We start from the raw sequence: 57,671 nt of genomic DNA on the forward strand, positions 1-57,671 counted from the left end.
AAATTAAAATGAGGACATATAAAACAAAAAACACTTGCAAAAACGTTTTTGCAAGTGTTTAATTAAATATTTTTATCTAATAATCTGTATCGGTTATTCAGGACAAGACATAAATAAAAAAAATTATTCACAACCATTGATTCCACAGCTGTCTCCATCGGTTATATTCAATACTGTAACTTTCGAATCGAATTTGCCTTCTTCCCATACTTTTTCAAGCGATTTCACAAAAGTTTCTACATGTTGCGCACCCGATACTGCATATTTATTATCGAAAACAAAGAAAGGAACACCTTGAACACCGATAGATTGCGCCTCATCAATATCATGCTGTACTTCATTTGCGTAAACATTAGACTGCAATACTTCATCGATGGATTTAGCACTCAGTCCTACTTCCAGTCCCAATGCTTTCAAAGTATCTAAATTATTTATATTTTTACCATCCGTCAAATAGGCTTTGAACAATAATTCTTCTAAGTCATTTGCCAAATAATACTTTTTAGCCAAATGCAACAAGCGATGCGCATGCAATGAATTCGCCATAATCGCTTTTTCAAAATGGAAATCCAAACCTGAATTTTTAGCATTCTGCGTCATATCATCCAGCATTCCTTGAGCCCAATCGGTATCTTTTCTATATTTTTCTGCCAAATGGTTTACTAAATTATCTTCAGGCGAAGCTACAAAGCCAGCGTCAAGCTGAAAACTTTTCCATTCGATTTCAACAGCATCTTTATGTTCGAAAAGCTGCAAGGCAGCTTCAATTCTTCTTTTTCCGATATAACAAAACGGACACATAATATCTGACCAGATTTGTATTTTTAATGTATTTGACATCTTACTTCGATAATTAAATTAAAACTAATTCTATGAGACAAAATTAATCAATTCAGTTTTTAGCTTTTTGAGATACAGAATTTAAATATAGATACAAGCATAGAAAATATTTATTCGAATGAAGAAAAAACCTTTAAAACTAAAAGACCATCAAAATTGCTCTTGATGGTTTTCTGTATATTTTTAAAATTTTGCTTAAGCCAGTAAATCTAAAACTAAAGATGGGAACAACCCTAACGCAATATTCAACACAATTGCTATAATAGCAACAGCATAAATGATAACAGGAGTTCCTTTTCGTTCTTCGTTTGGCTCTTTGGTGTACATCGCTAAAATCAACTTGAAGTAATAACCAACACTTATAATAGAGTTCACAACCGCTACGATTACTAAAGCCAAATAACCTGCTTGAATCGTTTGACTGAACAAAACCAACTTAGCAAAGAATCCCGCAAAAATTGGAATACCAGCCATAGAAAGCAAAGCTGCCGTAAGGATGGCTGCTAACAATGGATTCGTTTTTCCTAAACCGTGGAAATTCACCACATCTTCATTATCTCTATTTTTACAAACGTATAAAATCACACTAAAAGCAGCGATTCCCGATAAAGAATAAGCAGCAGTATAATATAATAAACTTCCTGCTGATGTAGACAAACTCAACAAAGTCATCAACATAAAACCAGCGTGAGAAATACCTGAAAATGCCAACATACGTTTCACATTCGTTTGTCTCAAGGCCATAATATTACCAACGGTCATCGAAGCCATAGAAATAATCACAACTACCAATTTGAACGACTCAGAAACATCGGCATTCATTACTGATAATAATTTATAAAGTGTCGCAATTGCCACTACTTTAGCCAAAGTACTCATTAATGCCGTTGTTAAAGCTGGAGAACCTTCATAAACATCTGGTGCCCAAAAGTGAAATGGAACAGCCGCTACTTTAAACAACATTCCTATTGTAACCAGAATAATTCCTATTGGAAACCAAACCGGCAACTCTGCTGATTGTGATAATGCACTAATTTCAATAACATCAAAACTACCCATGGCTCCGTAAATTAAACAGATACCAAAAAGAATGATTCCAGATGCAAAAGATCCCATCAAGAAATACTTCATTCCTGCTTCGTTACTTTTTAAGTTCATACGGTCACTTGCCGCAAGAATATAAAGCGCAATGGATAATACTTCGATCCCAAGAAAGAACATTGCTAAGTTTCCAAAAGAAACCATCGCAACAGCACCTGCCAATAAAAATACTTTTATGGCAATAAAATCTGAGATTTTAGATTGATGATTTTCGTAAAAATTATGTCCTAAAGCCACCAAGAAAATGGTAAGTACGATAAACAAACAAGAGAATGAAGCTGAAAATTTACTTACAACAATCATGTTGTTGTAATAACTCTCCGTAGAATTAAATTCAGATATGGTTAAACCCAGCACTGCCAATAACCCAAGTATTGTTATTGGAACAATGGCTTTCCTTAAATTAAAAATTTCAAATAAAAGGCATAAAACACCTAATCCTATTATAGCTATTAATGTATTCATTTTTTTATTTGACTTAGTTAATTCGGTTTATTTGAGTTAAAATTTCTTCCAGACTTGGCGTAATCAAATCGGTAATTGGCTTTGGATACATCCCAAAAAAGAACAAAACACCAATTATAAGTACCAATGTTATTCCTTCATTGACAGTTACATCAGCAAAAGACTTTGTATTGGTTTCTCCCAACATGGCATGTTGAAACATTTTCAACATATAATACGCTCCTAAAATAATGGTTGTTCCTCCTAAAATGGCAAACCATATATTAATTTGTGAAAGACTGTATAAAACGGTGAATTCTCCAACAAAGTTAAAAGTAGTTGGCAAGGCAACTGATGCCAAAACCAAAATCAAAAACATTGAAGTGAATTTTGGTGATTGCGTCCGAATACCGCCCATTTCAGCAATGGCTCTGGTTTCGTATCTTCTGAAGATAATTTCAGCGGCATAAAATAAACCAACAACTACAAAACCGTGAGCAATCATTTGTAAAACCGCACCTCGCAACCCGTCTGACGTCAAAGTATACGTTCCAGCTGCTATTAATCCAACGTGTGCCAAGGAAGAATACGCTAATAATTTCTTTAAATCTTTTTGTTTCAATGCTACGATAGAACCGTAAATGACACCAGCAATTCCGAGTCCTATGAAAATATACATGTATTCTTTGGCTGCCAATGGCGCCAATGGCAATTGCCAACGAATAACGCTATACAATCCCATTTTTAGCATGATACCAGATAAAAGCATTGTCCCAACAGTTGGTGCTTTTTGATACACATTTGCTTGCCAAGTATGGAAAGGAATTAATGGAATCTTAATCGCATACGCTAAGAAGAAAGCTAGGAATATCCACAATTGTTCGGTTGCTGTTAAGTTTAATTTGTATAAATCTTCTAATAAAAAACTTCCCGCTTTTTGATACAAATAAACAAAAGCAACTAACATAAATAAAGAACCTGCAAGTGTGTAGATAAAGAATTTAACTACTGCTTTTTTACGTTGATCTGTATCACCGTTACCCCAAATTAAAGCGATAAAATAAATCGGAATCAATGCTAATTCCCAGAATATATAATACAAAAGACCATCTGATGCCAAGAATGTTCCTGCCATTGCAAACGACATAAACAAGATTAACGCATAAAAGGATTTTGAATTTTTATAGTCATTTCCAAAAGAAGAAAAAATAATTATTGGAGTCAAAACTGTGGTCAATAACACCATTGCCATTGATAATCCATCTGCTTTTAGAGCAAAAGAAATATTAGGTTGTATGATCCACTGGCTTATAAAACTGATGTTTTCACCTAAATTATAATGATTTAATAATACAATAGAAGCGCCTGCAGCAGCTAACCCAAAGAACAAAGCCACTTTTGAAGCCAGTTTATCGCCTGCAATAAAAGTTGCAAACGCACCAACCAAAAGTATAATTAATATTAGAGATACATTCATGATATATGATTATTGTTGAGCTAAAAATAAATAAGAAACAATGGCACAAAGCCCTAATACGAAAACAAAAAGATAAAGACCAATGCTTCCATTTTGTATTTTCTTTCCTTGGTAACTTATTTCGTTGGTAACTTTTCCGAATCCAAAAACTAAAGCTGATAAACCCGTTTCTATCGTGTCTCTGAAAAAACGAGACAAGAAATTTATAGGTTTAACAAAAATAGCATCATAAAATTCATCAACATAATATTTATTGTAAAGCACTTTAGAAAACCCTGTTATTGCAGCATCTTCAGAAGGAACTGTATTTTGTTTGATGTATTTGGCGTAAGCAATACCTATTCCTACTAATCCACCCATAACAGCAATAGCCATTAAGATATATTCAGTAGTTCCTAAATGGTGTTCAGCGGTTGCTAATTTTGGTAAAATTGGAATCAAATAATGATTCAACCAACTGCTTCCTGGCAAACTAATCACACCCCCGATGGTAGCCAAAATTGCTAAAACAATCAAAGGAATGGTAATCAAAGAAGGACTTTCGTGCAAATGATGTTTTTGTTCTGCGGTTCCTCTAAATTCTTGGAAGAATGTTAAGAACATTAAACGGAACATATAAAAAGCAGTCATTATAGAGGCAACCGAAGCCACAACCCATAACGGAATATTATGATGGAAAGCCACTAATAAGATTTCGTCTTTTGAGAAAAAACCTGAGAATAATGGAACTCCAGAAATTGCTAATGAAGCAATCAACATCGTTACAAAAGTACTTGGCATTGCTTTTTTCAAGCCGCCCATATTGCGCATGTCTTGTTCTCCGTGCAACGCATGAATTACAGAACCAGAACCCAAAAACAAACAAGCTTTGAAGAAAGCGTGCGTGATTACGTGGAAAACAGCCACTTCGTAAGCGCCTAAACCTAAAGCTAAGAACATTAATCCCAATTGAGAAACGGTAGAATAAGCTAAAACTTTCTTGATATCATTTTGAACCAATCCGATAGTTGCAGCTACTAAAGCAGTAACCGCTCCAACTACAGCAATTATCGATTGCACATCTGGAGTCAAATCAAATAAGAAATTCAATCTGGTAATCATAAAAATTCCTGCAGTTACCATCGTAGCCGCGTGTATCAATGCTGAAACCGGTGTTGGACCTGCCATCGCATCTGGTAACCATGTATACAGTGGAATTTGTGCTGATTTACCGCAAGCTCCAATGAATAAAGCGAAAGCAGCAACAGAAAGCCAATACATATCAAGATTTGTTGCACCGGCAATAGCCGTTTTTAAAGTAGCATAATCTAAAGTTGAGAATAAATTCCCAAGAATGAAAATTCCAACTAACAAGCCTAAATCACCTATACGGTTCATGATGAACGCTTTCTTAGCAGCGTCATTATACTCTTGGTTTTTATGCCAAAATCCGATTAACAAATAAGAGCAAAGACCTACGCCTTCCCAACCGATGAACAAAACTAATAAGTTACTTCCAATTACTAATGTAATCATGAAGAATATAAACAGGTTCAAATACGCGAAAAACTTATGCATATTTTCATCATCGTGCATGTAACTTATGGAATACAAATGAATCAAAGACCCAATTCCGGTTACAAAAAGCAACCATAAAATAGACAATTGGTCCAATTGAAATCCAAAATCAACATTGAAAGTACTGATTTGAATCCAGTCAAAAAGTGAAATTCGAATTCCTTCCGGCTGCGCTGCAATTCCGCTAAAAAAATAAGCAGTTGCAATAAAAGAAACCACTACTGAAAGTGTTCCGATTATTCCGGAAAGTGATTTTCCAAGGCTTTTACCAAAGAAAACATTGATTAAAAATCCTAAAAAAGGAGAGAGAACTAAAACTAAAGCTATATTGGTATTCATTTCCATTTATCCTTTTAAGTTTTTTAAATTATCGATTGTAATCGATCCTAAATTTCTAAAAATAGAAACTAATATTGCCAATCCTACCGCAACTTCTGCTGCAGCAACAGCCATAGAGAAAAACACAAAAACTTGTCCTTGGGCATCTTGATGATAAGTAGAAAATGCTACAAACAATAAGTTTACTGCATTCAACATAATTTCAATTGACATAAATACGATAATAGCATTTCGTCTGTATAGCACCCCAAAAACGCCAATACAAAAAAGTATTACGCTCAGGAATATGTAATTTTCTATACCAATCTGGTTTAAAATATTGTTCATCTTATTTTTGCAATTTTTCTTTTTTAGACAATAATACCGTTCCAATCATAGCCACTAAAAGTAGTATAGAGGCAAACTCAAATGGAACCATGTATTCATTCAGTAGTATTTTACCCAATACTTTGATCGATTGATAATCTTCACCAGTTGTAACATATTCTCCCACAATTGGTTTTGAATTTATAAAAATCAAAATAAGAACAATACAGATCAAACAAAAGGAAACAATAGCACCTAATCGGGTGATTCTTGGGCGGTGTACTTCTTTTTGTTCATTTAAATTCATCAACATGATGGTGAACAAGAACAAAATCATAATCGCTCCAGAATATACGATTATATGAACAATTGCTAAGAATTGTGAATTCAACAACAAGTAATGACCTGCAATCGAAAAAAAACAAATCACTAAATAAATAGCACTGTGAATAGGATTTCTACTAAAAATAGTTAAAAAAGCGGTTGCTAAAGTGACAGCAGCCAATACACAAAAAATTATAAGTACTGTAGACATTAGTTAGCGTTTTTAAGTTGAGCATTTTGCATTGCTATATCTAAAGGCATGACTAATTTATCTTTACCAAAGATAAAATCTTCTCTTTCATAGCTGGAAGGAACCAAAACTTTAGACGTGGTCAGGTAAATAGCGTCCTTCGGACAAGCCTCTTCACACAAGCCACAAAAAATACAACGCAACATATTGATTTCATATATCGACGCATATTTTTCCTCTCTGTACAAATGTTTTTCGTCTGCTTTGCGTTCTTCAGCCTTCATCGTAATCGCTTCTGCAGGACATGACAACGCACACAAACCACAAGCCGTGCAATTTTCTCGACCTTGCTCATCACGTTTCAACATATGCTGACCGCGATACACCGGACTCATCTCTCGCACTTGCTCCGGATATTGAATCGTTACTTTTCTAGTAAACAAATGCTGAATCGTAATTATCAATCCTTTGACGATCGCAACAAGATACATTTTTTCCCAAAAAGTCATCTCTTTGTTAGAGACTACCTTTTTTCTTCCTGATAAGGATATACTTTCTATTGACATTTTATATTTTTATTTGAAGCTTCATCCTGCTATTCGTTTCAATCTTTATTGTTTTAAAAAAAAACAATAAAGGATTTTCACTGCTATCAGGGCAAGGGCTTTTTCGGTATAAATTAAAATCCTAAATATGTAGCAATTTCTGCTCTCAAAATTACAATTCCTGTGATGATGATATTAATGATCGCCAATGGAATCAAGATCCTCCAACCCAAATGCATCAATTGATCGTATCTGAATCTTGGAATAGTCCAACGAACCCACATGTAGAAAAAGATAAATCCACACAATTTGATAAATAAAGCACCAAATCCCAAAAGATTACCAATATTAACTCCCCAATTCTCAACAACCCAACTCATTCCAGGATAATTATAACCTCCAAAGAATAAAATCGCTAAAATCGTAGAGGAAATAAACATATTTGCATATTCAGCAAATAAATAGAATCCCATTTTCATTGATGAATATTCGGTGTGATATCCTCCAATAAGTTCTGTTTCACATTCCGCCAAGTCAAAAGGAGTTCTGTTTGATTCTGCAAAAGCACAAATCAAAAAAATTATAAAAGATAAAGGTTGGTAAAACACATTCCAATTCATTCCTGCTTGCTGTTCAGAGATCTCTCTTAAACTCAATGTTCCGGTCATCATCAATAATGCAATTATGGACAATCCCATTGCAATTTCATACGATACCATTTGAGATGCTGCACGAACGGCACCAATCAACGAAAATTTATTGTTCGAGGCCCAACCACCAATCATAATTCCGTAAACACCCACTGAAACAACTCCGAAAAAGTATAATAAACCGATGTTTAAATCAGTCGCCTGTAATAAAATATCTCTCCCAAACAAATGCAATTTGTCTCCCCAAGGAATCACAGCACTTGTCATTAAAGCGGTACTCATGGCAATTGCCGGACCTACAAAAAACAAAAATCGATTTGGCGTGTTAGGCTCAAATTCTTCTTTCGAGAATAATTTTAAACCATCGGCAAGCGGTTGAAACAATCCGAAAGGACCGGCTCTATTTGGTCCAACACGATCTTGAAGCCAAGCGGCAACTTTTCGCTCTGCCCATGTAGAATACATGGCCATCAACATTGTTAGCGCAAAAACTGCAACAATAATGACACTTTTTTCTATGATAATAGTACTATCCATTATTGCCCAAAGTTTTTTGATTCGTAATATCTTCTTCAGTCAATGGAATTTCGACCATGCTTATTTTCTTACGATCGGATTCTCTACCTAAAAGAATATGATCTTCGGTAGCGATTTCAACTTTCTGCAATTTTCTGTTGTATTTATTTTGATTGATAACCGAATCTTTTTCAAAAGCTCTTGGTCCTTCAATAGTCCAATCTGCAATTTCTTTGTGGTCAAAACGACATCCGTTACAAATAAATTCGTCAACTTCATGGTATTCGTCTTTTCTTCCGGTAACGCGTTGGATTTCGTCGCCAAACATCCAAACGGTAGTTTTTCCAGAACAAGTTGTGCAATTTCTGTGTGCATTGTAAGGCTTGCTGAACCATACTCTAGATTTAAATCTAAATGTCTTATCAGTTAAAGCTCCTACCGGACACACATCAATCATATTTCCAGAAAACTCATTATCAACTGCTTTTGAGATACAAGTAGATATATTAGAATGATCCCCTCTGTCCATTACTCCGTGAACACGATCGTCAGTTAATTGATCTGCAACCATCACACAACGGTAACAAAGAATACAACGGTTCATGTGCAATTGAATATTTGGACCAATATTTTCTGGCTCAAATGTTCTTTTTTCTTCTATAAAACGAGTTTCTGATTTCCCGTGCTCAAAGCTTAAATTTTGCAAATCGCATTCTCCTGCCTGATCACAAACCGGACAATCTAGTGGGTGATTGATCAATAAAAACTCTGTTACTGATTTTCTGGCTTCTTGTACACGTGGAGATGACTTACTATTCACTTCCATTCCGTCCATACAACCAGTTACACAAGATGCCATTAATTTAGGCATTGGTCTTGGGTCAGCTTCACTTCCTTTGGCAACTTCTACTAAACAACAACGGCATTTCCCACCGCTACCTTTTAGTTTAGAATAATAGCACATCGCTGGCGGAACTACTTCTCCACCTATCATACGTGCTGCCTGCAGGATTGTTGTTCCTGGTTCTACTTCTATGCTTTGACCGTCTATGGTTACTTTCATGTTTAAAGTCTTAACGTCTTAATGTCAAATGTCTTAATGTCGAATACATTTCGACTTCACTTCTTTTGACTGTCATTTAAATATTTTATAAATCCACTTATTAATTTTGAAATATCTGAAACATTCTCAAATAAATCATCAAATTCTATTTTTGTAATATAATTTAAATCCAATGCTAAATACAATTGCGATCTTACTTCTGCAGAAGATGCTTTAGCAACGTACAAAAAATATATAAATTCTTTATCTGTGTTTCTTTCAAATCCTTCTGCAATATTTGATGAAATTGAAATTGATGCCCTTCTAATTTGTCTAACTAAATCAAAATCTTTTTTAAATTCTTCACCATTGGTTATTTCATAAATCCGTTTGTTGAAAATCCTTGATTTTTTCCAAGAATTAATTTCTTCAAATGAATTAAACCTTCCCATTTCCGTTACGACTTTAAGACATTGGACATTATGACTTTGGAGAAAGGTTCCGCAACAAAATGATCTCTATTCTTTATTTTTTCCGGGAAACGAATATGATATTCAAATTCTTCTCTAAAATGACGAATTGCTGCTGCCACTGGCCAAGCTGCCGCGTCACCTAATGGACAAATGGTATTTCCTTCAATTTTACTTTGAATGCTCAATAGCAAATCGACATCTTCTTCACGACCGTGACCGTTTTCTATTCGATGCAATACTTTTTCCATCCATCCTGTACCTTCACGACAAGGGGAACATTGCCCACAGCTTTCATGGTGATAAAAACGAGAGAAATTCCAAGTATTACGAACAATACAAGAGGTATCATTGTAAACAATAAATCCGCCTGATCCCAACATAGAACCAGTTGCAAATCCACCGTCACTTAATGATTCGTATGACATCAAACGATCTTCACCGTTTGCCGTTTTATAAATTAAATTCGCAGGTAAAACGGGAACAGAACTTCCACCCGGTACAAAAGCTTTAAGTGGTCTATCAGAACTCATTCCTCCTAAATATTCATCAGAATTCATAAATTCGTAAACACTTAAACCCAATTCAATTTCGTAAACACCTGGGTTTTTAATATGTCCTGAAGCTGAAATTAATTTAGTTCCTGTAGAACGTCCAATACCAATTTTAGCATATTCCGCACCTGAATTATTAACTATCCAAGGCACAGCGGCAATTGTTTCTACGTTATTGACAACCGTTGGATTTGCCCAAAGTCCTGAAATAGCAGGAAAGGGTGGTTTGATACGAGGATTTCCTCTTTTTCCTTCCAATGATTCAATCAATGCAGTTTCTTCACCACAAATGTAAGCTCCAGCACCACAATGAACATAAAGTTCTAAATCGTACCCTGAATCTAATATATTTTTACCCAAAAATCCAGCAGCTTTAGCTTCGTTAATGGCTCTTTCTAATATTTTATATACCCACATGTATTCTCCCCGAATGTAGATGTAGGATAGGTTTGCACCCAATGCATAACTGGAGGTAATCATTCCTTCAATCAATAAATGAGGAATAAATTCCATCAAATAACGATCTTTGAAAGTTCCTGGCTCAGATTCATCAGCGTTACAAACTAGATGTCTTGGTTTTCCTGATTTTTTATCAATAAAACTCCATTTCATTCCTGCTGGGAAACCTGCTCCACCACGACCACGCAATCCTGAAGTTTTCACTTCTTCGACTACTTCGTCTGGTGTTAATGTTTTCAGGGCTTTTTCTACTGAAGCATAACCCCCGTTTTGACGGTATACTTCGTAGGTTTTAATTCCTGGAATATTTATTTTGTCTAATAATATTTTCTGTGACATATTATTTATCGTGTAATAGTATTGTATCGTTTTTGCAATCTTCAATTAACTGATCTACTTTTTCTTTAGTCAAGTGTTCTTTGTAAAAATCGCCTAATTGCATCATTGGAGCGTAACCACAAGCACCTAAACATTCAACACCTCGTACTTCAAAAAGACCGTCTGGAGTAGGTTCACCCACTTTTACACCTAATTTTTCACAGGTATAATCGATTAAATCTTCCACCCCATTCAAACAACAAGGAGAAGTTTGACAAAATTCGAACATGTATTTTCCAATTGGTCGCTGGTTGTACATCGTGTAAAACGACACTACCTCATACACTTCTATTGGTTTAATATAAAGAATTTTAGCAACCTTGTCCATCAATTCTATGCTCAACCAATTATCGTGAGCATCTTGAACTTCATGCAGAACAGGCAACAAAGCTGATTTTCTTTTGTCTTCAGGATAATAACTAATCAATTCGTTGATGCGGGACATCAATCCTTCAGTTATATTTATTTCTTGTTTGTAATGTGTTCTTTCCATTTTTCTTTTAAATCTGAAATGCTTCGCCAGTTCGCTGACGCTCGGGTCTAAAATCGTTAATCTAAAATCTTCAATCCACTTACGCGTCTAACTCCCCTGCTATGACATTTAAACTTGACAAAATTACAATAGCATCCGAGAGCAAAGCTCCTTTTATCATTTCTGGATACGCTTGGTAGTAAATAAAACAAGGCCTACGGAAATGCAGTCGATAAGGCGTTCGACTTCCATCAGTAACTAAATAAAAACCTAATTCTCCGTTCCCACCTTCTACAGGATGATATATTTCGGCAACTGGAACTGGAACTTCACCCATAACAATTTTGAAATGGTAAATCAACGATTCCATACTTGTGTAAACATCTTCTTTTGGAGGAAGGTAATAATCCGGAACATCAGCATGAAACTCATTTCCTTCCGGCATTTTTTCTAATGCTTGACGAATAATACTCAAACTCTCCCATACTTCGGCATTACGAACACAAAAACGATCGTAAGTATCTCCAGATTTTCCAACAGGAATAATAAAATCAAAATCCTCGTAAGAAGAATACGGTTGCGCTACACGCACATCATAATCAACGCCGGCGGCACGTAAATTTGGACCTGTAAAACCATAAGCCATAGCTTGTTCAGCCGTTATAGCTCCAACATTTACAGTTCTATCAATAAAAATTCTATTTCTTTCGAATAAATTTTCAAATTCTTTCCAAGCTGCTGGAAATTCTTCTAAAAACTTGTTCAGCAATTCAAATGCTTTAGGAGACCAATCTCTTTCGAAACCTCCAATTCGTCCCATATTAGTTGTTAAACGAGCTCCACAAATTTCTTCATAAATCTCGTACACTTTTTCTCTAAATTGGAACACATATAAAAATCCAGTATACGCTCCGGTGTCAACACCAAGGATTGAATTACAGATGATATGATCTGTGATTCTAGCTAATTCCATCACAATAACTCTTAAATATTGAGCTCTTTTAGGAACTTCGATATCCAACAATTTTTCTAATGTCATCCACCAACCCATATTATTTATAGGTGACGAACAATAGTTCATTCTATCCGTAAGTGGTGTTATCTGGTAAAAAGGACGGTTTTCCGCAATTTTCTCGAAAGCTCTGTGAATATAACCAATGGTTGGTTCCGCTTCCAGAATTCTTTCTCCATCCATCAACAAGATATTTTGAAAAATACCGTGTGTAGCTGGGTGAGTTGGCCCTAAATTCAGGATCGAAAGCTCGCTTCCGTCTTCATTTAGTTGTTCTTTTATTCTTTTAGCATAACGATGCTCTGGTGGTAATAATAATTCTGACATTGTATTTTATAATGAATTATTAATATTTAATTCAATTTCTTTTTTTAATAATGGAATGTGATTTATAACAAAACTCCAAATATTTTCATCAGAAATAGTATCATAAGCATGAATAATTTGATTTCGTAAACCAATAATTCTTCTTGAATTAACAATTGAAAAATTGGGATCCTGTTTTAAAATCCTATTCATTACCTCTCCGATAATTTCTAAATTGGGTCCAATACCTCTTTTTAATAATTGATTTTTAGAATAATTAAAAAAAGATTTCTCTTGGTTTGACAAGAAAAGATCTATTTCTTCAATTGATAATTTTATATCGTATAAAGACTTCAATATTTTCTCATCCATATATTAATTGTTTTTCTCGATCAACAACTTTTCTGAATATTGGATTTTTAATTGCCTGATTTTCCACTAAATCAATTGGTCTATTAAAAAGCAATTCAGCTTTCTCCTTAAAATCCATATAATTATCAAAATAAATAGCCAAATCCATAGTGTCAAATTGGACAAGCATGTCAATATCGCTGTCGGTTTTGAAATTTTTGGTAAAAATAGAACCAAAGAAATACAATTGTTTCACGTGATGTAACACGCAAAGGTCATTCAATTTTTCTTTATTGTCGTCTATTAATTTCATAAACTAAATTTTAATAATTGTCGGTGGTTCTTCCAAAAAAACGATCGTCTTTGTCTGTTCTTCCGCTATCTTCCATTGGAAATTCTTTTCGCATAGGAAAAGAAATCATTTCATCCATATTCAAAATACGTTTCAATTGTGGATGACCAATGAAGTTTATTCCATAAAAATCATAAGCTTCTCTTTCCATCCAATTGGAGCTCAAGAAGATATTTGATATCGATTTTATTTCTGGATTTTCACCGTTAATGTATGCTTTGATTCTAATTCTTTTGTTCTCGTACCAATTGTGCAAATGATACACCACCGCAAATTGATGATCTTCATCATTGTCTGGATAATGAATCCCACACAAATCTGTTAGAAAATGAAACCGTAATGTTGAATCATTTTTCAAAAAAAGAATCACCGCAGTTATTTTATCCGCAGCAACTTCAAATGAAAATATATCTCTTTCTTGCTTGAATTCAAAAACAGAAGAATCAAAAGTTTCTACTAATTTATCTTGAATTTGTATAGTTTCTAGCGCCATTATTTATTTGATATTATAAGAAGCTAATAGTTGTTGGTATTCTGGAGAACTTCTTCTTCTTACTGATTCTGTTCGCACCAACTCTTGCAATTTCATAACTCCGTCAACAATTTGTTCTGGTCTTGGCGGACATCCAGGAACGTAAACATCTACGGGAATTACTTTATCAATTCCTTGTAAAACCGAATACGTATCAAAAATTCCACCTGAAGAAGCACAAGCTCCAACAGCAATTACCCAACGAGGCTCTGACATTTGTTCGTAAACCTGACGTAATATAGGCGCCATTTTCTTTGAAATCGTACCCATTACCATCAACATATCCGCTTGACGAGGTGAAAAACTCACGCGTTCTGAACCAAATCGCGCCAAATCGTAATGCGAAGCCATTGTTGCCATAAATTCAATTCCGCAACAAGATGTTGCAAAAGGCAAAGGCCACAATGAATTTGCACGAGCCAATCCCACAACATCATTCAGTTTTGTAGCGAAGAAACCTTCACCAACAACACCTTCTGGAGGGGCAACCATATTTATATTTGAATCACTCATTTTTTATAATTTTGAATTAGAAATTTTGAATTAGAAATTAAAATGAAATCATTTAAAATTTAGCATTCAACATTTAAAATAAATCTTTATTCCCACTCTAATGCTTTCTTTTTGATGATGTAGAAAAAACCCACCAAAAGCAAAAGCATAAAAATTACCATTTTAACCATTCCTTCCATTCCCAATTCCTTGAAATTGATTGCCCATGGATACAAGAAAATCACTTCCACATCAAACAAAACAAATAATATAGCTACCAAGAAATACTTTACCGAAAATGGTATTCTCGCATTTCCAACAGATTCAATACCACATTCAAAATTTTTGCCTTTTACTTCAGATAATCTTTTTGGACCTAGTTTTCCTGAAACTATAATGGTTCCCACAACAAATCCTACAGCAAGAACAAACTGCATTAAAATTGGAATATAATTTAATTGATCGGATTGCATAGTATCGATTTTTTTGAATAAATATAGGGCACAAAGATAACTTTCAAATTATTAAATAACAATAAAAAGTCCTAAATACATTGCAACTACAACGATGTAAATTTACAATTTTTATCAATTATAAATAAGCGACGAATATTGCATTAAGACATGTTTAACGTTAATCATTTTCAGATTTTTAAAATTACAGGAGATTTTATACGAGACTGAAAAATTGCAACAAAAAAAAACGCCCCGAAAAAATCGGAACGTTTTCTTAAACATTCGTAGGCAAAAAAAATTAATTTTTATGCTTAGATAACTGCTACTTTCGCAGCAACTTTTCCTTTTCTTCCTTCTTCTTCTTCATAGCTAACTCTGTCACCTTCGCGCAATTCTTCCGCGTTGATTCCTGATGCATGAACAAAAATGTCTTTTCCTGTTTCTTCGTCTGTAATGAATCCGTAACCTTTAGACTCATTGAAAAATTTAACTGTACCTGTACGCATTGTAATTGTAATAATAATTTATAATGTAGCAAATGTAATATATATTACAATACGAAAGACATTCTTCTGTTTTTATTTTGTAAAAATATTGATTTTCAACGTTTTCTATCAATATTCACCACTTTTTTTTTACTATACCAACCTAAATTACACACTGATATTGATTAAGCCAATCTAATATGAAGCTCCTTTAATTGAGCATCATCAATTACAGATGGCGCATCGATCATAACATCCCTTCCTGAGTTATTCTTTGGAAATGCAATAAAGTCCCTTATAGTTTCTTGACCGCCTAAAATAGCTACTAATCTGTCTAAACCAAAAGCTAAACCTCCGTGAGGTGGCGCACCAAACTGGAATGCGTCCATCAAGAATCCGAATTGCGCTTTTGCTTCTTCCTCAGTAAAACCTAAATATTTAAACATTAATTGTTGCGTGGCTTTATCGTGAATACGAATCGATCCACCGCCAATTTCATTTCCATTCAAAACCATATCGTATGCATTAGCGCGAACTTTACCCGGATTCGTAGCCAACAAAGCCATGTCCTCTGGTTTTGGAGAAGTAAATGGATGGTGCATAGCATGCCATCTTCCGCTTTCTTCGTCTAATTCTAATAATGGAAAGTCAACAACCCAAAGTGGTGCAAACTCAGCTGGATTTCTCAAGCCTAATCGAGTAGCTATTTCCATACGCAAAGCACTTAATTGCCCTCTAGTTTTGTCAGATGGTCCAGATAAAACAAAAATCATATCGCCGACCTTTGCCCCAGTAATTTTTGCCCATTGTTCTAAATCATCTTGATCGTAGAATTTATCTACTGATGATTTATAGGTTCCGTCTTCATTACATTTAACATAAACCATTCCTGTTGCTCCCACTTGAGGACGCTTCACCCAGTCAATTAAAGCATCTATTTCCTTACGTGTATAATTACCAACGCCAGGCGCAGCAATACCAACCACTAATTCTGCAGCATTGAACACAGGAAATTCTTTGTGTTGCGCTACTTCATTCAATTCGCCAAATTCCATTCCGAAACGGATATCCGGTTTGTCATTTCCATAGGTTTTCATAGCATAATTGTAGGTAATTCTTGGGAACTTTTCTACTTCGATACCTTTTATTTCTTTTAATAAATGTCTAGTCAATCCTTCAAAAACATTTAAAATATCTTCTTGCTCCACAAAAGCCATTTCACAATCAATTTGTGTAAATTCTGGCTGTCTGTCTGCGCGCAAATCTTCGTCACGGAAACATTTCACGATTTGGAAATATTTATCCATTCCACCCACCATCAACAACTGTTTAAAGGTTTGTGGCGATTGTGGTAAAGCATAAAACTGTCCTTCATTCATTCGAGAAGGAACAACAAAATCCCTAGCTCCCTCTGGTGTAGATTTTATCAAATAAGGTGTTTCTACCTCACAAAAATCCAAATCAGATAAATATTTACGCACTTCCATTGCTACTTTATGACGAAAAAGCAAACTGTTTTTTACTGGATTTCTTCGAATGTCTAGGTAACGGTATTTCATTCGGATATCTTCACCTCCATCCGTCTCATCCTCAATTGTAAAAGGTGGCGTGAGTGATGCGTTGAGAATGTTTAATTCGGTAACTAAAATTTCGATATCTCCTGTAGCTATATTTTTATTTTTGGCCTCACGTTCAATAACAGTTCCCTTTACCTGAATTACAAATTCACGACCAAGTGTTTTTGCTAATTCAAAAACGTCTTGATTAGAGCGACCTTCATCAAAAATAAGTTGAGTAATTCCATAACGGTCGCGTAAATCAACCCAATTCATGAAACCTTTATCACGGGATTTCTGCACCCAACCAGCAAGAGTAACTTCTGTATTAATATGTGAGGCGTTCAACTCGCCACAGTTATGACTTCTATACATGTTCTAGATTTTAATTTATTTAGCCCTTTGGGCACGGATGCAAATTTAGGACTAATTATGAATAATGAATTGCCAAAAAGCAAAATTTAGCAGTACACACAAAAGCAAATTTAGTTTCCAATGTTAAATTTTAGGTCAATGTTACCAAATTGTTAACTAAAAGTTTTTTTATTGTAAAATACTTTATATATTTGTTAAGCTGATATGAATTTAAAAACCCAAACATCATGAAACAATATATCTTTTTAATTGCAATACTTTTCACAGGAACAATTTTTGCTCAAGAAAACAACCCAAAATTAGAAGCAGTAGGTCAATTAGTAAAAACAACATACTATTTTGAAAATGGGAAAGTACAACAAGAAGGTTTCTTTAAAAATGGAAAACTTGACGGAACTTGGATTTCATGTGACGAGAACGGAAATAAATCATCAGTTGCTACTTATGACAACGGTGTGAAAACTGGGAAATGGTTGTTCTGGAATGGTAAAAACCTAAACGAGGTAGACTACTCTAATAGCAAAATTGCTTCTGTTAAAACTTGGAAACAAGATGCATTAGTAACTAGAGATTAAAAATTCTCATTCAAATACAAAAAAGCTTTCGATCATTCGAAAGCTTTTTTTGTGCTTATAATTTTTAATTACTACACAAAAGGAGTCTTTGAAATAGACCTTTGAGAATTATTAAAACAAAATAAACTTACAGCTGAACAAATAAAATAGGTTATAAAAGAATTTCTATTATTTGAAAATTCATGATAATACTATTTGTCAAATCCTTTTACGAGCGCTTACAGCTCAATCAAGAGACTACACTAAATCTAAGGACTAATGATTTAATACAAACACATTAAAATATATTAGATAAATTGTTTCTGCATTAAGCCATCTACCAAAAGATAGTAAAAAGCTGCACCATCTAGATAAAACAATTACATTTCTTCACGTAAAAGTGAGCAACATTAAAAACATTGTTAGATTTATTTCTAAACTATTTGTTTTAACACCTCTTGCAGTCATCTCCTATAATTTAGCAACAACTTAATTCAGGAAGAGATTCCCAAAACAAAATGAGTAGAATTAAAATAGAAAAAAAAGCGTTAATTTACACAATGAATCCGATTGGTTACAATGAATACATTTATAGTAACTAATCAACAACAGTTTGAAACTCATTAGGCCATTGATTGCAGTTTTAGCAACAATATAGAAATAACATCTTCCCTCCTATTCTTTGATTACTTTTATACATCTTAACTATTTCTAGTAAAAACAAATAATCCCTGCACTTAAGAGAATTTGTAAATCGTCCCCTATTTCGTCACCGATTAAGATAAAAAAAGCCTCTTAATCAATCGATTAAGAGGCTTTTAAGTACCCGGAGCCGGAGTCGAACCGGCACGGTTTCCCACAGGTGTTTGAGACCAGCGCGTCTACCAATTCCGCCATCCGGGCTTAGCTAGACATGAAATAACGACAGTTATCTCAACGCAATAAAAGATGTGATTGTGTTTAAATCAACCATCAATTCCTTTAACACGCTGCAAATGTAAAAAATAATATTAAATGTGCTACTAAAAATACTTAATTTTTTCCTTTCAGAGTTGAATAAATTTTATAAATTTGCACCTCGTTAAAACACAAGACACACAACTAACTATATTCGAGGCTAATACAGAATTCGGGGCAATGCAAAAGCACAAAACCTTCTCGAAAGTAAAAAAATCGGAAATAAAACAACATACTAAATGTCACACCTAGAACCAGAAGCTAAAATTTTTGCTTGTTCGCAAAGTGTTTATCTTGCTGAGAAAATAGCAAAGGAATACGGAATCCCATTAGGGAAAATCACCATGTCAAAATACAGTGACGGTGAGTTTCAACCTTCTTACGAAGAATCTATTAGAGGTTTACGCGTTTTTATTGTTTGCTCAACTTTTCCAACAGCTGATAATTTGATGGAAATGTTATTAATGATTGATGCCGCAAAACGTGCATCAGCCAGACACATAACAGCGGTAATTCCTTATTTTGGTTGGGCAAGACAAGATAGGAAAGACAAGCCAAGGGTTCCGATAGGAGCTAAACTAGTAGCTAATTTATTAGATGCAGCAGGCGCAACACGAGTAATGACAATGGATTTGCATGCCGATCAAATTCAAGGATTCTTTGAAAAACCCGTAGATCATCTTTTTGCTTCGACTATCTTTTTACCCTATGTAAAAAGTCTAGGCTTAGACAATTTGACAATCGCTTCTCCAGATATGGGAGGTTCAAAAAGAGCATATGCGTATTCTAAATTTTTAGAATCGGATGTGGTAATTTGTTACAAACAAAGAAAAGAAGCCAACGTTATTGACACCATGGAATTGATTGGTGAGGTTAAAGGTCGAAATGTAATCCTAGTAGATGACATGATAGATACCGGAGGCACTTTGGCGAAAGCCGCAGATTTAATGATCGAAAAAGGAGCATTGAGCGTAAGAGCTATTTGTACTCACGCGATTTTATCTGGTGATGCTTACGAAAAAATTGAAGAATCGCAATTAAGCGAATTAATAGTGACCGATTCTATTCCGTTAAAGAAGGAATCAAACAAAATAAGAGTGTTGAGTTGTGCACCTCTTTTTGCTGAAGTTATGCACATGGTGCACCACAACAATTCCATTAGTGGAAAATTTATAATGTAGTATATGGCACTATGCAAAAGGCTTTAAGCCAAAAGCATTTTGAGATCGCCTAAAACGTATTACATTTGCATAAAGCTTAAAGCTTATTGCCAAAAGCATGAATAATTATTTAATAACTATATTTTTTTACAATGAAATCGATTACAATTAAAGGATCAGAAAGAGAAAGCGTGGGCAAAGTAGCAACTAAAGCCCTACGTAATGCTGGATTGGTTCCTTGCGTATTATACGGAGGAAATCAGGCAGTTCATTTCTCAGCAGAAGTTATGGCTTTCAAAAACTTGGTTTACACTCCAAACGCTCACACAGTTGAGATCGATCTTGGAAAAGGAAAATCATTTAACGCTATTTTACAAGACATTCAAGTTCACCCAGTGTCTGACAAGATTTTACACATTGACTTCTTTCAAATCTTTGACGACAAAGAAATCACTATGGAAGTTCCAGTGAAAATCATTGGTAACTCAAAAGGAGTTATGGCAGGTGGAGATTTACGTTTAAATACTCGTAAATTAAAAGTGAGAGCTTTACCAAAAGATCTTCCAGATTTTGTTGAAGCTGACATTACACCACTTGATATGGGTAACAAATTGTACGTTACAAAAGTGCCAACACCAAACTTCAAAATCATGCACCCAGACAACACTGTTATCTGTCAAGTGAAGATTTCTCGTGCGGCTATGAAAGCGGCTCAAGAAGCGGCAAAAGCAGCAAAAGCACCTGCGAAAGGAAAGAAAAAATAATATTTTTTCCATCATTCAAGAAAGCGCCAGTTTTACAACTGGCGCTTTTTTTATGCTCATAATTTTTTTTAATGGCAAAGGACGAAGCAAACTTATTATCCCATTTCTTAGTATTAGGAGCACCAATATCTCAATACAAAACACGACTCCTCCTGCTGTCCGTTGTATCTTTTTTTATCTACCCTGTTCGGGTACATAAAAAAAGGATGCCACTTCCATCAGGGCTATCAAAAAATAGTATGTTTTCAATCGCGATTTTCTAAAAATGTAATAGGCCAACTATTCGAATTAAGTTTACTTTTGCAGCATGATAAAATGGATAAACAAACTGTTTTCAATTGAAAAAGCAGAAGATAAAATACCCAATATGAAGAAATTTTTAATCGTAGGACTAGGCAATATCGGTTCAGAATACGTAAATACAAGACACAACATAGGTTTTAAAATAGTTGATTTTTTAGCAAAGAAAGAGAATGTCACTTTTGAAACCGTAAAACTAGGTACCCTAGCTAAATACGCATTCAAAGGAAGAACTTTCTTGCTGCTTAAACCGAATACCTATATGAACTTAAGCGGCAAAGCCGTTCAATACTGGATGGATAAAGAAAATATTCCTTTAGAAAATATTTTTATCATTACAGATGATTTAAACCTTTCTTTTGGAACAGTTCGCATTAAACCAAAAGGAAGTGATGGCGGACATAACGGTTTAAAAAATATTAATCTTGTTCTGAACACACAAAACTATACGCGATTTCGCTTTGGCATCAGTGATGAATTCAAAAAAGGAAAACAAGTAGATTATGTTCTTGGTGAATGGGATGACGCAGAAAAACTAGCACTACCAGAACGATTAGAATTGGCTTCAGAAATCATAAAATCATTTGGAACAGCTGGTTTAGAAAACACAATGACTACTTTTAACGGAAAATAAACCATTACTTTTCTGTATACCAACAAAATGGACTTTGAATTAATTTGTATTAGAGCGTAATAATAATTAATTTTAGTGCATTATTCAATGATTTATAGAAAAACAGCACTTTACACCCCAAATTGTAAAAGCAATTAAAAAACGATACCATGAAAAAAATTACTTTCATACTACTATTTTGCCTATTTTTTTCAGCTCATAATTCGTTTGCGCAAGTAAACAACACTACCGAAGTTTCCCTTTTTGGCAAGAACAAAGTTATCAAAACAGGAGAAGTCATTCGTTGCGCTAGCACGGAATATGAAGAATACTTGAAGTCTAAAAACCCCAATAGATTGTCAAATTCTGAATTCGAACAATGGATTACTCCAAAAATTGCTCTTGAAAAAGAAATAAGGAAAAATGCACCTAAAGGTTCCAGAGTCAATGCCGTAATCACAATTCCTGTTGTAGTACATGTTATTCATAACGGAGATCTAATAGGAACTGACGAAAATATTTTTGACGAGCAAGTAATTTCTCAAATACAAGTCTTAAACGAGGATTTTAGGAGAAAATCAGCAACACCCGGCTTTAACACAAATCCTGTAGGAGCAGATGTTGAGATTGAATTTGCTTTAGCAAAAAGAGACCCCTCTGGAGTTTTAACAAATGGCATTGACCGCGTTGACTTAGAACAAGCAAGCTGGTCTACAGATGATATAGACACTATGGTAAAGCCATTAACTGTTTGGAATCCTGACAAGTACTTAAATATCTGGGTAGTTAAATTTTCAGCCAGCTCCCTATTAGGATATGCACAATTTCCAAGTAACTCTACCCTAACTGGTATCAATGTAAATGGAGGCCCAGCTAGTACTGATGGCGTTGTAATTGGGTATTCTTTTTTTGGTTCATCCGCCTATTTTCCTAGTGGTACCTATGCAGTTCGATATGACGGCGGTAGAACTACTACCCATGAAGTCGGTCATTGGTTAGGGTTGCGCCATATTTGGGGAGATGGGGACTGCACAGTAGATGATTTTTGTGCAGATACTCCAAATGCAGGTCAAGAAAACTATGGTTGCCCTAAAGGGGCTGACTCCTGTATAGATTCTCCCGGGTTAGACATGATTGAAAATTACATGGATTATACAAATGACACTTGTATGAACATTTTTACCACCGATCAAAAAAACAGAATGATCACCGTTATGAATAATTCCGCACGAAGGGCATCATTAAAAACTTCAGACGCACTGACACCTGGAATCCTGCTTACAAATGATGCGACGACATTAGTTATTAATTTAAACATTAATTGTAGCAAAACATTTTTACCACGAATAAAAATAACAAATAAAGGAACTGCTCCTTTGAAACAAGCCTCAATTCGTTACGGCGTTGACAACCAAAATTTACAAACATACAACTGGACGGGGACTCTGGCTAATAATCAATCACAAAACGTCACCCTAAGCAGCATCACATCCGCCACAGGAGTTCATAATTTTAACGCTACGATACTAAGTACTAACGGCACAACAGATCAAAACACTGCAAACAACAGTAGCAATATAGATTTTGAACTTTTAAATACTGTAAACTATACCTCTAATACTGTAAACTTTTCACTACAGCAAGACTACTACGGAAAAGAAATTACCTGGGAATTAAAAAATACTGCAGGCGTTGTTTTGTACAAAGGCGGACCATTTACTAATACCACACGGACAGAGCCACTTCCTGCTTTAATAACAGAAACCTTTAACCTTTCTAGTAATGATTGTTATACATTCTCCATTTATGATAGCGGAGGAGATGGTATCTGTTGTGATTACGGAGCAGGATCTTATTCTTTACAAACACCGTCTGGAGACATAATCGTTTCGGGAGGAAATTTCACCGGATCAGAAACAACGAAATTCAGCAATAATTCACTTGCAACAAATGAATTCGAAAGTGAAAGTTCCGTTTATCTGTATCCTAACCCTACCTCTAATTTATTACAAATTGCTGTTGAAAATAAATTAGACATTCCAGAGAACTATACCATCATTAACACTTTAGGCCAAATTATAAAAGCTAAAAAAATAGACTCAGAAGCTGACCTTAGTATTAATGTTTCCAATCTAACACAAGGGATTTATTTTTTAAAACTATCAAAAAATCAATCCGAAACAAAAACAATTCGGTTTATAAAAAAATAAATAACATAAAATGAACAAAAAAAGGATTGAAGTTTTCGGTCCTTTTTTAGTTTTATCAAATGGATACCTTAAATTTGTACCATTATAAAACACTTGCTTTGAAGATTTTTCACTCTATAAACGATTTCAACTCCACAAAAAAAACAATATTAACCTTAGGCACTTTTGATGGAGTACATATTGGGCATAAAAAAATCCTAAAAAAAATAACCAAAAATACGGAAAATCAAAAATACGAAAGTTTGGTCCTTACTTTTTTTCCGCATCCTAGAATGGTACTTCAAGAACATTCTGATATTAAGTTGCTCAACACAATTGACGAAAAAATTGATTTGTTAGAACAAATTGGTATAGAAAATCTAGTCATACATCCGTTTGATGAAGCATTTTCGAGACTAACCGCTGAAGAATTTGTACGTAGTATTCTTATAGACCGCTTTCACATCCAGAAAATAATTATTGGTCACGATCACAGATTTGGACGAAATAGAACTGCAAATATTGATGATCTTATTGCCTATGGCCAAGAATATGGTTTTGAAGTAGAACAAATATCCGTTCAAGAAATAAATGATATTTCTGTGAGTTCTACAAAAATCAGAAATGCTTTGGTTGCCGGCGATATGGATCTAGCAAATGATTATTTAGGTTATGATTATTTTCTAACAGGAAATATTATTCAAGGCAAAAAGCTGGGAAGAACAATAGATTTTCCAACTGCTAATTTAGAGATCGCAGAAGACTATAAATTAATACCACAAAATGGCGTTTATATTGTAAAAAGCACTATCAATGAGCAAATCGTATTTGGGATGATGAACATCGGTTTTAACCCAACAGTAAAGGGCAAAACTCAAACTATAGAAATTCATTATTTTGACTTTAACGCTGATTTATACAATCAAAAAATTAGTGTTTCCGTTTTGCATCGATTGCGTTCAGAACAAAAATTCGACTCGATAACGCTTCTAAAAGCACAGCTCCAAAAAGACAAAAAAGCGGCATTAAGCTACTTGAACACATTTTAATTAAGTGTAAAATGTTTCTTAATTTTCATAAAACATTACCTTTTTTTCTTTAAATTTGAAAATAATACATTTTTTAATCAAAAAAATATTCTTTTTCAATTTTTAAAAATGCTTGTTATGAAACTTCCCAAAGAACTAATAAACGGACTCATTATAATACTAGGAATTGGAATCTATTTCTTAATCATGGAACTTTTGGGTCTTGCTGACATTTATATTCTTCGTGTTTTTAACGTGCTTTTTATTTTTTATGGTACGAATAGAACTCTTAAATCTAATTTTGCAGAAGGAAAAACTAATTTAGCGAGTAATTCTGTATCTGCATTAGCAACATCTTTGATAGGTGTTATCTTGAGCATAGCCGCCTTAGTTGCATATAGTTTTGCAAAAGGTGGAGAAAAATATATTGGATCATTATCTAAAACCTTCTTGTTTGGTGGTGAACCATCTGTAATGACGTATTCTATCTCTTTGTTATTTGAAGGGATTAGCTCAGCAATAATAGTAACTTTCATGCTACTTTTATATTGGGATACTCGATATTCCTCTGACAAACATGGAAACAAATCTTAAAAAAATTAGTGTTAGCAAATAATATTTAAAACATCTTCGTCACATTAAATTATCGTTCACAGTTCCGTTGGTAAATACTAAACCGTGAATAACAGAAGAGGAGAATTAGAAATTAAAAAATTACGTGCCGACTAATCATGTGATTTCTATAATACCAAACCTCAACTAAAATAGCACTTAAATTCCTTTTCAATGGTATTGCATTGCTTCTTTAGAACAATTTAACTACTTTTGGGTCACTAAAAAAGTGCATCGATGAGTATTACAAAACACAATTGGACGAAGGACGAAATTATCGCCATTTACAATAAACCCATGATGGATTTGCTTTTTGAAGCAGCTTCAATCCATCGAGAACACCACGATCCAAACGTGGTTCAAGTCTCGACATTGTTATCCATAAAAACAGGCGGATGTCCTGAGGACTGTGGTTACTGTCCGCAAGCAGCGCGTTACCATACTGAAATTGAAGGCAATGATTTAATGTCTGTTAGTCAAGTAAAAGCACAAGCTTTGCGAGCTAAATCTGGCGGTTCCTCGCGTGTATGTATGGGAGCAGCGTGGAGAAACGTAAAAGACGGTCCTGAATTTGACCAAGTGCTTGAAATGGTACGAACGATTAACAAACTTGACATGGAGGTTTGCTGTACCCTAGGAATGATAACTGAAAATCAAGCACACCGATTAGCGGAAGCAGGATTGTATGCCTACAACCACAATTTAGACACCTCAGAGGAGTATTATAAAGAAGTGATTTCAACACGCGGATTTGAAGACCGTTTGCAAACCATAGAAAATGTTCGTAAAACGAATGTTACTGTATGTAGCGGAGGAATAATTGGGATGGGTGAAAGTATCGAAGATAGAGCCGGAATGCTAGTAGCACTTTCTACTTTGAACCCACAACCTGAATCTGTACCAATTAATGCTTTGGTTGCCGTGGAGGGTACTCCTATGGAAGAGGAAAAGCCAGTGGAAATTTGGGAAATGATACGAATGGTAGCGACCACAAGAATCATCATGCCAGAAACTCAAGTGCGTTTATCAGCCGGGAGAATGAACATGAGTCGTGAAGGGCAAGCCATGTGCTTTTTTGCTGGTGCAAATTCTATTTTTGCAGGAGATAAATTATTGACTACACCAAATCCTGATGTAAATGAAGACATGAAAATGTTTGAAATGTTAGGTTTGAATCCACAAAAACCTTTCACAAAAGTTTCTCAACCACAAACCGTTGAAGCTGAAGACTCTCAATTTGTACCATTAGGTGAAAAACCAAAATGGTCAAGACCAGGACATACAATTGAACGAAATCTTGAAGCATCAGGCAAAGAAAAATAAATTTAGACGCATTTATCATACAAACCATCTGTTTAAAACAGGTGGTTTTTTCATGAAATCAAATTAATAAATTACTTTTCGAACCATTGACTGACCATTTTGCAGAACTATTGTTACCAAAATTATTTGATTTTTAGCTTTTACGGTAAGAACCGAAAAATCCATTTCATTTATATTTTTTTTAATGTACATTTTTCATCCAGCCAAGTCATGTATTGCAATTGAATAGATATTTTCTTTTTTAGAATGTATGATCAACTGCTCGTTTTTACGAAATACTACAACTGATTCATTGTCTTTTACGAGATCATTCAATGCTAAAGTCTTATCGGTAAAACGCAAAACGAAACGTTCATTAAAAACTCCAACTTCAGTAGTAAAAGTGAAATTTTCGTTTTTTAAATTAACACTAGTATTATTAAATTTATCCTCGATAAAAACATTTTGGCCCGAAAAAAACGCATCGGTTTGATCTATTTTGATTGTAAATGAACCCGCTATGGTTGTAGAAAATCCTAATTTTATTTCATCTGTTGCAGCAAAAGGCAAAGCCCTGCCTTGAATTGCTAAATATTTATCTTCAACAATGCTGTAAAAATCTAAATATTGGTTACCATTAAAACTTTCTCCATCAAATGAGGCATCTAATCCATTTGTTGCTCTATTTACGTAACCCACTAATATTTGCTTAAAAGCGCCTTGATTATTAAATAAATTCAACCAAATTCGATGCTTCTCAACCTCATTTTGTTTTGCTTTCTTGTCCCCATTAAATCTAAAAAAACTAGAATTCTGTCCAATTAACCGCATGGAATTATTAAACTTTAAGTCACCAGTATTATTTATACTTGTAACAAAAAAAGATTGGCCAGAGGCTATATTCCCGTCCGGTTTTGAAGTACTCACACCTGAACTCAACGCTGCATTCGTACCAACACCTCCCAGCAGATTATATGTTGCATAATCATCCGCCGTATATAAATTATTAGTTATAGCAGTATTATGTGTCCAGAGATATATGGTTCCATCTAAATTGACACTGTTTTCAATTAAAAATAAATTGGCATCAAGAGCTGAGGGATAAGGATTTCCAACTAGATTCGACGTACCTGAAGCGCCAATAGGCACGGTCACCAGCCCGTTATTCGGAACTCCTGTAAATACCGCTTCGTGAATGGCAGTACCTGAATCCGAAAAAGATTCTGGGCCACGTATAATATATCCTTTTCCTAGTGTCATTACGGCATTTGCATCCTCATTTAACCAAGAATCTAATCCCGCATTAAATGAATAAAACTTATCTAAACGTGTATTGGGTGAAACATCAATCAATTTTTGATTTATAACAGGAGTAGACCAATAGGTATAATCCATTTTCAGGATTGGTGTCGTTTTTCGCTTTAGCAGAATAATTCCCGTATTGATAACTTGATCTTCTGACTGATAAAGTGCCGCATTGTTTTCTATAATCAAGGTACCCGCACCCGAATAATCAAAAACTAAACCCAAAGTATTTCCATTTGCTAAAGTCACTGTATTTCCTGAACTAATAGAACATGAACATGCATTTATAGTGGAAATAGGCGTGTAACTACCATTAAAAATAAGTGTTCTTTCTTCTGATGGCAATCCATTATCCCAAGCTATTCCGTTCCATGTAGAACTATTGGTACACAATTTAATACTGGCTACCCTATGCTTTGTTATGCCAGAAACAGAATTGAAACTTCCCCCAATAATTACTTTATGATTTACCGTAAAACAAGCACTATACAACGAGCCGTTTAAATTTACTAAAAAGGTTGGGTCATAAACTCCAGATGAGAGTAATCTTAGCATTCGTTTTACAGCAATACCATTATACGTTCCAGAGAAAGTACCTCCTACTAACATCCGATCATCGGGTTGAACCAAAATACATCTCACGTCACCACTACTAAGACCAGTACCAGAATTGAAAGTTACATCTAAACTTCCGTCGCCATTTAATCTCAGGATTCTCTTTGCGGAGAGACCTTTATACGTTAAAAATGCCCCTCCAACAATCAATTTATTATCAGATTGGAAAGCTAAAGCATATACGTTTTTATCAAAACCACTGCCTACCGAAAAACTAGAATCAATACTTCCATCTGAATTTAAGCGAACTATTCGATTACACGAATAAGTATTAAAGGTTGTGAAACGGCCACCCAATACTATTTTTCCGTCTGGCTGACGCACTATGGCTTCGACAATTGCATCTGCTCCTAGACCAGTGTTAAAAGTAAGGTCAATACTTCCATCGGGTAATAATCGGGTAATTCTATTCACTACTATTCCATTGTAGCTTGTAAAATTTCCTGCTATAATTATTTTACCATCAGGTTGTAATGCAAGTGCATAAATAATATTATTAGCACCAATTCCAGTTATAAAGCTTGGATCTAACATTCCAGTAGACAAAACTCTTGCTATTCTATTTGCAAGTAAACCGTTGTAAGATGTGAAAGTTCCAGCGATAACAACTTTATTGTCTGGTTGCAAAAGGGCACTTCGAACAGTATTATTTGCACCAATACCAGCACTATTAAATGTAGAATCGATTGAACCATCATCCGCCAATCGTGCTATTCTGTTACAAAGGACACCATTAAATTTAGTGAAATTACCAAATGCCATCGTTTTGTTATCAGATAAAGCCAGCACCTTCAAAACCGAATTATCAAAACCTACTCCAGCAGTAAGAAATGCAATATCTAAAGCTCCAAATGGATCAACTTTGGCCAAACGGCCTTGATTTTGCGAATCGAAAACAGAGAAAGAACCTGCTATATACCAAGAGAACTATCTCCTGCAATTGCAAGATCCAAAACTGATGCAGAAAATGGACCAGCCCCAATATCAAATAAGGGATCCATAATTCCTAACGGATTTAAAACCATCATTCTATTTACATCTACTCCATTATAAGTACCTGTAAAAGAACCTCCTACCGCAATAAATCCAACTGCATTTAATTTAATAACCTCAACTACACCCGAACTAAATCCCAGACCAGAAACAAAAGTTCCATCAATTGAACCGTCCGTATTTAGGCGAATAATTTTATTGGCTGTATTTCCATTATAACTTACAAAATACCCACCCGCAATAATTTTTCCATCTGGCTGTATCGCAAGAGCTGAGACTGTCGCATTGAAGCCCAAACCTGTTGTAAATGAAGGATCTGGACTGCCATCGGCATTTAGTCTAATTATTTTACTATTACTTATTCCGTTAAAAAAGTCAAAAGATCCTGAAAGAATGATTTTGCCATCCGCTTGTATCTGGACTTCTTCTACAACATCACTAGCACCTAATCCTATTACGAAATCAGTATCTACAGTGCCGCTAGGTAATAACCTAACAACACGATTAGCAGTAACTCCGTTGTATTTTGTAAAACTCCCTGCAACAATGATGCTCCCGTTTGATTGCAAAGCTAAACTATACACTATCCCACTACTGGCGGCTATCTGAGTATTGAAAGATGCGTCAATTGATCCGTCATTATTCAGTCGAATTAATCGGTTCGCCGTTACTCCATTAAAGTTAGTAAATGCACCTCCTAAAAGTATTTTCCCATCTGGCTGTAGTGAAGAACAATACACTTTGCCATTAAAACTAGTTCCTAAATTAAATGAGGTATCCTTAGAGCCATCTGGAAACAATCGACATAAATAAGGAGTTGCAGTTCCATTAAAATTGAGATAATCGCCCCCTACAATCAATTTACTATCGGATTGTACCGAAACTGTTCTAACGGTATTATCAAAACCATCCCCTTGCAAACCATCATCATAAACGTTAAATGTGGAGTCAGATTTTCCTTGCTGGGAATACGTCTTATTTTGAAGGGGAAAACCAAATACTATGATAAGAAATACTAAAACTATTTTCAAATTTAGAGGAACTTTATGCCATTATTACGGGACTTTTCTACCCATAAAATTTAAGCTTTGATTTATAAAAGTCCTAAATTAGAGACAATAAAATTACTATGCAATACCCACATTTAGTGATATTTACCAAACAAAAAACCCAACTTGATTTTATTCAAGTTGGGTTTACATACCTATTCTACTTATAATCAAAGTAAGTTTTTACATAATTTTTTTAGTAATTACATTTCCATCCCCCAAAACTACTTTTACAATCAGGATTTGTTGTGTAATATTATTACTTAGGATACGATATTCGGCACTGTTAATACTTTGTTTATCGAAAATTTTTCTTCCAAGTATATCAAAAACTGTGATTCGTTCTATAGATTCAGTTTCTGATTTTATTTTCAATTCATTTTTATATTTTGATATAATAGTAGTGTTTTCAAGCGGCGATAGATTATCAATCCCTAATATTTTTTGAGTAAAACGCAATACAAAACGATCATTAAAAGTACCTGCCTGAGTGGTAAAAGCGTAAGGTGCTATTTTTAAATCATGGACAATATTTAGTACTTTATCTTCGACAACTATATTTTGCGCTTTTAATATTCCATCCGTTTGATCGATTCCGATGTTAAAGTTTCCTGCTACTGAAGACCTAAAACCTAAATGCACTTCGTCATTTTCGTCAAAAGGCAATGCTCTACCTTGAATTACAAGGTTTTTCTCTTGATTAACACTGTAAAAGTCTACAAATTCATTTGCATCATACGTTTGACCATCATATCCATTATCAAAGTTATTTGTTGCTCCTGTCACATAACCCACTAAAGCCTGTTTAAAAGCACCTTCATTGTTAAATAAATTAAGCCAAACCCTATTTTGTTCAACATCTGATGCTGTTTTGGCATTTTTAGTTGTTCTAAAAAACTGAGAATTCGTACCTATAATTGCACCCACACCTACTCTCATAGTATTGTCAAACAAGATAGAACTTCCTGTTATGGAAACTTTACTACTGGCAAAAAAGGATTGTCCTGCAGCAATTTTACCCGTTGGGATATTCGGATTAGTAGCTGATTTATCTGCATCACTGGGTGCAGCGGCAGTTGCTGTTCCTCCTGTAAGATTGTACGACGCATAATCATCGCCAGAATAAGCAAAAGTTCCTGAGCCAGGGTTAGATACTCCTATACCAATAGATGTATTGTGCGTCCAGAAATAAAGAGTTCCATCTAAAACTCCTGCATTGTCAGTTAAAAATTTATTGGCATCCAATGCTGATGGATAAGGATTTCCTATCAGATAGGATTTATCAGGAAAAATTCCTGATAAAGAATAGTTTCCATTATTTGGAACACCATTAAAAGTAGCAGGAAATTGGCCTACAGGCCATGGTATCGTCCCGTTTGTTGTTTCTGGCCCTCTGACTATATATCCTTTTCCCTCTGACATAATAGTTGCAGATGATTCTTGTTTCCAATCTTCTGATCCTGCCGTAACTTCGTAAGAATAAAATTTTCCATTTAAGGTCCTAGGTGAAACACCACCTAAGGTAAATCCTAACACAGGTGAAGACCAATAGGTATAATCTGTATTTCGTATTGGGGTTGTAAGCCTTTTGTAATTGATATTCCCTACATTAACAACATTATTAATTTGTACAAGACTTGCACCGTCTTCAAATGTTAATGCACCAGACCCATTTACAGTAAGCTTATCTTGAAGTTTAAGTGTAACTCCTGATGCAACTGTTGCAACAACACCTGTGCTGACCATACAATTACAAAGTTCCACATTAGTAGCTATAGCTGTATTTGAGTTTATGACACCTAGCATATCAATAGTAGGGGTCACCGACCAAGTGGATCCTGAATATGTTGTAGTAATTACGGGATTTATTGAAACTATAGCTGATGATGAGTCTGAGCAAGTACCATTAGAAACTATGAAAGTATAACTTGTATTAGGGGCTAGCCCGCCGATGATTGTTGTTGTACCCGAACCGCCTAAACCACTCAAGCCTGGAGTTGCTGGATTTGCAGTAATAGTCCACGCACCTGTTGCCGGCAAACTTCCTAAAGCAACGCTACCTGTTGGAGTAACACAATTAGGTTGGTTAATATCTGCTGCAACAAATGATGGTGTTGAAGGCAAACTGTTCACTATAATAATGCCTATTGCATTTACCGTGCCTGGACAACTTCCATTTAATGGAATACTATAATTGAACGTCCCTGATTGTGTTGGCGTACCACTAATCGTTAGGGTATTTGATGCCCAAGAGGCTGAAACTCCCGAGGGTAAACCTGAAACTGTCCCTATGCCTGTGGTACCAATAGTAGTGCGAGTAATAGGTGTCATTAATGTATTCTGACATAAAGTGGAATTACTAGAAGCAATTCCTGCTGCTTTACCTATCTGGATAGTAAATGTCTTACGAGCACTTACACATCCTGCAGAAGTCCTTACCCATATAGTTCCTGTATAAGTCCCAGCAAGAACATTGGCAGGAATATCTAAAGTTATAGGACTACCTGTCAAGTTTCTATTAACAATATCAATTAAATAGCCATTTGGAGACCAAGCAATGCTATAAGTATTAGGAGCACCTGTTGCAGTGTAAGCTAAACTTACGTTTCCTGCAGTAGTACATATTGGACTAGGACTTGTTGGGGTAATACTTACTGCATTTGCGGGAGGAATAGAAGAAACATTAAAACTACTACATATACTACTACCACAACGATTGGTGTATCGTGCAAAGTAGGTACCTGCCGCGGATGGATTATATGTTGTCCCTGTAGCAATTATAATACTTGCACATGAACCTGAAAACCACTCTACATAAGTTCCTGGAATTGTCGATGCTGGAACAGATAGAGTAGTATTAGTACATAATGATGTTATAGTTGGGGCCGCAACTGGGGCACTTACAATAGGCACAATCATTATGGTGGCATCTGAGTAAGCTCCTGAAGTTACTGTTCTTTTATAGTAAGTAGTTGTAGATAGTGTTCCTGGTGTATAATCTTTAGCATTATTTATGCCTGGAACCGATACATAAGGACCATTGACACTTGTACTTTGTTCCCATAAATAGGTGTAGTTTCCATTACCACCTGTTGGCGTAGACCCTGTTATCAAACCCGGACTATTACCTGAACAAATAGGCTCAGCATACGTTGCAACAACACTATATCTTTTTACTATTCCATTGCACGGATCAGTAATAAAAGTAGCATTACTTGTAGTAATTGTAGCTATTGTATTTCCCAATAGGCCTGTTGTTATTGCACGACTATTAACAGCATGACATGAACCTATTGTAAAGTTAGGAAAAGTACCATTAGGGGTACCATAACTAGCAAATTTAGTATTGATAAAAACAAATCCATTCGGCGCTGTCAATGTCAGAGGACTTGTGTACTCTCCAACTGACGCAAATACATCAGCTGAAGAATTACTATATGAGGCAAAATTACTATCAATAACGGTGTTATTTGGAACAGCTATTCTACCCGTTCCTGTAAAGTATGTATCATTGGTGGTAGTAGCTCCTGAGGTGGTTGTCCCCCAAGTACCGCCAATTTGATTGAAGCCATTAAAGAGTAGTGCTCCAGTTGTATGAGTAGTTATTGCATTTAAATCCGCTCGCACACTTGTCGCAATAGAAGTTATATTATTTATTACAATGTTGGTTGCAAATTTTTTAATACCACTTCCTGACAGAGTTAAATTATTATAAGTCCCACTCACAACAGTCTGTCCAGCGCCATTATATTGCACTAGACCTCCCCATGTTTTTCCCGAAGGAATTGGTGTTGCTGTTGTATTTTGAGTTTGTATTGCCCCGCTATTGATTATTGTATTAAGAGTTCCTAATAATTGATTTGTTCCCATATTCAATGTACAGCCTGCTAAAGTGAACAATGTACCATTTACGGTTAAGTTACCCGCAGCAGTTTTCACATTACTACCCGAAAGCGTAAGATTATTATAAGCAAAAGCTCCAACTGACTGCGCCGCTCCATTATATTCAACTGTGCTTCCTGCGACGGTTGTTAAAGTACCAGAAGTAGAAGTCAAAAAAGTTCCTCCTAACCTTAACAACCCAGCATCTGTAAAAGTTATAGAAGCACTACCAGTACTTCCTGTTTGCGTTAAATTTCCGGAAACAGTAACAGTTCCAGTTGAAATTGTTATTTGATGTCTTGCAGCACTAGCAGCACCACCATTGGTAAACGCAATACTTCCTGCATTTAAATTACCTGCTCCAACTGCAATTAGGTTAATACCAGTACCTGACATAGGAATTGTAATTGCTCCAGAAACGTCTAGTAGAAAAGATCCGAGCGTCAAAGAGGTGGCTGTGACTGTGGTAAAAGCTAGAGAGGCGCAAGCAGCATTTGCATTTAATGTAACATTAAATCCTCCCTCAATAAAAACAACATCACCAGCGACTGGAACAGATGCTCCTGATGCACCACCCGAAGTTGCGCTCCATGTAGAAGTTGCGCTCCAAAGACCACTAGTTACCGAATATCGATTTGCTGCACTTGTAAAAGCAACCGTAAAAAAGAATGCAATTAATAAAAGTAATTTTTTATTCATATCAGAGGGTTATGAGAGGGTAATCATATTTTATATTTAGGCGTAGTATTTCAGATTTTGTAAATACATACAAAATAGCAACATATTTTAAATTAAAAACAAATTAATCGATGTACTACTTTTTTTAACGATGAAGCACACAATAACCACTATACAGAATGACTTATTAAAAACTTCTATGCAATTGGTTTTATCCAAATAATAAATTTTAAGTTTTGATAAAAAATACTGATAAATAACATTAAAAGGATTTAAAATTGTTTTGATCTTAGCGTGATTTACGAATAATTTTAACAATCAAATTTGGATTTGAATCGCTATCGTTAAAATTTGTCTATCAACAGTTTATACTCTAATCAAATCTTTATTATCTATCGTTTCTTAGACAATGTTACTTTTCAAAAAAACTCCTCCAATAGGTTATTAGGTACTATTGTTGCATTTTTGCTCTTTCATTAAAAATCTTAATTATGAAAGATGTTTTTTCTGTTCAGGAGGCTTTAAAAAAAATAGAGCATTATTGCGCCTATCAGGAACGATGCCATGACGAAGTGGTTCAAAAACTACGAACTATGAAAATGGATGCTGATGAAATTGACACCATTATTGTCAAACTCATACAAGATAATTTCTTGAACGAGAGTCGCTTTGCATGCAGTTTTGCTAAAGGAAAGCATCGCATTAAATTTTGGGGGAAAATCAGAATTGTAAACGAACTCAAATTCCGTAACATAGGCCAATACAACATTAATCTAGCGCTAAAAGAAATTTCAAATGAGGAATATTTAGACACTTTTGATAAAATAGCTCTACGGAATTGGGACAGCATCAAAGAAACTAATCTTCAAAAAAAGAGAAAGAAATTCTGTGATTACTTACTTCGTAAAGGGTTTGAAAGCAACTTGATTTATGACAAGGCAAAAGAACTAGAGCGACAGTAAAACACTCACCGCATTACCTCCAAAACCTACTGCATTGATCAATACTTTTCTAATTGGTTTTGTTTGTTTTTGTGCTTCCGCAAAAGGAACTCCAATAAACGTATTGTGTTGCATCATTAAAATAGCGAGTTCCATACTCAAAATCCCGGAAGCACCAAAAGTGTGTCCAATTTTCCATTTATTAGTAGTCAATAAAGGCAGGCTTGTACCAAAAACTTTTTCAATTGCCTTATATTCTGTAACGTCGCCTTTTATCGTTCCAGGAGCATGCATGACAACAACATCAACTTCTGATAAATCGGTATTTTCTAAAGCCATTTTCATCGATTTTTGAAAGCAAGTTGCTTCTGCTGAAATCGAAATGTTATGTTCCAGAATTTCTGTCGCATATCCTATTCCTTCGATAAAAGCTAGTGCATTTTCTTTTTTTCCATTTTCTAAACAGCAAACACCTGCTCCTTCTCCTAAAATCATCGTACTTTGTGTTTTGTTTAAATCGAAAGCACGATTAGGATATGCCTCTTCGCTGCGAGAATAAATCTTGAGCGCACGCATTTGAGCGATCGTGAAATCCGTTAAAGGCGCTTCACTACCACCAACCAAAAACTTATCAGCCATTCCGGATCGGAGCCAAGCCACGCCGTTTAGAACCGCATGTAAAGCAGTAGAACAGGTAATTGAATGTGAAATTTCTGGACCGGAACTTTGCAAATCATGGGCAACCCATGAACTAATGTTTCCCAAAGTCGTGGTTGGAGAAGCCAAAGTTTGTGCTTTGCCAGTTTTTAAATACTCTTGATAGTGTTTTTCAAATAAATCTGTTGCACCACGAGAGGAACCCATGTTGATTCCAAAAACGTCGTTTGAAGACCAACCTGCCTGCTGAACTGCTTTTCGGGAAACTTCGATAGCATAAAGAACCGATTTGTCAAGGAATTTATATTTGGTATCTGACATTTTAAGCGCTTCTATTCCATCAACAGCGTCTACACTTAGTGGTGCTATAAATGTTGCTGCATTATCTATTATTTCTTTAACAAAATAATGTTTATCATTGAGATAATTTTGCCAGATTAAAGTAGGATCGTTCCCTAATGGAGATATTGATGAAAGTGCGGTAATAGATATTATTTGTGACAAGATGTTTGGATTTTATTACGCAAAGATTCGCAGAGCATTTTCGCAGAGATTCACAAAATTCAAAAAGAGAAATCAGCTTGGCGAAACTTAATTTTTCACTTTATGACTTTGAGAAATAATTTTTTATTTACCCACAAAGGTCGCAAAGTTTTTCGCAAAGTGCGCAAGGTTTACCTCCGAATAGCGAACTTTAGATTACTTTGACTACTTTATGTTTCTAATATTGACTTACAAGTCCTAGACATTTTTAGATTTCACAGCACCATCTGATTGAAAACGGGGTCCTTTTTAGCCCTGATAGCAGTGAAAATCCTTTATTGCCTCCCTTCTTTAAGGAGGCAATAAAGATTGTAGCGAATAGCAGGAATAGTTACAAATTTAAACTACATCAAGGGCTTCTTCGACTACCTGATATACTTTTTGCAACTGTTGTTCCGTAATGACATAAGGAGGTAAAATGTAAACGATATTCCCGACAGGTCGCAAAATTACTCCGTTTTCGATAAAAAAATCATAGAGCTTGTTGCGTAGTGTTCCATAGTAAGTCGCCGTACTTTCGGTTTTAATTTCTAAAGCAAAAATGACTCCCAAAACTCGGGTTGTCAATACTTGCGGATGATTTTTGACACGCTTTTCAAATTCCAAATGACTATGATTAACGCGAACAATATTGGCTTGCATTTCACTGGTTTGTAACAATTCTAAACTAGCTAATGCTGCCGCGCAACCCGTAGGATTTGCTGTAAAGGTGTGTCCATGAAACAAAGCTTTATTGATATCGTCATCATAAAAAGCATCGAATAAATCCTGTGTAAAAGTCGTAATCGCCATAGGAATAGTTCCTCCGGTTAAAGCTTTAGACAAGCACATCATGTCTGGTTTTTCTACCAAATAATCTGTAGCAAATATTTTTCCGGTTTTTCCAAAGCCTGTCATCACCTCGTCTGCAATAGTTAGAACGCCATTTTCTTTACAAATTCGCATCAATTTATCTAATGATTCCGGTTCGTACATCACCATTCCAGCGGCTCCTTGAACCAAGGGCTCATAAATAAATCCAGCACAATTGTTATTTTTTAGTATAGATTGTAAAGCATCGTAACTTTCCTGTTCCTGCCCTTTCACTGGAACGGGAATCCGAACTATATCGATAAACATACCTTGAAAAGCTTCAGTCCAAAAAGAAATTCCACTAGCTGCCATTGCTCCAAAAGTGTCTCCATGAAAAGCATTTTCGAAAGCAATTATTGTCGTTTTCTTTTGCCCTTTATTGAAGAAATACTGCAAAGCGACTTTAATCGCAACTTCAACAGCTGTTGATCCATTATCAGAGAAGAATATTTTTTGTTGGTTTTTTGGTAAAATCTCCATCAGCTTCTCGGCTACTTCAATTGCAGGCTCGTGTGTAAAACCACCAAACAAAACATGTTCTAATGTTGTCAGTTGCTTGTAAATGGCATCGGCGATAAATGTATTCGAATGTCCGTAGGGATTAACCCACCACGAAGCGATTGCATCAATGTATTCTTTATTATTTTCATCCCAAAGCAAAGCTCCTTTACCTTTTTTAATGGCAATTGGCAACGCTGCTGTTTTATGCTGGGTATACGGATGCCAAAGATATTGGCCGTCTCTTTCTGTAAGCCCCCTAACCCCCGAAGGGGGAATGTTTGTGCTACTCATAATTATAAATTCAATAAATTTTCCCGAAACAAATCAGCATATTCTTTAATTACATTTTGATCAAAATAGGGTTCTTGTTCTATTCTTCCAATACGTTTTAAACCCGTTTTAATCAAAATTATTTCTTCTGTAGCTTTGTTTTCATCTCCGGAGAAAACAATCCCTGCTACTGCTATTTTTCTGTTTTGCAAAGCTTCAATAGTCAACAGAGTATGATTAATACTTCCTAAATAATGCCGAGAAACAACAATTACTTTATAATCGGGCTGAATCAGATCAATTACACAATCAGTAGTGTTTAATGGCACGAAAACACCTCCCGCACCTTCAACGACCAAATGATTATCGGTTACGGGCTCAATAATTTTAGTTAAATCAATGGTAATTCCATCACGTTCTGCAGCGAAATGTGGACTCGCAGGCGTATTCAAAGCATAGCTATTGGGATGAATTACTGTTTTTTCATTAGACAAAAATAGTTTGACTTTATGACTATCAGAATTTTCTAAATCGCCTGCTTGTATGGGTTTCCAATAATCTGCTTCTAAAGCTTCTGTAATAATGGCTGATGCAATGGTTTTACCTACATCGGTTGATATTCCTGTTATAAATAGTTTCATAGAAATTAGGCCACAGATGACACGGATTTAATGGATTTCCACCGATTATTTAATCTTTTCGGTTGTTTGTAAAAATAAGTCTTTTAATTTCTGGCTTTTCACCAAAGTTTAATAATAACCCAATTTCAATATTTGTTGCTTTTAGATAGTTTAAAGTTTGGGCATAATGCGCTTTCACTAAAGTGTCGCAAGCCTTTAATTCTATTATAATTAGATCATCAATTAGTAGATCTGCGATAAAATTACCGACAAGATCATTTTTATAATATACTTTAATTTGTTTTTGAGCTTCTACTTTAAAACCTTGTGATTTTAACTCAAAATACATTGCGTTTTGATAAACATTTTCAAGAAATCCATAACCAAGTTCGTTGTAAACTTCATAAAAAACTTTTAAAATCGCCTCAGATAATTCTTTGTGTAAAATTTCAGTCATTCTTCGCATTTAAAAATTAAAATCTGTTGAAATCTGTTTCATCCGTGTCATCTGTGGCTAAAAAACAAAAGTACTTAACAATCGTAAAACTTCCGCGATTTCCACTTGCGAATTGTAATTGTGTAAACAAAAACGCAATCGTTCTTGGCCTTCTGGCACAGTAGGCGAAAGAATGGCTTTTAAATCAAATCCATTTTCCTGCAATTGAGTTGCTATCGCTTTTACTTTTTCATTTCCGGGAATGATGGCGGATTGTATGGCTGATTTGCTGCGGACAAAAAGAGGTTTTAATCCCAACAAATTCTTTTCCTGATTGAAATAAATTATGTTTTCTCGCAGTGCTTCAATATTATTTTTCTGTTTTTCTAAGTAGGTATACGCAACCAAAATCGTGGCAACAGAATGAGGCGAAAGCCCAGTGGTATAAATAAAACTTCGAGCGAAATTTATCAAATAATCCCTCAATTCGATCGATCCTAAAATCGCAGCACCATGACAACCCAATCCTTTCCCGAAAGTCATGATCCGCGCAAAAACGTGATCTTGCAATCCAAGCATTTGAACGAATCCTTCGCCTGTTGAACCAAAAACACCCAAAGCATGCGCTTCATCAACCACAAGATAACACTGGTGTTTATTTGAAACCAAAATTAATTCTTCTAGATTTGGACAATCACCATCCATTGAAAAAACAGATTCAGTGACAATATAAATAGTGGTATCTGGATTCCGTAAAATCAGCTTTTCTAAATCTTCAAAATCATTATGATTGAACTTGTAGGCTTTCGCATTTGAGAGCTGGATTCCTTCCCGAATAGATGCATGACACAATTCATCGTATAAAATCAAATCTCCTTTTTGTGGAACTGATCCAAAAAACCCAACGTTAGCATCGTAACCAGAATTGAAAATTAACGCGGTTTCTGATTGGTGGAAACTGGCAATAAAGTCTTCTGTTTCTTGATACAGTATATGGTTACCAGACAATAATCGGGAACCGGTTGCTCCGTTAATTTTGATTTTTCTATTCAATAATAATTGATGTACTTCATCAAAAATACCTTCGTTTTTCGAAAAACCTAAATAATCGTTAGAAGCAAAATCAGTCATTTTACTTGGCAAAGACAATTGTCGCAAAGCATTATTTTGCTTTCGACTCTCCAATTTAGCGGACAGATTTTTGGGGAAGTTCATATATGCAAAGTTATTGATTTAATGTTTAAAAAATAGCACACGGATGACACAGATTAAACGGATTAAAATAATTTTAAAATAATAATTATTGTTATTTAGTGTTTTATTATTGTTTATCAATATTTATTATATATTTGTGGTGAACTTTTATACTTAAATATTATGAGAAAATTATATTTATTGAAGGCAATTATTGATTTTGTTTGGATTATGGCTTTAATCTCCGTTCCGTTCTTGATGATTTTTGTCGGGTATTTATTGATTTCAAATGAACCGTTTGATGTTCCAATAATGTTGAATGGTATCAAAATTACTGTTTTGGACCTTAATGCTAAAATTATTTTATTTTTTGCAACTTTGTCTTATCTCGCGCTATTGTATGGCTTATATTTAATAAAAAAACTACTCCGATTGTTTCAGTTGAAGATTATTTTTGATAACAAAATAATCTTTTACTTCAATAGAATTGGAAACCTATTTATACTTTCCGGATTTGTAACGGGAATTCCTGCTTTCTTTTATAAAGTAGCTCAAGGTGAAATAAAAATAGAAATTGGAGCAAATCCTTTCCTGTATCTTATTTCTCTTGGATTGTTTTTTACGGTTTTAGCCGAAGTTTTTAAAATGGGGAAACAATTGAAAGAAGAAAACGAACTAACAATATAACGATGCCCATCATTATCAACTTAGACGTAATGCTTGCTAAGCGGAAGATGCGTTCCAATGAGCTCGCTGATAGAATGGGAATTACCACCGCCAATCTATCAATTTTAAAAACCGGAAAAGCAAAGGCGATTCGGTTCTCGACTTTAGAACTGATTTGTGAAATTCTGGAATGTCAACCAGGAGACATTTTGGAGTTTATAAGGGACGAATAATTCCTTATTTCTGCATTTTAGCCCAGATTGAAATGGAAAGCCTCGCAAAAGGAAACACTATTTTTTGTGAAAGTGGCACAGCGACAGAAGGAAGCTAGTGGCGGTTAAAACAAAAAAATGTTTCCTTTAAGAGCTTGTAATGAAAAGCGGGAAACAGCTCCAAAAAAAAAGCCTAACAATTACGTTAGGCTCTATTTATATTCTGAATTGTTTTAGTCAACTAGCACAATTACTTTATTATCTTTCATCTCAATTGTTCCAGACTGGATAGCTATCGTATAATTTTGTTCATCTAGCTTCGTAAATTTTGTGGCTACTTCCTTAGCAAAGGCAAAAGTAGAAGCTGTAATTTTCACAACACCTTTTCCTAAAATAGATACAATTGGAGCGTGATTATTCAAAATCTGAAAGCTTCCATCAACTCCTGGTAGTGTAACCGAAGTCACTTCTGCCGAAAATAATTTTGCCTCTGGTGATACTATTTCTAATAACATATTTCTTTTTAGTTTAAAGTTTAAAGTTTAAAAGTTTAAAGTTACGAGTGAACCTTAAACTTTAAACTTTTAAACTAATTTTAAGCTTCCGCTAACATTTTTTCTCCAGCTTCGATTGCTTCTTCAATAGTACCTTTAAGGTTGAAAGCTGATTCTGGTAAGTGATCTAATTCACCGTCAATAATCATGTTAAATCCTTTGATAGTATCTTTGATATCAACTAAAACTCCTTTTAACCCTGTAAATTGTTCAGCTACGTGGAAAGGTTGAGATAAGAAACGTTGCACACGACGCGCTCTTGAAACAGATAGTTTATCTTCTTCAGATAATTCTTCCATACCAAGAATTGCGATAATATCTTGTAGTTGTTTGTACTTTTGTAAAATTTCTTTTACTCTTTGTGCACAGTCATAGTGCTCATTACCTAAAACTTGAGGAGTAAGGATTCTTGAAGTTGAATCCAATGGATCCACTGCAGGATAAATACCTAACTCAGCAATTTTACGAGACAATACAGTAGTAGCATCAAGGTGAGCAAAAGTTGTAGCCGGAGCCGGATCTGTTAAATCATCCGCAGGTACGTAAACCGCTTGTACAGATGTAATAGACCCTTTGTTTGTAGAAGTGATACGCTCTTGCATCGCACCCATTTCAGTTGCCAATGTTGGTTGATATCCTACCGCAGATGGCATACGACCTAAAAGTGCCGAAACTTCAGAACCTGCTTGTGTAAAACGGAAGATATTATCCACGAAGAACAATACATCTTTCCCTTGATCAGTTCCTGCTCCATCACGGAAATATTCAGCGATAGACAATCCAGAAAGTGCTACACGAGCACGAGCTCCTGGAGGCTCATTCATTTGTCCGAAAACGAAAGTAGCTTTAGACTCTCTCATTCCTGGCATATCTACTTTAGATAAATCCCATCCTCCATTTTCCATAGAGTGCATGAATTCATCCCCGTATTTTATAATTCCTGACTCTAACATCTCACGAAGTAAGTCATTCCCTTCACGTGTTCTTTCTCCTACTCCTGCGAATACTGAAAGTCCACCGTGACCTTTTGCAATATTGTTGATCAACTCTTGAATCAATACTGTTTTACCAACACCAGCACCACCGAACAATCCAATTTTACCCCCTTTTGAGTAAGGCTCAATTAAATCAATTACTTTAATACCTGTAAATAAAACTTCAGATGAAGTTGAAAGGTCTTCGAATTTTGGCGCTTGTCTGTGAATAGACATTCCGTTTTCTCCTGTTTTTGGTAAATTACCTAAACCGTCAATTGCATCTCCAATTACATTGAATAAACGACCGTAAACATCGTCGCCAATTGGCATTTGGATAGGATTCCCTGTTCCAACTACTTCATAACCTCTACTCAAACCATCTGTTGAGTCCATCGAAATGGTACGTACCGTGTTTTCACCAATGTGAGACTGTACTTCAAGCACTAATAAAGTACCATCTTTTTTTGTGATTTCTAACGAATCATAAATTTTTGGAAGTTCAACATCCTTACCGTTGAAAACGACATCAACTACTGGTCCAATGATCTGGGCAACTTTTCCTATTACTTTTGACATTACTTATGTGTTTATTAAATAGCTATTTAGGTTTATGAAATTATACCAATCGAAACGTATCGATTAAATGCTTTTTTCAGAGCGCAAAGATAATTTTTTAAAATATAAAATCAATTATTTTTTTACAAAAAAAAGGATTTTTTTAGTAAATTGTCCTTAAACAACTAAGCAAAATAAAAAAGCCCCCTATTATTCTCAATAAAAAGAAAGACCACTTACAAAGCGTAAGTGGTCTTTAAAGTATGATTACTAATTATAATCTATAATACTTCTGGAAATAAAATACGGTATTTACTTAAATCAACACCTTTAATATTTGAACCGTATTTAAGATTAATTGCTTCAATAAATTTATTGGCTATTAAAGCATAGCCCCTTGGTGAAGGATGAACTCCATCTAAAGAGAATCCACCTCCAGTTACAAAAGCCGAAGTCACATTAAAACCATTCGCATTAATTCCTCCAGAATCTATTTGTCGTAGAAAAGCATTAGCATCAACAAACGCCAGACCTTTTGTATCTGCCAAAGATTTTATAATTGTATTATAAGAATCGGTAGCTGTTTTTAATTCGGCAACTTCAGTTGGAATTAAAATATATTTATCTTGCAAAGGATATGTAATACCAAATTTATTCAAAGGAGCAGGTGGTGCAATACCAATTCCTGAATTGAGTGCTATAGGCGCTGTACCAATTGCTGACTGAGTAGTCAAAAGAACTAAATCAGATGAATTTGCCTGACGTGCCTGCCCAAAAACATTGCCATAAAAAGCTGCAGTCTGAGCACCTAATGAAGGTGTAAAAGCCGCAGTAAGTTGAGCTGACAAATTAGTTAAAGTTTCATCTTTCATAAGTAATGGATTTGAAACTGTAGTTGATAATAAATTAATTCTATCTCCCGCACCAAAAGCAGTTAGTGCTTGTTTAAGCGGTCCATATAATTGAGCATTCAACGCATTGGCAGTAGCTGTACCAATCGCAACATCTCCTCCGCCTAAAACACTAATTGACAACGGATTGTGAGGAACGGTTTTGAAAAAAGGAATGGAAGTAACGTAAGGTATGTTTGCAACAACACCTTTTGCCCCAGCGGAAGTTAATGTATTTACTAGTGCAGTGTACGTACCATCAAAACCAACACCTGGAGCACCAGTTACAGGAGTAATAGGGTTTGAACCATCACCACCTGATGTCGCATATCCTAAAACATCGTTATTCCCTATCCATAAAGAGAAAAAGGTAGGCGTTTGACTCATTGCATAAGCCAACACAGATGTAGACCCGTTAGGAGCAAAGCGAACATAGTATGGATTTGCTGTACCAGCGGCTAGTCCAGCAGCACTGCCATAAGTAGGTGACAATAAATGAAAACTTTTTGCGCCAGGAACTCCTGTGTTATTGTAAGGACCAGCAGCAGCAATTGCAGGATTAAAAACTTCTGTTGATGGATTACCCGGAACATTCATAGGAACAGGCCTTAATGGAGGTTGACGAAGAAGTAGGTACAATCTTGAGCCAAAAGCCGGATTCGTTTGCCCTCCAAATAACAATCCACCAATATTATCAGCCATAAAAGGAATTTTAAACTCTCCTCCACCAACAAGTTTAAATTGTTGAGCCATAACATTTGTATAAGAACCTTCTTGACCTTTTATAAAAAGTGCATTATCACTGAAACCGGCTGTTAAAGAATTTCCTAACGCAACGTATTTTGAGAAATTTGCTGTGCCAGAAGTCAAAGGCTTACCGTCAGATGAATTTGCCTCTACAACAACTTCATCATCATTATTACATGCTACAAATGCTAGCGAAGCAAATAGTAACCATTTAAAATTTTTTATCATTGTTTTTTAAATTTAAATTTATTGAATTACGGATTGATAGTCCAAGATGCAAAATATTGTTGACCAATTAAACCAGCTCCTAATACTTGACCATATTCTTTACCTCCAATGTTTGATGCTCCGACTTTTAATGTTGACTTCAAAGAAGGAATATTGTAATTTAACTGGGCATCTATAACTGTTGCTGATGCTATTGTACCATCTGCAAAAGAAGACTGCCATAAGTATTCGCTATTCCATCTTCCGCTAACATTAAATCCAAAATTTGGAAATAACTTTTCGTTTCCAATAGACGCTTTCACACGATGTTTTGGCGTGTTGAAACCCGCTTCAAAACTCGGATCTTTAGATTGATCAAAACCAAACTCTGCAAAATTATAATTAGCACCAATTTCAAAATCCTTATACACTTTTCTTGATAATCCAAGACCGAAACCTAGCGATTTAATTTCTAAAGGGGTATTAGTGTATAATTGAAATGCTCTTGTATTTCCTGTTCGTATAGCATGTACAGTTTGAGCACCTTGATCAGTAGGAAAAACTGTTAAATCTGCAGCTGTAGGATTAGGTGAATCTTGAGCAGTACCATATAATGGAGCCAAAACATTTAAGTTTCCTATGAAATTATTATAAATGTTATAGTATCCGTTAATATCAATAGATGTTTTGTTGATAAAAGAACGGTAGCCAAGTTCAAAAGCCTTAACCTCTTCAGGTTTTACTAATCCAGCAGTTGTTTTTCTTAACAATGTTGCATTGCCAGATGAACTAAAAGCTACAACAGAAGCAGCAGTATACGAATTATTGTAAGCGTTCAATCCATTGATGGTAGTCGTTGACCCCACTGTAGATACAGCCGCTCCTGTAATAGGTAATGTCTCTGTAAAACGAGTCAGGTTATCAGGTGCTGAACCTAATAAAATGGCACTTCCTACATTAAATCCTATGTACTGATCCTGTGTAGAAGGGTTTCTAAAACCTGTTTGGAACGACCCTCTAAAGTTATGATTTTTGTTCTGACCACCAGAATACACAACAGAAAGTCTTGGAGAATAATTTCCATCAAAATTTTGTGCTTTGTCGTAACGAATGGATCCAGTAAATTTCAGGCGATCATCCATTAATTTTTTCATTATTTGTGTATAAGCACCGTATTCATTATAATTGATTGGACCATTAGCATCGGTATAAATACGACCAAACGAATTTAACTGATATTCTCTGTATGATCCACCTACCTGAATTTCAGCAAATTTAATTAAATCTTTAAAATTATAATTCGCATCAGAATGATAAATTCTTGAATTGTCAACTAATTTAGAACCTGTTAACACACTTGCTTCGTTAGTTACTTGACTAAAAGCATTTCTAAACTCAGGAGTACCTGGCAAGAATCTACCCTGATCTGCTCTTGCTCTAGCGGCTATGTGTGCATCTGCTGGTAACATACCTCCAAGTGTAGAATTGGCAAATGTAGTACCATAATCTGTAAACCATTGGCGATCAGACTTCCACTTTCTATTTATATTGATACCTGTAAACAACATGTCATACGATTGTCCACCATCTTCAGTTGTAGTATATCCTCTAACAAAGAAGTTTTTCCCTTTGAATTCAATTTTATGTTGCTGCATAAAAAAGTTATTCAAATAATAACGGTTTGCACCTTGATATACTGTATTTCCGTAACCAAATTTACTTTGAACAATTACTTCTAATCTTTCGTCACCGAAAGGGCGAACATGTAATGAAAGGTCAATTTTTGTATTTGAAACTCTATTATCAGTTAAATCTACCTCATTATAACCTGTTCTTGATATTTTATCACTTGGTAAAGTAGGTGCGCCAATAACTGTTGACACTTCGTCACCATATACATTGATTCCGTCATATCCATAATGAGATCTATCTCTACCTGCTACCGTTTTATCATCATAATTTACTGCATGCCACTCTGTTCCTCTCATGTATGTGAAGTTCACTTTACCTGCAACATATTTATTGAATGCTTTAGCCATACGTACCCCATAATCAATATAATCATTCGTACCGGCTGCTTTTTGGGAAGTTTGTCCAAATTTTGCATATCCCGTTATACCTTGGCTTGTAAATGGACTTTTACTGGTCATAAATAAAATTCCATTAAATGCATTTGCCCCATATAAAGCAGAAGATGCTCCAGGAAGCAATTCCACGCTTTGAACATCAACTTCAGATAACCCTATTAAGTTTCCTAAAACAAAGTTCAATAACGGAGAGGAGTTATCCATACCGTCTACCAACTGCATAAAACGAGTGTTGGCAACAGATGCAAATCCACGTGTATTAATTGATTTAAATGACATACTTGACGTATTCATTTGTACTTCTTTCATGTTTTCTAATCCATCATAGAAAGAAGGTGAGGCCGTTTTCTTAATTTCGGCAATACCCATTCTTTCAATAGTTACTGGAGACTCTAAAACTCTTTCAGGAGTTCTTGACGCAGAAACTACAATTTCATCTAATTTATTCTCTTCATCTACCAGTTTAACTGAGATTTTTTGATTAAGAGAAGAAACAGCTACTCTCTGAGATGCAAAACCTACACTTGTAACCTCAATAGTGTACGGTGGCTTTCTAGAAGATTTCAAAATAAAAGAACCATCTACATCAGTAGTAGTACCAGCGGAATCACCAATGATTTTAATGTTGGCTCCAGGAATAGGTTGGTTGTTACTGTCTGTAACAATACCTGAAATTGAGTTTTGTGCAAAAGTCAAGCTGCAAAAAAACAATGTCAAAAAAAGTAAATACACTCTCATTGGTTATAATTTGTTGGTTTATGTGGCCAAATTACAAATATTTTTGATATTAATAAAAAATGACCTTTAAAATTTCATATTTAGCAGGTAATTTGCGCCATTTAAACTTATTCACTATTGATTTTTTATAATTATATGTTAAAAATTATGTAATAACAACAGAATAACGTTATGCACGCATATAAAAAATACACATATCACAAAATAATTATTAATTTTTAGATATTTGATAAAAATAAGAAATAAGATAAATACGAGCCTTTTTTGCGGTCTTTTCGAGCATTTATAAGGACTTTCGTAAAAAAAATAACAAAAAACAGCCTTGAAAAAATATATTTCAAGGCTGTTTTTGTATAAATTGGAATAAAAACTTATTCCACTGTAACTGACTTAGCCAAATTACGAGGTTGATCTACGTTGCAACCACGCAGTACAGCAATATGATACGACAATAGTTGCAATGGAATTGTCGTAATAAGTGGTGATAAAGCATCAGAGGTTTCTGGAATTTCAATCACGTAATCAGCTAACTCACGTACTTGTGTATCCCCTTTAGTAACTACCGCAATTATTTTCCCACTTCTGGATTTTATTTCTTGAATGTTACTTACAATTTTGTCATAATGCCCTTGTTTTGGTGCAATAACTACTACTGGCATACTTTCGTCGATTAAAGCAATAGGACCGTGTTTCATTTCAGCTGCAGGATACCCTTCAGCGTGAATATAGGAGATCTCTTTTAACTTTAAAGCGCCTTCTAAAGCAACCGGGAAATTATATCCTCTTCCTAGATACAAACAATTAGGAGCATCCTTGAATGTTAATGCAATTTCTTTTGCTTTTGCATTGGTTTGCAAAGCTTCTTTAACTTTTTCAGGAATAATTTTTAGTTCCTGTAAATACATATGAAAATCACTATGCGATAAAGTTCCCTTTGCTTTTGCTAAACGCAAAGCAATCATGGTTAATACTGTAATTTGAGTCGTAAACGCTTTGGTAGATGCAACTCCTATTTCAGGACCCGCATGCGTATAAGCTCCTGCGTGAGTCTCTCTAGAAATTGAAGAACCCACGACATTACAAACACCAAACACAAATGCACCATGTTCTTTGGCTAATTTTATAGCAGCCATAGTATCTGCTGTTTCTCCAGATTGAGAAATAGCAATAACGATATCTTTTTTGTTTATAATTGGGTTTCTATATCTAAACTCTGAAGCATATTCTACTTCAACAGGAATGCGAGCAAACTCTTCAAAAACATACTCGGCAACTAATCCGGCATGCCATGACGTTCCACAGGCTACTATTATAATTCGATCCGCATTTAGAAATTTTTCTAAATTATCTTCTACACCTGCCATTTGAATAAGACCTTCATTTGCGTGCAATCTCCCGCGATAAGTATCCTTTATAACACTTGGCTGCTCGTAAATTTCTTTTAACATAAAGTGATCGTATCCCCCTTTTTCAATTTGCTCTAAGTTCATCTGAAGCTCTTGAATAGTAGGATTGACTAATGAGTCATCTTTAATCTTACGGACTTTCATTTGTTTGTGCAATCTTATATTTGCCATTTCGCCATCTTCAAGGTAGATCGCATTTGACGTGTACTCAATAAAAGGAGACGCATCTGAGGCTATAAAAAATTCTCCTTCACCTACCCCAATAGCTAGTGGGCTTCCTAATCTCGCAGCAACAATTTCATTTGGATTTTTTTTATCAAATATAGCAATTGCATAGGCACCTACCACTTGATTTAAAGCAACTTGAACTGCTTTCCCTAATTTTAATCCGTCTCTTTTTTGAACTTCTTCTATTAGGTTAATAAGAACTTCAGTATCTGTGTCTGAGTGAAAAACATAGCCTCTTTTTGTCAACTCTGCCTTCAAAGGAGCATAATTTTCAATAATTCCGTTGTGCACAATGGCTAAATCTCCAGAATTTGAAATATGCGGATGAGAATTTACATCGTTTGGCACACCATGTGTTGCCCAACGTGTATGACCAATGCCAATACTTCCATTCGTTGTGATCTCTTTTGAAGCTTTCTCCTCTAGATCTACTACTTTCCCTTTGGTTTTAGAAACCTTTAACTGCTCACCGTCATACAGCATTACACCGGCACTATCGTAACCTCTATATTCAAGCCTCTTCAATCCTTTTATAACTATAGGGTAAGCTTCTCTAAATCCGATATATCCAACGATTCCACACATATTTGTATCTTAATTAGGTTTTGTAAAAATAATTTCTAGTTTTAATCTTTTGTCATCAGTCGAAGATTTACCACCATACAAAATGGTTCCTAATGGATTCATAACCGACGGTTTTGGTGCTCCCGTAATAAAAGCATTTGGTGTTTTTACCTTATAGAATATAGGATTGTTAATGTCTTCAGTTACTACCAAACCTAACTTAATATTAGTTGAATCTTTGAACTTGATAAGGTTCCTTATATGATTTGTAATTCTAATTTTATAGGAGGTTCCTCTTTTGGTAGTAGCATTTGTAATTAGATTACCATCAAAAATGATTTTATCTTTTTTGGAATTGAGACTATTGGTAGTTCCATCTAAAAAATAATCCACAATAGGTCGATTGTTTTTTAAATCATAGACATACACCCTCTGAGGTTCTATATTTCCCGACATAGCCGCAGCATCAATATGAAAAACAAGATTGGCCTCATTAACCAACCAACCACTTTTTCTAATAGATTCTAATTCACCTGGAGTTTCAAAAAGGCTTATTACTGCTAGAGATCCTTCTCCTCCTTTTAGATACAGCTTGTCATCTCCTTCTACACTATTTCCTGTTTTTGGCAAAGCATTATAAGCAAGTCCGCTATTGGCGTAATTAGTGTTTTGCAAGCTCACCGAATTTCCAGACAGATCTAAAACAATAGTTTTTGGGACACGTGTAACGGTAGTCACAGTACCTACTGTAGTAGAAAGATCTTCGTTGTATTTTATTGTAATTTTACCTGCTTTAAAATTCAACATTGCTGTATTTCCAGCACTGCTTCCTGATTTTTCCATTTTAAAATAAAGACCTCTAAAATATTCTTTGAATACTGAATTTGATGCCAATTTACCTGAAGCCACGGCATCAAGAATCTTAGTTTTAAAAAAACTTTTGTTTAAATTCAATTTCATCCCAGGAGGAGTTCTTGTTGTGGTAACTACTTTTGTATCTGCATCGGTTGAAGTAACCACGTGTTCTGCTGGATCAAAGAAAAATTTATCGTTTTGAGCCAAATTGGCATCATCATTAAGGCGATTTGGATTTTTAACATTATCAAAATCGGAATTTTGATCTGTAAAATATTTCTGTGGCTGCACAAATCCGCCCATTGGATCGGTGTCTCTCATGAAATATCCTGACTCGTACACACTTAATTTCATTTCCGCTTTATCAGGCCCATAAATGGAATCAAGCGTATACTCACGACTTCCATCTGTTTTTGTTACTGTTTTGGAAGCATCAATATAATATGGAATTGTTAAAATAACACTTTCAATGTTCGGACTTGTGCCAATGCTTGTAGGTGGTGCAGTTATGGTTAATTGAGTTGCAAAATTTGCAGTAGTTTCACCAAAATTTGGATTATTATAAATTCCCAAAGGATTTATGTCAAGATTGTTGGATTGTATTGGACCCGTCTTATGCCCGAAAGCTAAAACACTGTAGGTTTGTTTTTCTAGGCCAAAATTATTTTCACCAATTAAATCACCACCAATTTCATTATAATCCTTGTCGCAAGAATATAAAAAAACAACACTTGCAACTACCAGAATTTTCTTAAAAAAAGAATTATTGTACATATTAAATAGAAAAGTTTAATTTAAAGAACCTCGTTTGTATAGAAATTAGTATACAGCTCTGCGAAAGCATCTTTCGGGGCGAAAGGTAAAAAAGGTTTTCCTGAAGATTCTATAAATTTTGTTAAACTTGGAGATAGGTTTTCTGAGGCAATAATCACGGCATCGGAATGCTTAATAGTAGCTTTAATGATATTTTCATAGCTTGGTATTTCCAAATCAACTATTGCTTCATCAGGAACACCGTCAAACTTTACTTTATTAATCATCTCAACATCGAGAGTCCCATCAAAAGACTGACTGTATACTGAAGTAACAATCTTAGTTTCTGAAAACAACGCCTCATTTTTGTAAAAATGTTTCATGTATATGGGTAACATCGCAGCCATCCAGCCATGAACATGAATAATATCTGGAACCCAGTTCAATTTCTTTACCGTTTCAACAACTCCTTTTGCGAAGAAAATAGCACGCTCATCATTATCTGGATACATCACTCCTTCTTCATCAGCAAATGTGGCTTTTCGCTTGAAATACTCATCATTGTCAATAAAATAAACCTGTATTCTCTCTTTTGGTATCGAAGCCACTTTAATAATTAAAGGCATATCCAAGTCATTCACCACCAAATTCATCCCCGAAAGTCTAATTACTTCGTGCAATTGATGTCTTCTCTCGTTAATATTTCCATACCTTGGCATAAAAATTCTTATTTGTCCGCCTTGATCATTGATCATTTTGGGTACGTCATAAGACATTAAAGAGACCTCATTTTCAGCGAGATAAGGCACCACTTCAGATGATACATATAATATCCTCTTATCTTTCATATTGTAATTTACTTAATTTATTGGCAATAAAAACCATGCAAAATTACAAAAATTTATGCAGTTATTAACTAAAATAGTAAGTTTGCATTTAATTTTAATAAAACAGCCATGCCTATTTTCTACGGAAAAGCACCTTTGATCGACTATATGAAATCGATAAAAACGGTAAATTCTACAGTTGGATTTGTTCCTACGATGGGTGCTTTACACCAAGGTCATTTGGCATTAATGCAGCAATCACTTCTAGCGAATGAGAATACTGTTGTAAGTATTTTTGTTAACCCAACACAATTTAACAACCCAGAGGACTTAGCAAAATACCCCCGAACATTTGATGCAGATGTACAAAAATTGACAGATTTGGATCCAAAAATTATTTTGTTCGCACCAACTGTTGAAGATATTTATGAAGGAAAACCTACTTCACAGTCTTTTGATTTTGATGGACTTGAAAACCAAATGGAAGGCAAATTCAGACCCGGCCATTTTGACGGGGTTGGCACTATTGTAAAGCGCCTTTTTGAAATAGTAGCGCCTACAAACGCATATTTTGGCGAAAAGGACTTTCAGCAATTGCAAATTGTAAAAAAAATGGTTGCCAAAAATAACTTATCTGTAAACGTAGTTGGTTGTCCAATTCACCGTGAAAGCAACAACCTGGCAATGAGCTCTAGAAACGAACGCTTAGCTCCAGAAGAAAGAGCTGAAGCGGCTCTCATCTACAAAACACTAGCCGAAGCAAAAGAAAAATTTGCAACCAAAAGTATTTCAGCTGTTTGCGAATGGGTACAAAAAACGTTTCAAGACAATCCTCATTTTACTTTAGAATATTTCACTATTGCTGATGAAGAAACACTTTTGTCTAGTTCTCGGAAAAATAAAAATAAAAAATATCGCGCTTTTATAGCAGTACTTGTCAATAACATTCGATTGATTGACACCATTTCATTAAATTAATTTACTTTTGTAGCATGCAAATTCAAGTTTTAAAATCAAAAATTCACCGAGTTAGAGTAACTGGCGCCGATTTAAACTATATAGGGTCCATTACTATTGACGAATCATTATTAGAAGCTTCTAATATAATTGAAGGGGAGAAAGTAGCTATCGTAAACATTAACAACGGAGAACGTTTTGAAACCTACGCAATCAAAGGGGAGAAAAATTCTGGCACCATAACACTTAATGGACCTGCAGCTCGAAAAGTACAAAAAGACGATATCATTATTATTATTTCCTATGCGACAATGGAATTTGAAGCCGCTAAAACATTCAAACCATGGGTTATTTTCCCAAATGAAAACGACAACTCATTGACATAGTCGCGTAAATATGAATATCTGATTGGATTTGTTTATGATTCCTGCGTGTTATTTTTCAATAAAAGTCACCCAGAAACAATAGCTTTAATAACAAATTGAATAATTAAGATTTTTAACCTCACGTTTTCCGGACCCAATTTATAGTAAACTATACTTCAAAAATATACATTTTGAAGCAAGGTTACTGATCTTGTTTTTGAATTAAAAGTAAATAAAGTATTATATTGCTCTCTTAATTTAGATGTATTTTAATCTCTAAACACGCCTTATTATGAAGCAATTACTACTCTTATTCTTCTCGATCGCAGCATTTTCACAAAAAACTACCGAGCCATTTGATTCTAATGCATTAGGTGAAAATCGTGAAATTACAATTGCCTTACCTGCTTCTTTCGAAAAAAATCCCACAAAAAAATATCCACTTCTTATTTTACTGGACGGGGATTACTTGTTCAATCCGTTTTATGGAGCACTATCTTATGGCGCCTATTGGGATGATTTACCTGAAATGATCATTGTTGGCATCAGCCAAAATAAAAATAACGAACGTATAGAGGACAGTACTTATGATGAAGCAGATAATGTTCCTACAGAAAAAGGAGCTAAATTCTTTGAGTTTATTGGTGCCGAATTACTTCCTTATCTCGAAAAAAAATACCCTATTGCTCCCTTCAAAATCATAGCGGGACACGATACGACAGCTGGATTCCTAAATTTTTTCCTCTATAAAGACAACCCTCTTTTTAATGGTTATATCTCCTTAAGCCCAGAGCTAGCAACCGATATGGAAAACCGAATTGCAGAAAAAATTTCCGCAACCAAACAACCCCTTTTTTATTATCAATCTATTGCAGATGGCGACATTAAAGAAATTCAAGAAACTGTGAAGCAATTAGACAAAAATATAAAACAAAGCGACAACCCTTTACTACATTATAAATTTGATACCTTCAAAGAGGCCTCACATTATTCTTTAATTTTGTATTCAATACCCAATGCGTTATACCATATTTTTAATGTGTACAAACCCATATCATCTGCAGAATTTAGTGATAAAATTGTTGTTTTGCCTTCGGGATACGTAGATTATTTGGTAGATCGATACGCTACATTAAACAATAGTCTTGGTTTAAAAATTCCGATTCGTGTTAACGATTTTAAGGCCATTGAAGCGGCCATACTAAAAAACAAAGCGTACAATGAACTGGATCAATTGGCCGAAATTGCCAATAAAAATTATCCAAAGTCAATGCTCGCCGAATATGAATTGGGTCTAATGTATGAAAAGCAAGAAGATTTTAAAAAAGCTGCCAAACGCTATCAAAATGCCTCGCAGATGGAAGAAATAGGAGATTTATCTAAGACGATGATGACTAACAAATACGAAGATATGATTGCCAAAACACCTAAAAAATAATGTCTAAAGTAAAAACAACTTTTTTTTGTCAAAACTGTGGTGCCCAATATGCTAAATGGCAAGGACAATGCAACTCCTGTAAAGAATGGAATACAATTGCTGAAGAAATCATTCAAAAACAAGAGAAAACAGCTTGGAAGAGTGAATCAGCTACCACTAGCAAAGCACCTAAACCTTTACGAATAAACGAAATCGATTCTGCTCAGGAAATCCGTATGGATACAACTGATGCAGAGCTCAATCGCGTGCTAGGTGGCGGAATCGTTCCGGGTTCTTTGATTTTATTGGGTGGCGAACCTGGAATAGGAAAAAGTACGCTTTTACTACAAATCTCTTTAAAATTACCTTATAAAACGCTGTATGTATCAGGCGAGGAAAGTCAGAAACAAATAAAGATGCGTGCTGAACGCATTACACCAAGCGGAGACAATTGCTACATCCTAACCGAAACAAAAACACAAAATATTTTCAAGCAAATTGAAGCCATAGAACCAGAAATCGTGATTATCGACTCTATTCAAACCTTGCATACGGATTACATAGAATCTACCCCGGGAAGCATATCACAAATTCGGGAAACAACAGCCGAATTGATCAAATTTGCTAAAGAAACTAATATTCCTGTCATTCTAATTGGGCATATTACAAAAGATGGAAACATTGCTGGTCCTAAAATTCTGGAGCACATGGTAGATACTGTATTGCAGTTTGAAGGCGATAGAAATCATGTATACCGTATTTTACGATCTCTAAAAAACCGTTTTGGTTCTACTGCCGAAATTGGGATTTATGAAATGTTAGGCAATGGGTTGCGCGAAGTTTCCAACCCATCCGAAATATTAATTTCGCATAAAAATGAGGAATTATCTGGAACCGCAATTGCATCTACACTCGAAGGCATGCGCCCATTAATGATCGAAATTCAAGCGCTGGTAAGTACTGCAGTTTACGGAACTCCACAACGCAGTACGACTGGCTATAATGCCAAAAGGCTCAATATGATTCTGGCCGTATTAGAGAAAAGAGCTGGTTTTAGGCTTGGCGCCAAAG

At 35.1% G+C, this 57,671-nt stretch carries 50 protein-coding genes and 1 tRNA gene (1 of these 51 running past the window's edge); 15 read left to right on the forward strand and 36 right to left on the reverse strand.

The features are described from left to right. Positions 1-123: 123 nt before the first annotated feature. From ACNQGB_RS12685 to aspS, 20 genes are all read right to left on the reverse strand, one after another. On the reverse strand, positions 124-840 hold the full coding sequence (locus ACNQGB_RS12685; RefSeq protein WP_417944210.1) for a DsbA family oxidoreductase: 717 nt from the start codon (positions 838-840) through the stop codon (positions 124-126). A gap of 195 nt (positions 841-1,035) precedes the next feature. Next, the gene (locus tag ACNQGB_RS12690; protein WP_417944211.1) at positions 1,036-2,406 is read right to left on the reverse strand and encodes an NADH-quinone oxidoreductase subunit N; all 1,371 of its coding nucleotides are present in this window, start codon (positions 2,404-2,406) and stop codon (positions 1,036-1,038) included. A gap of 13 nt (positions 2,407-2,419) precedes the next feature. Then, the gene (locus ACNQGB_RS12695; protein WP_417944212.1) at positions 2,420-3,862 is read right to left on the reverse strand and encodes a complex I subunit 4 family protein; all 1,443 of its coding nucleotides are present in this window, start codon (positions 3,860-3,862) and stop codon (positions 2,420-2,422) included. Positions 3,863-3,871: 9 nt separating this feature from the next. Further along, the gene (nuoL, locus tag ACNQGB_RS12700) at positions 3,872-5,758 is read right to left on the reverse strand and encodes an NADH-quinone oxidoreductase subunit L (protein ID WP_417944213.1); all 1,887 of its coding nucleotides are present in this window, start codon (positions 5,756-5,758) and stop codon (positions 3,872-3,874) included. Between the two features lie 6 nt (positions 5,759-5,764). Beyond that, complete coding sequence (nuoK, locus tag ACNQGB_RS12705; RefSeq protein WP_073205053.1) at positions 5,765-6,085, reverse strand: NADH-quinone oxidoreductase subunit NuoK; 321 nt, start codon at positions 6,083-6,085, stop codon at positions 5,765-5,767. A gap of 1 nt (position 6,086) precedes the next feature. Beyond that, entirely contained in the window at positions 6,087-6,599 is a 513-nt protein-coding gene (locus tag ACNQGB_RS12710; RefSeq protein ID WP_417944214.1) for an NADH-quinone oxidoreductase subunit J family protein, read from the reverse strand. Beyond that, positions 6,599-7,144, reverse strand: coding sequence for a NuoI/complex I 23 kDa subunit family protein (locus tag ACNQGB_RS12715; protein ID WP_417944215.1), 546 nt, complete (start codon positions 7,142-7,144; stop codon positions 6,599-6,601). Before ACNQGB_RS12715 ends, ACNQGB_RS12710 begins: the two co-directional genes overlap by 1 nt. Before the next feature lie 113 nt (positions 7,145-7,257). Continuing rightward, positions 7,258-8,310 carry an NADH-quinone oxidoreductase subunit NuoH gene (nuoH, locus tag ACNQGB_RS12720; RefSeq protein WP_417944216.1) on the reverse strand — a complete coding sequence of 351 codons (1,053 nt, stop codon included), beginning with the start codon at positions 8,308-8,310 and terminating at the stop codon, positions 7,258-7,260. Further along, positions 8,303-9,352: an NADH-quinone oxidoreductase subunit G gene (locus ACNQGB_RS12725; RefSeq protein ID WP_417944217.1), complete on the reverse strand. Its 1,050-nt coding sequence runs from the start codon at positions 9,350-9,352 to the stop codon at positions 8,303-8,305. The genes nuoH and ACNQGB_RS12725 overlap by 8 nt, the downstream gene beginning before the upstream one ends. A gap of 56 nt (positions 9,353-9,408) precedes the next feature. Further along, positions 9,409-9,783 (reverse strand): four helix bundle protein, encoded by a 375-nt coding sequence (locus ACNQGB_RS12730; protein WP_417944218.1) that lies wholly within the window; start codon positions 9,781-9,783, stop codon positions 9,409-9,411. Positions 9,784-9,788: 5 nt separating this feature from the next. Continuing rightward, the gene (gene nuoF / locus ACNQGB_RS12735) at positions 9,789-11,153 is read right to left on the reverse strand and encodes an NADH-quinone oxidoreductase subunit NuoF (RefSeq protein WP_417944219.1); all 1,365 of its coding nucleotides are present in this window, start codon (positions 11,151-11,153) and stop codon (positions 9,789-9,791) included. A 1-nt stretch (position 11,154) separates the two neighbouring features. Then, positions 11,155-11,685 (reverse strand): complex I 24 kDa subunit family protein, encoded by a 531-nt coding sequence (locus ACNQGB_RS12740; protein ID WP_417944220.1) that lies wholly within the window; start codon positions 11,683-11,685, stop codon positions 11,155-11,157. A gap of 79 nt (positions 11,686-11,764) precedes the next feature. Beyond that, positions 11,765-13,003 (reverse strand): NADH-quinone oxidoreductase subunit D, encoded by a 1,239-nt coding sequence (locus tag ACNQGB_RS12745; protein WP_417944221.1) that lies wholly within the window; start codon positions 13,001-13,003, stop codon positions 11,765-11,767. A 6-nt stretch (positions 13,004-13,009) separates the two neighbouring features. After that, positions 13,010-13,354: a HepT-like ribonuclease domain-containing protein gene (locus tag ACNQGB_RS12750; protein WP_417944222.1), complete on the reverse strand. Its 345-nt coding sequence runs from the start codon at positions 13,352-13,354 to the stop codon at positions 13,010-13,012. Further along, complete coding sequence (locus ACNQGB_RS12755; RefSeq protein WP_417944223.1) at positions 13,347-13,646, reverse strand: nucleotidyltransferase family protein; 300 nt, start codon at positions 13,644-13,646, stop codon at positions 13,347-13,349. The genes ACNQGB_RS12750 and ACNQGB_RS12755 overlap by 8 nt, the downstream gene beginning before the upstream one ends. A gap of 10 nt (positions 13,647-13,656) precedes the next feature. After that, the gene (locus tag ACNQGB_RS12760; protein WP_309757419.1) at positions 13,657-14,178 is read right to left on the reverse strand and encodes an NADH-quinone oxidoreductase subunit C; all 522 of its coding nucleotides are present in this window, start codon (positions 14,176-14,178) and stop codon (positions 13,657-13,659) included. A gap of 3 nt (positions 14,179-14,181) precedes the next feature. Then, positions 14,182-14,730, reverse strand: a complete 549-nt coding sequence (locus tag ACNQGB_RS12765; RefSeq protein ID WP_417944224.1) for an NADH-quinone oxidoreductase subunit B — start codon at positions 14,728-14,730, stop codon at positions 14,182-14,184. 86 nt (positions 14,731-14,816) lie between these two features. After that, a complete protein-coding gene (locus ACNQGB_RS12770; protein ID WP_417944225.1) occupies positions 14,817-15,182 on the reverse strand; it encodes an NADH-quinone oxidoreductase subunit A in 366 nt (121 codons plus the stop codon). 293 nt (positions 15,183-15,475) lie between these two features. Next, entirely contained in the window at positions 15,476-15,670 is a 195-nt protein-coding gene (locus tag ACNQGB_RS12775) for a cold-shock protein (protein ID WP_007137066.1), read from the reverse strand. A gap of 164 nt (positions 15,671-15,834) precedes the next feature. Further along, positions 15,835-17,580, reverse strand: coding sequence for an aspartate--tRNA ligase (aspS, locus tag ACNQGB_RS12780; RefSeq protein ID WP_417944226.1), 1,746 nt, complete (start codon positions 17,578-17,580; stop codon positions 15,835-15,837). A gap of 227 nt (positions 17,581-17,807) precedes the next feature. Here aspS and ACNQGB_RS12785 point away from each other — a divergent pair, with 227 nt between their 5' ends. Continuing rightward, positions 17,808-18,155, forward strand: a complete 348-nt coding sequence (locus tag ACNQGB_RS12785) for a toxin-antitoxin system YwqK family antitoxin (protein WP_417944227.1) — start codon at positions 17,808-17,810, stop codon at positions 18,153-18,155. An 802-nt stretch (positions 18,156-18,957) separates the two neighbouring features. Here ACNQGB_RS12785 and ACNQGB_RS12790 read toward each other — a convergent pair. Further along, a tRNA-Leu gene (locus ACNQGB_RS12790) sits at positions 18,958-19,037 on the reverse strand. A gap of 293 nt (positions 19,038-19,330) precedes the next feature. On the opposite strand from ACNQGB_RS12790, the gene ACNQGB_RS12795 reads away from it, so the two are divergent. The 7 genes from ACNQGB_RS12795 to bioB all read left to right on the forward strand — a co-directional run bounded on the left by ACNQGB_RS12795 (position 19,331) and on the right by bioB (position 27,080). Then, positions 19,331-20,272, forward strand: coding sequence for a ribose-phosphate pyrophosphokinase (locus ACNQGB_RS12795; protein WP_417944228.1), 942 nt, complete (start codon positions 19,331-19,333; stop codon positions 20,270-20,272). Positions 20,273-20,403: 131 nt separating this feature from the next. Continuing rightward, positions 20,404-21,015, forward strand: a complete 612-nt coding sequence (locus ACNQGB_RS12800; RefSeq protein WP_309760455.1) for a 50S ribosomal protein L25/general stress protein Ctc — start codon at positions 20,404-20,406, stop codon at positions 21,013-21,015. Between the two features lie 307 nt (positions 21,016-21,322). Next, complete coding sequence (gene pth, locus ACNQGB_RS12805) at positions 21,323-21,949, forward strand: aminoacyl-tRNA hydrolase (RefSeq protein WP_417944229.1); 627 nt, start codon at positions 21,323-21,325, stop codon at positions 21,947-21,949. Positions 21,950-22,098: 149 nt separating this feature from the next. After that, positions 22,099-24,138, forward strand: coding sequence for a T9SS type A sorting domain-containing protein (locus ACNQGB_RS12810; RefSeq protein WP_417944230.1), 2,040 nt, complete (start codon positions 22,099-22,101; stop codon positions 24,136-24,138). 98 nt (positions 24,139-24,236) lie between these two features. Beyond that, the gene (locus tag ACNQGB_RS12815) at positions 24,237-25,166 is read left to right on the forward strand and encodes a bifunctional riboflavin kinase/FAD synthetase (protein ID WP_417944279.1); all 930 of its coding nucleotides are present in this window, start codon (positions 24,237-24,239) and stop codon (positions 25,164-25,166) included. A 117-nt stretch (positions 25,167-25,283) separates the two neighbouring features. After that, positions 25,284-25,739: a hypothetical protein gene (locus ACNQGB_RS12820; protein ID WP_417944231.1), complete on the forward strand. Its 456-nt coding sequence runs from the start codon at positions 25,284-25,286 to the stop codon at positions 25,737-25,739. Positions 25,740-25,994: 255 nt separating this feature from the next. Further along, the gene (gene bioB / locus ACNQGB_RS12825; RefSeq protein ID WP_417944232.1) at positions 25,995-27,080 is read left to right on the forward strand and encodes a biotin synthase BioB; all 1,086 of its coding nucleotides are present in this window, start codon (positions 25,995-25,997) and stop codon (positions 27,078-27,080) included. 195 nt (positions 27,081-27,275) lie between these two features. Here the strand turns inward: bioB and ACNQGB_RS12830 are convergent, their stop codons facing one another. The 3 genes from ACNQGB_RS12830 to ACNQGB_RS12840 form a co-directional block, all read right to left on the reverse strand. Then, on the reverse strand, positions 27,276-29,849 hold the full coding sequence (locus ACNQGB_RS12830) for a delta-60 repeat domain-containing protein (RefSeq protein ID WP_417944233.1): 2,574 nt from the start codon (positions 29,847-29,849) through the stop codon (positions 27,276-27,278). Between the two features lie 41 nt (positions 29,850-29,890). Beyond that, positions 29,891-31,003: a delta-60 repeat domain-containing protein gene (locus ACNQGB_RS12835; RefSeq protein ID WP_417944234.1), complete on the reverse strand. Its 1,113-nt coding sequence runs from the start codon at positions 31,001-31,003 to the stop codon at positions 29,891-29,893. Between the two features lie 201 nt (positions 31,004-31,204). Further along, positions 31,205-35,602, reverse strand: a complete 4,398-nt coding sequence (locus tag ACNQGB_RS12840) for a T9SS sorting signal type C domain-containing protein (protein WP_417944235.1) — start codon at positions 35,600-35,602, stop codon at positions 31,205-31,207. Positions 35,603-36,072: 470 nt separating this feature from the next. On the opposite strand from ACNQGB_RS12840, the gene ACNQGB_RS12845 reads away from it, so the two are divergent. Beyond that, positions 36,073-36,543, forward strand: a complete 471-nt coding sequence (locus ACNQGB_RS12845) for a regulatory protein RecX (RefSeq protein WP_417944236.1) — start codon at positions 36,073-36,075, stop codon at positions 36,541-36,543. On the opposite strand, the gene ACNQGB_RS12850 is transcribed toward ACNQGB_RS12845, so the two are convergent. From ACNQGB_RS12850 to ACNQGB_RS12870, 5 genes are all read right to left on the reverse strand, one after another. Next, the gene (locus tag ACNQGB_RS12850; protein WP_417944237.1) at positions 36,529-37,683 is read right to left on the reverse strand and encodes a beta-ketoacyl synthase N-terminal-like domain-containing protein; all 1,155 of its coding nucleotides are present in this window, start codon (positions 37,681-37,683) and stop codon (positions 36,529-36,531) included. The genes ACNQGB_RS12845 and ACNQGB_RS12850 overlap by 15 nt on opposite strands. Positions 37,684-38,061: 378 nt before the next feature. Beyond that, positions 38,062-39,366: an adenosylmethionine--8-amino-7-oxononanoate transaminase gene (gene bioA, locus ACNQGB_RS12855; RefSeq protein ID WP_417944238.1), complete on the reverse strand. Its 1,305-nt coding sequence runs from the start codon at positions 39,364-39,366 to the stop codon at positions 38,062-38,064. Between the two features lie 2 nt (positions 39,367-39,368). Next, positions 39,369-39,986, reverse strand: a complete 618-nt coding sequence (gene bioD, locus ACNQGB_RS12860) for a dethiobiotin synthase (RefSeq protein WP_417944239.1) — start codon at positions 39,984-39,986, stop codon at positions 39,369-39,371. Positions 39,987-40,035: 49 nt separating this feature from the next. Then, positions 40,036-40,422 (reverse strand): GxxExxY protein, encoded by a 387-nt coding sequence (locus ACNQGB_RS12865; protein ID WP_417944240.1) that lies wholly within the window; start codon positions 40,420-40,422, stop codon positions 40,036-40,038. A gap of 57 nt (positions 40,423-40,479) precedes the next feature. Next, on the reverse strand, positions 40,480-41,616 hold the full coding sequence (locus tag ACNQGB_RS12870; RefSeq protein ID WP_417944241.1) for an aminotransferase class I/II-fold pyridoxal phosphate-dependent enzyme: 1,137 nt from the start codon (positions 41,614-41,616) through the stop codon (positions 40,480-40,482). 162 nt (positions 41,617-41,778) lie between these two features. Here ACNQGB_RS12870 and ACNQGB_RS12875 point away from each other — a divergent pair, with 162 nt between their 5' ends. Further along, entirely contained in the window at positions 41,779-42,282 is a 504-nt protein-coding gene (locus ACNQGB_RS12875) for a DUF2975 domain-containing protein (RefSeq protein ID WP_417944242.1), read from the forward strand. 2 nt (positions 42,283-42,284) lie between these two features. Beyond that, positions 42,285-42,494, forward strand: a complete 210-nt coding sequence (locus ACNQGB_RS12880) for a helix-turn-helix domain-containing protein (RefSeq protein WP_417944243.1) — start codon at positions 42,285-42,287, stop codon at positions 42,492-42,494. 212 nt (positions 42,495-42,706) lie between these two features. Here the strand turns inward: ACNQGB_RS12880 and ACNQGB_RS12885 are convergent, their stop codons facing one another. The 7 genes from ACNQGB_RS12885 to ACNQGB_RS12915 all read right to left on the reverse strand — a co-directional run bounded on the left by ACNQGB_RS12885 (position 42,707) and on the right by ACNQGB_RS12915 (position 53,882). Next, on the reverse strand, positions 42,707-42,988 hold the full coding sequence (locus ACNQGB_RS12885; RefSeq protein WP_417944244.1) for a FoF1 ATP synthase subunit delta/epsilon: 282 nt from the start codon (positions 42,986-42,988) through the stop codon (positions 42,707-42,709). Positions 42,989-43,068: 80 nt separating this feature from the next. Continuing rightward, complete coding sequence (gene atpD / locus ACNQGB_RS12890) at positions 43,069-44,580, reverse strand: F0F1 ATP synthase subunit beta (RefSeq protein WP_417944245.1); 1,512 nt, start codon at positions 44,578-44,580, stop codon at positions 43,069-43,071. A 260-nt stretch (positions 44,581-44,840) separates the two neighbouring features. Continuing rightward, the gene (locus ACNQGB_RS12895; protein WP_417944246.1) at positions 44,841-46,424 is read right to left on the reverse strand and encodes an SGNH/GDSL hydrolase family protein; all 1,584 of its coding nucleotides are present in this window, start codon (positions 46,422-46,424) and stop codon (positions 44,841-44,843) included. A 26-nt stretch (positions 46,425-46,450) separates the two neighbouring features. Next, complete coding sequence (locus tag ACNQGB_RS12900) at positions 46,451-49,228, reverse strand: TonB-dependent receptor domain-containing protein (protein ID WP_417944247.1); 2,778 nt, start codon at positions 49,226-49,228, stop codon at positions 46,451-46,453. Between the two features lie 371 nt (positions 49,229-49,599). Further along, complete coding sequence (gene glmS / locus ACNQGB_RS12905; protein WP_417944248.1) at positions 49,600-51,447, reverse strand: glutamine--fructose-6-phosphate transaminase (isomerizing); 1,848 nt, start codon at positions 51,445-51,447, stop codon at positions 49,600-49,602. A gap of 9 nt (positions 51,448-51,456) precedes the next feature. After that, a complete protein-coding gene (locus tag ACNQGB_RS12910) occupies positions 51,457-53,055 on the reverse strand; it encodes a DUF4270 domain-containing protein (protein WP_417944249.1) in 1,599 nt (532 codons plus the stop codon). A gap of 20 nt (positions 53,056-53,075) precedes the next feature. After that, on the reverse strand, positions 53,076-53,882 hold the full coding sequence (locus ACNQGB_RS12915) for a glycogen/starch synthase (RefSeq protein ID WP_417944250.1): 807 nt from the start codon (positions 53,880-53,882) through the stop codon (positions 53,076-53,078). Between the two features lie 108 nt (positions 53,883-53,990). Here ACNQGB_RS12915 and panC point away from each other — a divergent pair, with 108 nt between their 5' ends. From panC to radA, 4 genes are all read left to right on the forward strand, one after another. Next, positions 53,991-54,839 carry a pantoate--beta-alanine ligase gene (gene panC / locus ACNQGB_RS12920; RefSeq protein WP_417944251.1) on the forward strand — a complete coding sequence of 283 codons (849 nt, stop codon included), beginning with the start codon at positions 53,991-53,993 and terminating at the stop codon, positions 54,837-54,839. Between the two features lie 14 nt (positions 54,840-54,853). Then, positions 54,854-55,204, forward strand: coding sequence for an aspartate 1-decarboxylase (gene panD / locus ACNQGB_RS12925; protein ID WP_417944252.1), 351 nt, complete (start codon positions 54,854-54,856; stop codon positions 55,202-55,204). Positions 55,205-55,475: 271 nt separating this feature from the next. Then, positions 55,476-56,621 (forward strand): alpha/beta hydrolase, encoded by a 1,146-nt coding sequence (locus ACNQGB_RS12930; protein WP_417944253.1) that lies wholly within the window; start codon positions 55,476-55,478, stop codon positions 56,619-56,621. After that, positions 56,621-57,671 carry the 5' portion of a DNA repair protein RadA gene (gene radA / locus ACNQGB_RS12935; RefSeq protein WP_417944254.1) on the forward strand. Its footprint extends 311 nt past the window's final position, so 1,051 of the gene's 1,362 nt are visible here — the first part of the coding sequence; it begins with the start codon at positions 56,621-56,623; the stop codon falls past the right edge of the window. The genes ACNQGB_RS12930 and radA overlap by 1 nt, the downstream gene beginning before the upstream one ends.

This window comes from Flavobacterium frigidum (genome assembly GCF_048286795.2).

Coding starts and splice junctions, on each gene's coding strand:
- ACNQGB_RS12730 (WP_417944218.1), bottom strand. CDS start 9,783: ATGGGAAGGTTTAATTCATTTGAAGAAATTAATTCTTGGAAAAAATCA.
- pth (WP_417944229.1), top strand. CDS start 21,323: ATGATAAAATGGATAAACAAACTGTTTTCAATTGAAAAAGCAGAAGAT.
- ACNQGB_RS12690 (WP_417944211.1), bottom strand. CDS start 2,406: ATGAATACATTAATAGCTATAATAGGATTAGGTGTTTTATGCCTTTTA.
- aspS (WP_417944226.1), bottom strand. CDS start 17,580: ATGTATAGAAGTCATAACTGTGGCGAGTTGAACGCCTCACATATTAAT.
- ACNQGB_RS12695 (WP_417944212.1), bottom strand. CDS start 3,862: ATGAATGTATCTCTAATATTAATTATACTTTTGGTTGGTGCGTTTGCA.
- panD (WP_417944252.1), top strand. CDS start 54,854: ATGCAAATTCAAGTTTTAAAATCAAAAATTCACCGAGTTAGAGTAACT.
- ACNQGB_RS12795 (WP_417944228.1), top strand. CDS start 19,331: ATGTCACACCTAGAACCAGAAGCTAAAATTTTTGCTTGTTCGCAAAGT.
- glmS (WP_417944248.1), bottom strand. CDS start 51,447: ATGTGTGGAATCGTTGGATATATCGGATTTAGAGAAGCTTACCCTATA.
- ACNQGB_RS12745 (WP_417944221.1), bottom strand. CDS start 13,003: ATGTCAGAATTATTATTACCACCAGAGCATCGTTATGCTAAAAGAATA.
- ACNQGB_RS12885 (WP_417944244.1), bottom strand. CDS start 42,988: ATGTTATTAGAAATAGTATCACCAGAGGCAAAATTATTTTCGGCAGAA.
- ACNQGB_RS12715 (WP_417944215.1), bottom strand. CDS start 7,144: ATGTCAATAGAAAGTATATCCTTATCAGGAAGAAAAAAGGTAGTCTCT.
- ACNQGB_RS12785 (WP_417944227.1), top strand. CDS start 17,808: ATGAAACAATATATCTTTTTAATTGCAATACTTTTCACAGGAACAATT.
- ACNQGB_RS12710 (WP_417944214.1), bottom strand. CDS start 6,599: ATGTCTACAGTACTTATAATTTTTTGTGTATTGGCTGCTGTCACTTTA.
- ACNQGB_RS12760 (WP_309757419.1), bottom strand. CDS start 14,178: ATGGCGCTAGAAACTATACAAATTCAAGATAAATTAGTAGAAACTTTT.
- ACNQGB_RS12800 (WP_309760455.1), top strand. CDS start 20,404: ATGAAATCGATTACAATTAAAGGATCAGAAAGAGAAAGCGTGGGCAAA.
- ACNQGB_RS12755 (WP_417944223.1), bottom strand. CDS start 13,646: ATGAAATTAATAGACGACAATAAAGAAAAATTGAATGACCTTTGCGTG.
- ACNQGB_RS12845 (WP_417944236.1), top strand. CDS start 36,073: ATGAAAGATGTTTTTTCTGTTCAGGAGGCTTTAAAAAAAATAGAGCAT.
- ACNQGB_RS12880 (WP_417944243.1), top strand. CDS start 42,285: ATGCCCATCATTATCAACTTAGACGTAATGCTTGCTAAGCGGAAGATG.
- ACNQGB_RS12765 (WP_417944224.1), bottom strand. CDS start 14,730: ATGAGTGATTCAAATATAAATATGGTTGCCCCTCCAGAAGGTGTTGTT.
- atpD (WP_417944245.1), bottom strand. CDS start 44,580: ATGTCAAAAGTAATAGGAAAAGTTGCCCAGATCATTGGACCAGTAGTT.
- ACNQGB_RS12775 (WP_007137066.1), bottom strand. CDS start 15,670: ATGCGTACAGGTACAGTTAAATTTTTCAATGAGTCTAAAGGTTACGGA.
- ACNQGB_RS12910 (WP_417944249.1), bottom strand. CDS start 53,055: ATGTACAATAATTCTTTTTTTAAGAAAATTCTGGTAGTTGCAAGTGTT.
- nuoH (WP_417944216.1), bottom strand. CDS start 8,310: ATGGATAGTACTATTATCATAGAAAAAAGTGTCATTATTGTTGCAGTT.
- bioB (WP_417944232.1), top strand. CDS start 25,995: ATGAGTATTACAAAACACAATTGGACGAAGGACGAAATTATCGCCATT.
- ACNQGB_RS12820 (WP_417944231.1), top strand. CDS start 25,284: ATGAAACTTCCCAAAGAACTAATAAACGGACTCATTATAATACTAGGA.
- bioA (WP_417944238.1), bottom strand. CDS start 39,366: ATGAGTAGCACAAACATTCCCCCTTCGGGGGTTAGGGGGCTTACAGAA.
- ACNQGB_RS12870 (WP_417944241.1), bottom strand. CDS start 41,616: ATGAACTTCCCCAAAAATCTGTCCGCTAAATTGGAGAGTCGAAAGCAA.
- ACNQGB_RS12900 (WP_417944247.1), bottom strand. CDS start 49,228: ATGAGAGTGTATTTACTTTTTTTGACATTGTTTTTTTGCAGCTTGACT.
- ACNQGB_RS12725 (WP_417944217.1), bottom strand. CDS start 9,352: ATGAAAGTAACCATAGACGGTCAAAGCATAGAAGTAGAACCAGGAACA.
- panC (WP_417944251.1), top strand. CDS start 53,991: ATGCCTATTTTCTACGGAAAAGCACCTTTGATCGACTATATGAAATCG.
- nuoF (WP_417944219.1), bottom strand. CDS start 11,153: ATGTCACAGAAAATATTATTAGACAAAATAAATATTCCAGGAATTAAA.
- ACNQGB_RS12740 (WP_417944220.1), bottom strand. CDS start 11,685: ATGGAAAGAACACATTACAAACAAGAAATAAATATAACTGAAGGATTG.
- ACNQGB_RS12895 (WP_417944246.1), bottom strand. CDS start 46,424: ATGATAAAAAATTTTAAATGGTTACTATTTGCTTCGCTAGCATTTGTA.
- ACNQGB_RS12875 (WP_417944242.1), top strand. CDS start 41,779: ATGAGAAAATTATATTTATTGAAGGCAATTATTGATTTTGTTTGGATT.
- ACNQGB_RS12685 (WP_417944210.1), bottom strand. CDS start 840: ATGTCAAATACATTAAAAATACAAATCTGGTCAGATATTATGTGTCCG.
- ACNQGB_RS12930 (WP_417944253.1), top strand. CDS start 55,476: ATGAAGCAATTACTACTCTTATTCTTCTCGATCGCAGCATTTTCACAA.
- ACNQGB_RS12840 (WP_417944235.1), bottom strand. CDS start 35,602: ATGAATAAAAAATTACTTTTATTAATTGCATTCTTTTTTACGGTTGCT.
- ACNQGB_RS12750 (WP_417944222.1), bottom strand. CDS start 13,354: ATGGATGAGAAAATATTGAAGTCTTTATACGATATAAAATTATCAATT.
- ACNQGB_RS12770 (WP_417944225.1), bottom strand. CDS start 15,182: ATGCAATCCGATCAATTAAATTATATTCCAATTTTAATGCAGTTTGTT.
- ACNQGB_RS12865 (WP_417944240.1), bottom strand. CDS start 40,422: ATGACTGAAATTTTACACAAAGAATTATCTGAGGCGATTTTAAAAGTT.
- ACNQGB_RS12810 (WP_417944230.1), top strand. CDS start 22,099: ATGAAAAAAATTACTTTCATACTACTATTTTGCCTATTTTTTTCAGCT.
- nuoK (WP_073205053.1), bottom strand. CDS start 6,085: ATGAACAATATTTTAAACCAGATTGGTATAGAAAATTACATATTCCTG.
- nuoL (WP_417944213.1), bottom strand. CDS start 5,758: ATGAATACCAATATAGCTTTAGTTTTAGTTCTCTCTCCTTTTTTAGGA.
- ACNQGB_RS12915 (WP_417944250.1), bottom strand. CDS start 53,882: ATGAAAGATAAGAGGATATTATATGTATCATCTGAAGTGGTGCCTTAT.
- bioD (WP_417944239.1), bottom strand. CDS start 39,986: ATGAAACTATTTATAACAGGAATATCAACCGATGTAGGTAAAACCATT.